This is a genomic window from Cellvibrio sp. ARAG 10.3, assembly GCF_051846955.1.
Classification (GTDB): domain Bacteria; phylum Pseudomonadota; class Gammaproteobacteria; order Pseudomonadales; family Cellvibrionaceae; genus Cellvibrio.
In genome coordinates this window covers 172,060-228,397 of record NZ_JBPYCU010000006.1, presented here as the reverse complement: position 1 = coordinate 228,397, position 56,338 = coordinate 172,060, and the positions used below count along the sequence as shown (strand labels likewise).

Genomic DNA, 56,338 nt, shown 5'->3' with positions numbered 1-56,338 from the left:
GGCGACTCTGACCGGTGCCGTGGCATCCGACGGCCTGGACAACGGCCAGGTCATCAGTGGTGTCGGCGGCCAGCACAACTTTGTGGCCCAGGCCCAGGCACTACCGGACGCCCGCTCCATCATAACCCTGCGCGCGACCCGAACACACAAAGGCAAGCTGCAATCCAATATCTGCTGGTCCTACGGCAACATCACCATCCCCCGGCATATGCGCGACATTGTGGTGACCGAATACGGCGCGGCGGATTTGCGTGGCAAAAGCGATGCCGAGGTGATCACTGCGCTGCTCAATATCACCGACTCGCGCTTCCAGCCGGCATTGGTGCAACAAGCCAAGCGTGCGCGCAAAATTCCGCAGGATTATCACATTCCCCCGCTCTACCGACACAACACGCCGGCCTATTTACACCAGGCACTGGAGCCACTCCGTGCACGGGGTTTTCTCGGCCACTTTCCTGTCGGCAGCGATTTTACGCCGACTGAACAACGGCTCGCGGCGGCGTTGAAAATCCTCAGCGAACAGCAGGGATCCTGGCGATCACTGTTGGGGCTAATTAAAAAATCCTGGCAGCAACCGCCGGATAAAACGGCCCTCGCCTGCCTGCAACGCATGAACCTGGACGCGCCTGCGTCATTGACATTACGACTTTACCGGCGCCTGTTGATTGGTGCGCTATATACGTCTTATTAAGGCAAATGTCCGGAACTCGCTTCATTCCTCCCAGTCGCACAATCAGGGCTTTGCGCTCTGTGTCATTCATCGAATCACCCACACCAGAGGAGACGAATCATGAAAGTCAGAGATGCCATGACCAGTCAATGCGAGTTCATTGAACCCGACGATAACTTGCAACAGGCCGCGCAAAAGATGCGCGATTTAAATTGCGGCTTCTTACCGATTGTTCGCCCTTCCACCGGTGCACTGGAAGGGGTGATTACTGATCGCGATATCGTCGTGCGTGCGGTGGCCGACGGGTGCGATCCGACGGAAACATTACTGAACCAGATCGAAACACCTAACGTGCTTTATTGCTACGCCGACGATGGTCTGGAGGCCGCAGCGGATAAGATGAGCGAGCAAGGCGTGTATCGCCTGGTGGTGCTCGACGCGCCGGAAACCAAACGTCTGTGCGGTGTCCTCTCCCTCGGTGATGTTGTGCGGCACAATGAAGAAATGCTCGCGGCGGAAACAGCGCGGCATATTTTGATTAATGCGGCGTGATAATCAAATGGACGAAAACGGGTTGTAGGGCGTTTTGATTTGCGATGTTTTTTTGCGAGGTATTGTTTTGCGAGGTGTTGTTGAGCGGGGTGTCGGATTACACTGCGCTAATCCGACCTACGGAAAAGCGCGCCTCATGTAGGTCGGATTAGCGCAGCGTAATCCGACAAACCTTTAGGGCACAGACTGCCCCACTAACACAGGCTGATACCGTTTCACGGTATATCCTTCAGCCGCAAATAATTCCAACAAATTGTCCGGCCCGGTGAAGTGCATCGAATCCACCAACACCATCTCAACATCCTCACTTTTTAACATCCCGGCAAATGTCGGCAGCCAGGATTTGTTGCGCTTGACGACCAACTCGCTATACAGGCCCGGTGCCTGGGTGCGTAATTTTTTTCCTTTGATTTCATCCAGCTTTTCCATATCCCCTTTACGCCAACTCTGCGTGGCTTGTTGAGTAGTTGCGGACAGGTTTTCCAATTCTTCCAGGGTTGCTTTGATTAATGCATCGGCATCCGCATCATTAGCCACTTGTAAAAAGCGAATCTGCTGGTCGATAGATTCCAGGGCAATCACCGGTTTACCTGCGCGGCGGGCGCGATAAAAATAATGCGCATCCACACCGTTGGTAAATTCCAGGCGTTTGGTTTCCATCAAGGTGAGCGTAAAGCTGGCAAAGGCGGGTTTGAACATAAACAAACTGAATACCGGTACGCGACGCTCCTGGGCAAACTTTTCCAGCGCCTGCCACACCGGCGCGGACAATACCGACTTCAAATTGCGGCCATCGGTGTACATACTCGCCTGCATGGCGCGCACCCCGAAATCCGGCTGGTTCACGGCATGGATGTCGCGCTCCACATACAGCGCATCAGCCTGGCGAAAGGCTTCATCAAATTCAGCCGGCAGGGGATACGCCGACTTTTTTAAAGCACCCAGGCTCGCACCCAACCAGAACTTATGCTTGCCGTGGGATACTTCCCAAATCGCGGCATCCGCCAGACTGGCCTGGGTAATAAACAGAAGTGCCGCCGCTGAAAAAAATTTTATCATCATGGGATCAAAAAAAGCGTCGGGTTCAGCGGCATACCCGCTGCCCCGACTACCCTCCATATTCTGCATGCTATCAATCAATTCAAAGAAAGGATGTCTTTCCACTAACAGCGAAGCGCATGGGTAATGCAATGGTATTGTTTCGATGGAATTTGCCAGCCAAGGTTCAGTAAAAATCAGTCGGCTTGCAGCATAAATGTGACCGGCCCATCATTTATCAAACTGACCTGCATATCGGCAGCAAAGATGCCCGTGGCAACTTGCGGATGGCGTTCGCGCAGACGCGTGACGAAATAATCATAGAGCTGCTCCGCTTGTGCAGGCGGTGCCGCTGAAGAAAAGCTCGGGCGTAGCCCTTTGCGAGTATCGGCAGCGAGAGTGAACTGCGAAACCACCAGCACGCCGCCATGGATCTGTTGCACGTTGCAATTCATCTTGTTGTCCTGATCGGCGAAGATGCGATACGCCAACACCTTGTCGAGCAGTTTGTCGGCACTGGCCTGGGTGTCCGTCTTTTCTATACCGAGGAGCAACAATATCCCCCGATCTATCGCACCGACATCTTTCCCATCTACCTCAACAGAGGCGCGCCTGACCCGTTGAATCAAACCTAACATAGTTATCCTTGTTACTCTCTATCTATTACTGATTGGCCTGCTTGCGGAATTCACTCGGTGTCATACCGACTTTTTTCTTGAAGAGCGCATTGAAAGTTGCCTTGCTGTTAAAGCCCATCTCGTACATGAGGTCGATCATATTCTTGTCGGCTGTCTGCGGGTCTGCCAACAGACGCTTGGCTTCTTCAATACGGTAGTGATTAACAAATTCAAAAAAATTGCAGTTGAAATGGCGATTAATAACATTGGACAAGGTGCGTGAGGGCACGTGTAATTGCCCTGCCAGTTTTTCCAGCGTTAGCGCAGGAATCAGGTAAGGTTTTTTATCCTCCATCCACCGGCTCAGGGTTTCTGCCATCTCTGGCTTGAATTTATCCTTGCCGGTTTCCTCTTTGCTGCTCTCCGCCTCCGGTGTGCGCGTTTCTAATCCTTCACACACCGTTGAATGGCTCAGCCCAAAAAAGATCAGCACGCTCACCAGAATAAACGTGATGTAATTGCCGAATAATCCCGCCGCTCCGAAATCTACCGACACGCCATACATAATCGACAGGATCACCATCACCGCCACCAATACAGCCCACACCCGAATACCGAGGAAGCCGATCACCAGCAGGCGCAACCAGGTCAGGTCCAGTTTATCAATGTCGGAATAATTGTGTTTTAAATGCTTGCCGTAGCGGCGGATTTCCAACAGACACATCACCCCCAGGGCCGCGCGAAACAGATCGCGAAACAAGGTCACAAAATTCATGTAATGGGGCGCAACCTGTAGATCATAGGTTTCCTGGATCACTTTCTTGGTGGTGAAGTCGAGACTGTAATAAAACAGTAATTGATGCAGGAAATACACCGCGAATGGAATCAGGTACAGCAGGTCGCGCGCGGTGAGACGGTAATCCTTATACACCAGCGAGCGGGTGTACCAGAGTAGCAGCGGCCCTTCGAGCCAATAACCAAAACCGAAGACATAAAACAGATTGGGTGACCATTCCAGGGCAATAGCCCGGAATTCGGCGCCGAAGCTGATCAGGATGTCCAGCGGAATGGCCGCTTGCTGTAATAGAAACAACGCCAACAGCGTGTTGGTCAAGCGCCGTTCGCGGCGCGCGGTCAGTAATAAAATGGCAAAGAGAATACATTGGTAGGCTGTCATCAACAGCACAACGTCGTGGGTATTAAAGATTGTTGCTTCCATGGGGATACCATCGAAAAGGATGCGCGGTTTTGTCGTTATTGTTCACATCCCGGGCCCGGTGAAAAACGTCCATGCGCACCGGTCGCATAATCGGGAATCATGCGCGGCAAGATTAATTCCGACCTGCCGCGCTGTTTTTTTATCTTACGCCAGATTGTCGCTCTCGTGGCGCAATTTTCTGGCCAGGGCATCGGTAGCGCGGATCAACGCATCCACAATTCCTATCTCCCGTGAGGCGTGGCCCGCTTCCCGGACGATCTGTAACTCTGCATCCGGCCACGCCTTGTGCAAGGCAAAGGCATTATCCACCGGGCACACCATGTCGTAGCGACCGTGGACAATCACACCGGGAATCCCCTCCAGTTTGTCCGCATTGCGCACAATCTGGTCTTCGGTAAGAAAGGCGTTGTTCATAAAATAGTGCGCTTCGATACGCGCAAGGGATAAGGCGCGGTGCGGTTCGGTAAATGACTCGACCACCTCCTGGTTGGGGCGCAAGGTGGCGCAACGGCCCTCCCACAAGGACCAGGCTTTCGCAGCGGCCATCTGCATAATTTCGTTGTCACTGGTCAGATGCCGATAATAAGCCTGCATCAGGTTATGTTGCTCATTCACGGGAATGGGCTGGATAAAATCCTGCCAGTAATCGGGGAACACATGGCTCGCACCGTCCTGGTAGAACCAGTGAAAATCCTGCGGGCGACACAGGAAGATGCCGCGCAGAATTAATCCCAGGACGCGCTCGGGATAGGTTTCCGCATACACCAGGCTGAGCGTTGAGCCCCAGGAACCGCCGAACAATACCCAGCGATCAATCCCCAGGTGTTCGCGAATGACTTCCATATCCTCCACCAGTTTTTGTGTGGTATTGCCTTCAAGTTCGGCATGGGGTCGGGAACGACCGGAGCCGCGCTGATCAAACAGCACGATGCGATAGACCTCCGGATCAAAAAAGCGCCGATCATACTTGCCGCATCCGGCACCGGGCCCGCCGTGAACAAACAGCACCGGAATCCCGTCGGGGTTTCCCGACTCGTCAACATACAATTGGTGAGGAGGCTCCACAGCGATATCGTGGCGTTGATAGGGTTTGATCTCGGGGTAAAACGTCTGCATAGTTTTTCCTTTCAGCAATACTGCACGCCAAAACCGTCGCTGGTACCGCCAGACAGTGTCAAAGATTAACAGTAGCACACCATGACATTTTTATCGGCAACCGCGACCGGTTATAACCTGTTTTGTGGCACAGGACGCAGGATGCTGCCACCGGGGTGCGTTACAAAGACTTTACAAGTTTTCACAAAATGACGGATTCTACTGACATAGACTGACAAACCCATCTCTTAGACTGCTGCGCAATCTACCGAGGGAGTCGCCACCATGCAACGCGCCGAACGTCTGTTCCAGTTACTGACCCTGTTACGCAACCGCCGCACCGCTTTGACGGCGCGTCAATTGAGCGAGCATATGCAGGTTTCCGAGCGCACGATTTATCGTGATATCCAGGCGCTCAGCCTGTCCGGCGTCCCGGTGGAGGGCGAAGCCGGGGTCGGTTATCGCCTGCAACGTCATTTCCAGTTACCGCCCCTGATGTTTGACCGTCACGAAGTGGAAGCCTTATTGCTCGGCGCACGGATGGTGAGCGGTTGGGGCGACAGCCAGATGGCCGCCAGCGCCAACAGCGCTATCCAGAAAATTCTCGCGGTCCTGCCCGACCACCTGCGTCACAGCGATGAAAACCTGCCCTTGCTGGTGCCGACCTACGATGAATATCAAAAGATCTACACCGCCCACAGCCAGACCATCCGCGAGGCCATTCGCCAACAGCGGATGTTGTTGATCGACTACAAGCGCGCGGATGAACAAACCTCGTCGCGCCAGATTGAGCCCCTGGGGCTGATCTTCTGGGGCAAGGTATGGACTCTGGTCGCCTGGTGTCAATTACGCGGTGACTATCGTGTATTTCGCCTTGATCGCATCCAGCAATTGACGACCACGGATGAAAAATTCACGACCAGCGATGAAAAAAGTTTGAAGCATTATCTGAACCTGATGGCAGACAATTATGAGCAATACAACGAACAAGCCTACGACTGCCAACAACATCAAGTCGCTGAGCTTATCGAGTAAACCGCCAGTACGCTGCGGCTGGTGCGGCACCGACGAACTCTATTGTCAGTATCACGATGAGGAGTGGGGCGTGCCGGTTTACGACGACCAGAAGATGTTTGAGTTTTTGATACTGGAGGGCGCCCAGGCGGGCTTGTCGTGGATTACGGTGTTGCGCAAGCGGGAGGCTTATCGCAAGGCGTTTGATCATTTTGATCCGGTCAAGATTGCGCGTTACAGCGAGGCGAAGAAGGCGAAGCTGCTGCTGAATCCGGGCATCATCCGCAACCGCTTGAAGATCGAGAGCGTGGTGCGCAATGCGCGGGCGTTTCTGGATTTGCAGGAACAGGGGGAGAGTTTCAGCGATTTTCTGTGGCAGTTTGTGGATGGCAAGCCGAAACAAAACCGCCGCCGGACGCTGGCGGATATCCCGGCGTCAACCCCGGAGTCGGATGCGATGAGTAAGGCGTTAAAAAAGCGCGGGTTTAATTTTGTGGGCACGACGATTTGTTATGCGCATATGCAGGCGACCGGGATGGTGAATGATCATTTGATGAGTTGTCATCGTTATAAGGATTGTGCTGGGTGACTCCTGAGGTGTTGGGATTGTCGTGTTCATGGCTTCCGTTATCACCTCTGGGACTCGCCGTGAACCCATCCATGGGGGCTCATCACCAGCATCCATGCTGGCGATGGTCCCAGAGGTGATAACGGAAGCCATTCCGGAAGTCCGGAGTATGCGGCGGGTTAATGCCGGAGAGAATTGAGAAATATTCGAAAAATGCTGCACATCAAGAGAAGGCGAGAGAATAGGTAAATCGTAAATTTACATTCTCAGACTTATCGAAAAATACACAAGCGCGCTACGAAGCAAAAACGCCCCTCGGTTGGCAAGTTCCCCCAATCTTTTAATAAATCACCCGGCGGCACATAGGCTGCAGAATGGGTTCCGGTATTGGGTCCGAGACCATCGCCGGCAAGGATGCCGGTGATGAGCCCCCATGGATGGGTTCACGGCGAGTCTCGGACCCAATACCGGAACCCATAACTCACACACACTCCATCCCACCAAAAACAATTCAAGCGACAACTACCCACGCCTATATTTCCAGTCGACGCAAAACCAGTTCAAAAAACCAGCAATAAAAACAAAACAATCTATCAGCACTCTATAAGCCAAACGCCGACTGGTCTATGCTTCAAAACGTAGCGCCAGATCACCCTGCGGAACCCCTCAAGGAGCACAGGGTCATCAACAATAGATCAATAACATATCGACGCAAGCTACCCACCCCACTGCACACCATCGACATGGAGAAAAGTTATGAGCAAACACCGTCACACCGTCGGAGTCGGCGTTAACCTCGGGCGTACCGAAGCCCTGCGTGATCAACTCGTTGCCGAAATTACCGAATACGAACGCCAACAGGCCTCGCTGAAATTGAATGGCAATCACGTGAATTTCAGCATGATTCAAACGTATAAAGAATTGATTCATGCGCGACGGGAAATGCTGAGCAAACTCCCTCCCCGGTTTTAATCTCAACGAATAGCGCGCGTCATCTCACGCTTTGATGACGCGGCTTATGCTTGTTTCGCACCGCCATCCCTGTTATTCGGTCGCTAGCTTTTTATAAGGGATACACCTGCACCTCATCACCTTCCGCCACGCTGACACCCACATCAATACGCACCAGGCAATTCGCCCAGACCACCGAAGACAATGCTCCGGAGCTTTGTTGCGGGTAGATCTCTACACCGGCGGGTGTGATGCGGCCACGCAGGTATTCGCAGCGTTTGCGGGGGTTGGGTAGTGCGAACCGTGCAGGCAGGTGCAGGGGTTGGGGTGGTGTGTAGGTGCGGCCTTGGCGTTTGAACAGCAGTGCGCGTACTAACAGGTTAAAGGTAACGAAGGCAGAGACGGGATTGCCCGGCATACCGACAAAGGGGGTGTCGCCCACATAGCCGAAGGCGAGGGGTTTGCCGGGTTTGAGGTTGATCTTCCAGAGTTTCAATTCGCCCAGTTCAGTCACGGCGGCCTTCACATGATCCTCTTCGCCCACCGATACGCCGCCACTGCTGAGGATGACATCGGCCTCTGCGGCTGTTTGTAATGCGGCTTTGGTGGCGTCGAGGGTGTCGGCCACGATGCCCAGGTCTACCACCTCGCAGCCGAGGTCGCGCAGGAGACCCGTGAGCAGATAGCGGTTGGAGTTGTAGATTTTGCCCGGTACCGGCGCCTGACCCGGCTCCAGTAATTCGTCGCCGGTGGATAAGAGCGCGACTCGCAGGGGACGGTAAACCAGAACTTCCGCAATATTGACCGAAGCCAGCAACCCCACATCCGTAGCTTGCAGGTAATGACCTTTTTCCAGCAGGCGTGTACCGGCATGAATATCCTGCCCCTGGGGGCGAATGTTTTCCCAGGGTTTAACCGGGGCCAACAGGGTGACGCGATCACCCTCTTCCCGGCAATCCTCCTGAATAATGACCGCATCGGCGCCGACTGGAATTTCCGCACCGGTAAAAATCCGGGCCGCCGTGCCGGCCAGCAATGGTTGTGCGACCTCCCCGGCCGCGATGCGCTGGCTGATGGGCAAGCTGCTGCCAACCTGTAAGCCCGTGCTATTAACGGCGTAACCATCCATGGCGCTGTTGTCAGCGGGCGGAACATTGATTTGCGCCTGGTAAGGCTGTGCAAGCACTCGCCCGAAAGCCTGCAGCAACGGCAGGGTTTCGGTAGCTTTGATGGTGCTCACGCCCTCAATCAATTGCTGGCGGGCGGATTCAATGCTGATGAGCTTTTTGGTCATGGTGTTATCCGAAGATCCTGTTGTTATCCGTCAGGTTTTTACGCTTGAGTGTCAAATGTGGATGATGGTGGGGGCGGGCTGGTCGTTCTTCAAATTGAAGTCGGATTACGCGGCGGTGCCGCTAATCCGACCTACGGGTGCGAATCACAGTTTGATTTGTTCGACGAAATTGCAGGGGCGGTGGCGGCTGTCGAGTTGGTCTTTGATGATGCGTTGCCAGGCGGTTGTGCAGGCGCCGGTGGAGCCGGGCAGACAAAAAATCAGGGTGCGATTGGCGAGTCCGGCGGTGGCGCGGGACTGGATAGTGGAGGTGCCGATCTCCTCGTAAGATACCTGGCGAAACAGCTCACCAAAACCTACCACGGTTTTGTCGAACAAGGGCGTAACGGCCTCCACCGTGCTGTCGCGGCCAGCAAAGCCGGTGCCGCCGGTAATTAAAATCACCTGTGCCTGTTTATCCACAATCCACTGAGAGATGACGGCGCGAATCTGGTAGATGTCATCCTTCACCAGCTCGCGCTGATGCAGCTGATGTCCGGCTTCATGCAATAAATCCTGCAAGCGCTGCCCCGAGGTATCCGTCTCGCGGTTGCGCGTGTCGGAAACGGTCAGCACACAAATATTGAGGGCTACAAAATCGGTTTGACTGCTCACAAATGAATGTCCTTGAACAAAGGTAGAGAGGTGGCGACCGGGATGTCAGCCGCCGGTGGTATTCATAAAGCGCAAGATTTGGGGCTCTTCGGCCAGATTAAAGTCGTGTTGCAGCGGTTTATTGGCCATGGCCGCGATGATCGCTTCACGCAAGGGCGCCGGATCATCGGGCGATGCGCGCAACGGCGCACGCAGGTCCACACTGTTTTCCTGACCCAGGCACAAGAGCAAGCGCCCTACCGCCGTCACCCGCACGCGATTGCAACTGCTGCAAAAATTCTGGCTGTGGGGGGAAATAAAACCAATGCGGGACCCATGGCTACCGCTACGCCAATAGCGCGCAGGCCCGCCGGAATTATCGTCCACCGGCACCAAGGGAAATTGTTGTTCGATCAAACTGCGCAACTCGGCGCTGCTGACAAACTCCGCCGCACGGCCATGGTCATCGATACGGCCCAGGGGCATCTCTTCAATAAAGCTGATATCCAGCCCTTCATCCAACGCAAAGCGCACCAGCTCCGGCACTTCATCAGCGTTGAAGTGTTTGAGGGCAACGCAATTCAATTTAATGCGCGAGAAACCCACCCGCTGGGCGGCGCGGATGCCTTCCAGTACCTGCTGCACATCGCCAAAGCGGGTCAGGCGGCGGAAGCGTTCGGGGTCGAGGCTGTCGAGGCTGATATTGATGCGATCCACGCCCGCGTCGTGCAGGGCTTGCGCATAACGCGCGAGATGGGTGGCGTTGGTGGTCAGGCATAAGCTGCGCAGACCGGGCAACTGACCTAGCTGTTCCATCAACTCAATCACGCCCCGGCGGATCAGCGGTTCGCCGCCGGTGATGCGTAACTTGTGCACGCCCAACTCCGTAAAGGTTTTACCAACCTGAGCCAGCTCTTCAATGCTGAGCAGCTCATTGCGCGGCAAAAACGTCATATCTTCCGCCATGCAATAGACGCAGCGCAGGTCGCAACGGTCGGTGATCGACAGGCGCACATAAGTAATCTCGCGCCCGAATCCATCTACCAGGGCAGCGCGTCGGGGCGCAGCGGGTCGATCCGTTTCCGGCCGATCAGCCTCCGTGAAAGACACTGTATACATAGATGTTCTCATCTCACCTGGGTGCTCACATGATAGCGCAGAGTCTGGCGGCTTCCTGTTAACTTTACAGCGCCTAACGTTTATTAAGGCGTTAAAAAAGACAAATGCACACAATTGGTTCCAGTGCACCATGTGTTGATTCATTTTGGAACATTTTTATTAAAAAATTCCAGCTCAATTTTGCAATAAAAAAGCGCACACCTGCACACCATTGGTGCCGCAATCGGAATTCATACGGCCCACCCAAATGTTGAAACCAGGCTTTTCATCACGCATAACCTATTGAAAATAAAGTACTAAAAAAATTTATTCACGCCGAATCGGCAAATGGCATTGTCTTTGCTCAACCCCCTTTGCGCAGATTTATTCACTGCGAGATGTTTTAAGACCGGTGCAATGTGTAGTTTTCAACTTGCGCGGTCACTACCAAAGGGCTGTTATTGTGAGTACTTCATCTTTATCGCGTTACACACCTGCTGACGAAACCGTCACCGCCCTTCATGCGCACGCTGTTGAGCCGCTGATGGCCCGCGCAGCGCAATTCACGGTAACAGTAGCCCCCGCTACCCGTCAGGGTGCGGCCCAACGTCATTCAACAACATCGTCCAGCGGAAAAGTCTGGCTGGTGGGTGCCGGTCCGGGCGACGCAGAATTGTTAACCCTTAAAGCCCTGCGCGCGATTGAAAACGCCGATATTATTTTTTTCGATCAGTTGGTCAGTGCCGACATCCGTGCATTATTTCCCGCTGGCACACCGGCTCTGTATGTCGGCAAAGCGAAAAATCATCACAGCATTGCACAGGAAGATTTGAACCAACTGTTGGTAAACCAGGCGCAACTGGGTTTGACCGTGTGCCGCATTAAAGGTGGCGATCCGTTTGTGTTCGGTCGCGGTGGTGAAGAGTTATTAGAGTTGCGTAAAGCCGGCATCGACGCAGAAGTGATTCCCGGTATTACCTCAGCATCCGGTTGCAGCACCTACGCCAATATTCCCCTGACCCATCGCGGCCTTGCACAAGGCTGCACCTTTGTCACAGCCCATGCCGAAAAAACCCTCGACGTTAACTGGTCGGCGCTGGCGCAACTGAATCACACCCTGGTGTTTTACATGGGCCTGACCCGCGCGGAAATTATTGCCACCGAGTTACAAAAAGGTGGCATGGCTGCTGACACACCGGCCGCGATTATTGAAAACGGTTGCCGCAGTAATCAGCGCGTGATCATCGGCGCTTTGCATGAATTAACTGAATTGGTTGCGCGCGAGCACGTGCAATCACCCGCCTTAATTATCGTCGGCCAGGTGGTGAGTCTGGCGGAGCAATTGCAACCGGACTTTTGGCAATCTGTTGCAGCAGAAGCCAACAACCAACGTTTGTTAGCCTGAGAGTAGGAGTGAGGTTATGAAACAACGCATTATTGTTGTCGGCAACGGTATGGTCGGCCACAAATTTATCGATGGCCTGCTCAACAGCGAGAAAGCCGCAGATTATGAAATCCTGACGTTCTCCGAAGAGCCACGGCTCGCCTATGATCGGGTAAAGCTTAGCTACTATTTTGCCGGTTCAACCGTGCAGGATTTAATGTTGACATCGGAAACGGAATACCAAGCGCGCGGCGTGCACTACACCCTGAGCGACAAAGTGGTGGGCATCGACACCGCCAACAATACCGTCACCACAGCCAGTGGGCGCAGTGAGCGCTACGACAAGTTAGTGCTGGCCACCGGCTCTTATCCTTTCGTTCCGCCCGTACCGGGCAAGGACCAACCGCATTGTCTGGTGTACCGTACCATTGAAGATCTGGAAGCCATCACTGCATCCGCCGCTGAAAGCAAAGTGGGTGTTGTTGTGGGCGGCGGCTTGCTCGGGCTGGAAGCGGCCAACGCGTTAAAAAACCTCGGGCTAAAAACCCACGTGGTGGAATTCGCTCCGCGCTTGATGGCAGTGCAACTGGATGAAGGCGGCGGCCAATTATTGCGTCGCAAGATTGAAGCGCTCGATGTGAGTGTGCACACCGAAAAAAATACCAAAGAAATTGTGGCGGGCGAAGAATGCCGTTACCGCATGAATTTTGCGGACGGCTCCTTTCTGGAAACCGACATGATTTTATTCTCTGCCGGGATTCGTCCGCAGGATGAACTCGCGCGTCAGTTTGGTCTGGCCATCGGCGAACGCGGCGGCATTGTGATTAACAACCATTGCCAGACCTCCGTCGATAATGTTTATGCCATTGGTGAATGTGCCCTGTGGGACAACCGCATCTTCGGTCTGGTTGCGCCGGGTTATCAAATGGCCAAGGTGGCAGTCGCTCACATCACTGGCAGCGCTGATCAATTTACCGGTGCCGACATGAGCACCAAATTGAAATTACTCGGTGTGGATGTGGCGAGCATCGGCGATGCACAGGGTCGCACACCGGGCTCACAATCCTACATCTTCAGCGACGGTGTGGCGGAAGTTTACAAACGCCTGATCGTCTCCGCCGACGGCAAAAAATTACTCGGCGCCGTTTTGGTGGGCGATGTCGAAGCCTACGGTACGCTGCAACAGATTTGCGTCAACGCTATGGATTTGCCCGACGCACCAGAGCAATTGATCCTGCCAGCGGTAGAAGGCGGAGGAATGGCCATCGGCGTTGATGCACTGCCGGAAACCGCGCAAATCTGTTCCTGCTACGACGTCACCAAAGGCGCTATCTGCTGCTCGGTGCAAAACGGTATCACCACCCTGGCCGGCATCAAGGACGCCACCAAAGCGTCTACCGGTTGCGGTGGTTGTGCGGCGCTGGTCAAGCAAGTCATGGACAGTGAACTGGTTAAACTCGGGGTCGAAGTCAACAACAATCTCTGCGAACACTTTGCCCATACGCGGCAAGAGCTGGCGGATATCGTGCGCGTGAAAAAGATTCGTACCTTTGATGAATTACTCGATCAACACGGTCACGGTTTGGGTTGCGATATTTGTAAACCGGCAGTGGGTTCCATCCTGGCGTCCTACTGGAATGAATATGTGCTCAAGCCGGAACATATTGGCCTGCAGGACACCAACGACATCTTCCTCGGCAATATGCAAAAAGACGGCACCTACTCTATTGTGCCGCGTATTGCCGGCGGTGAAATCACACCGGACAAATTGATTGTGCTGGGCGAAGTTGCCAAAGAATTTAATCTGTATACCAAGATCACCGGCGGACAGCGGATCGATTTATTTGGCGCGCAGTTGCATCACCTGCCGACCATCTGGAAGAAATTAATCGACGCCGGTTTTGAAACCGGCCACGCCTACGGCAAAGCCGTGCGCACCGTAAAATCCTGCGTGGGCAGCACCTGGTGCCGCTACGGCGTGCAGGACAGCGTCGGCATGGCCATCGCTATCGAAAATCGTTACAAGGGATTACGTGCACCGCATAAATTAAAATTTGCGGTGTCCGGTTGCACACGCGAATGTGCGGAAGCGCAATCGAAAGACATCGGCGTGATTGCAACAGAGAACGGTTGGAATTTATATGTATGCGGCAATGGCGGTATGCGCCCACGCCACGCCGATTTATTTGCTACCGACCTCGATGACGACACGCTGATTAAATATATCGACCGCGTATTGATGTTCTACATCCGCACCGCTGATCGTTTACAGCGCACCTCCGTGTGGCTGGAAAATCTGGAGGGCGGCCTGGCCTACCTGAAGAAAGTGGTGATCGAAGACAAACTCGGTATCGCGCAAGACCTGGAAGATGAAATGACCAGCAACATTGCTAACTACCAGTGCGAATGGAAAACTACCATTGAAGATCCAAGCAAGCTGAAACGTTTCAGTCACTTCATCAACTCAAAAGCGATTGATGAAAACCTGGCTTACGTGATCGAACGGGATCAACCGCGCCCCGCCACTGCTGAAGAACGCGCGCAGAAAATTCCGTTGATTGAACTGGTAGAAAATTAATCGGTACATATCGCTCGCCTCACCGGGCGAGCCAGATACATCAACAACATTCCACAACGAGAAGCCATTATGAATACCATGACAGCGACTTCCGAAATCACCCGCCACGCGCACGTCTCCGAGTGGACCAGCGTGTGCGAGGTCAGCGATCTGTTACCGGATACCGGCGTCTGCGCATTGATCAATCAAAAGCAAATCGCCATCTTTCATTCGCGCCGCCTGAACGAATACTTCGCCATCGGCAACTACGACCCCATCGGCGAAGCCAATGTGTTATCGCGCGGCATCATTGGCTCCATCGGCGATGCGGTGGTGGTTGCTTCCCCTTTGTATAAACAACATTTTAATTTACGTACCGGTGAGTGTCTGGAAAAGCCCGAGCACACCATACCGACTTACGCCATACGCGTTCAGGACGGCCTGGTGCAGGTACACGCGTAACCTTTTCGGACGCACGGTTTTCAATTATCACTCGACCCCTGCCGCCGGTAAAACGGCGGCCTTTTTCCCCGCTTCTTCGACGACTGCTTCATGAAGTCGGCCTCTGGGGCAGCCTCGGCTGCCCCACTTTTTACCAGGATACCTCAAGGATATTTCAACGTTGATGCGTGGGATACCAAAACCTCTTTATGCTGAAACAGAAATTCCACCACAGCCCGAACAGACGGAAGCAATCCTCTGCGGTGCGGCATCAACAGGGTTGTAGTTACTTCACCGGCGATCCATCCTTCCAATACCTGCACGAGCCGTCCGGATAAAAGTTCTGTCATACACAGTTGGCGCGGCAAGCAGGTAATGCCCAGACCATAGCTCGCTGCATTTATCAATGTTGTCGTGTCATTTGCAATAAAACGTGGAATGGGCGTGACGTTAACTGTATCGCCCGTCCTATGGGTAAGCGACCAGTTCGACGCTGATGTCGCCGTTAACAAGCCGTGATGATCGACAAGATCTTTCGGCGTTTTCGGTATCCCGAATGTGTCAAGATAACCGGGTGAAGCCAGGAGAAAAACAGGGTCAATGCAAAGCTGCCGCTGGACCAACTCGGAATCCGGCAGCGGTGAAAAGTGATCACGGATAACGATATCAAAACCTTCTTGTATCACATCAACAAAACGATCTGTCGCCTCCAGATCTATGCGCAATTTTGGATATTTTCCCGCAAGTTCGGGCAGCAGTGGAGCCAAAAAAAGTTGCGCTGTCGGTATCGAGGCGGTGATCCGCACCAATCCGTTAGGCTCTGCCAAGCGACCACGAACAATATTTTCTGCTGCTTCCGCCTCGATCAACATGGCCGCCGCATGGCGATAAAAATCCTTGCCAGTGTCAGTCACAACAAAACTGCGCGAGGTTCGTTGAATCAGGCGGACACCGAGCGCTTTTTCGAGCGCGGCGACACGCTTGCTGAGGGTCGCTTTGGGAATGCCAAGCTGGCGCGAAGCCGGAGCAAATCCCTGGCAGTCCACAGCCTGAACAAAAAGATAAAAGTCGTTTAGGTTCCTCATCTTTCCTCACCGTCTCCAGATATAGACTTTGCGTAAACAAATTGCGATCTATTGAATCACCGTATCTCTATATAAACTTTCGATATTCATGACTGATTTGTCAATTACTGGAGCAAAGTATGAGTGATGTAACTATTGTGGGCCTTGGCGCTATGGGTAAAGCATTAGCCGAAACCCTCATGACCCAAGGGTTAGCGGTGAGTGTCTGGAATCGGTCCGCCGAAAAAGTGAAATCGCTGGTAGCCAAAGGTGCCACAGCTTCGGCCGATGCCGCGTCTGCTATTAGCGCCAGCGAGCTGGTGTTGATATCGGTACTCGACTACCAGGCTGTAAAGGACATTCTGGCATCAGCGACGCAGGTTTTGGCTGGACGAACGATTGTTAATCTCACCAATGGCACACCATCGCAGGTGCGCGATATGGCTGCATGGGTAGAGAAATTGGGGGGCAAATATCTTGATGGCGGCGTAATGGTGACACCAGAGTTAGTCGGCGGCCCCGAGGCATTTGTATTCTACAGCGGACCTCACACCGTTTATAAACAGCACCAAAAAGTACTGACCATGCTGGGCGGGCCAGTTTATGTTGGAGAAAGTTTTGCACTCGCGGCGATTTATGATCTGGCATTACTCAGTGCAATGTTTGGCATGTTCGCCGGTTATATTCATGCTGCTGCGCTTTTGCGCTCTGAGAATATCCCTGTCACCGATGTCACGCCTATGATCATGTCCATGCTGAATGCGATGATTGAGCTCTTTCCGCAAACTGCGCAGGAAATTGATACCGGTCTCTATCCGCAACCGAGCTCCAACAACACGATGATGGCTGCCGGACTCAAAAATATTCTCGATGCCAGTCGTGAGCAAGGCGTGCAGGAAGATCTTATGCAACCGATCTGGAAATTATTTCAACAAGCTTCCACTTCAGGCCTGGGCGATAAAGATATCTCCGCGCTGCCACGGCTGCTTGACGCAAATCTTCGCACATAGTGACTGGGGTACTCACGAGGGAAGGGGTTGACCGGCACAATTTATGCGCATATTGTATGCGCATTCCACATAAAGGAGAGAAGCATGTTCGCCCTTTACGACCAGAACGCCCCAAAGAAACCCACAAACCTCAGCATAAACAGTGATTTATTGAAAAAGGCCAAGGAGCTGGATATCAACCTTTCAGCGGCACTGGAGCAAGTACTCGCCGAAAGATTAAAAACAAAACAAACGCAGGAATGGCTGGAAAACAATAGGCAAGCTATTGCCGCTTACAACAAATCCATAGAAGAGAGTGGCGTATTCAGCGATGGACTAAGGAGCTTCTAGTGGCCCAGTTCAGCGTCTATCAAAACAAAAGCACCCAGAGTAAAAAGGAATTCCCGCTCCTGCTGGATGTTCAAGCCAACCTACTTGATGCACTACAAACGACGGTTGTCATTCCTCTGAAAAAGCTTGAGCCCGGCAAAAGCAATGTCCTTACGCAACTAACGCCGATTATCAAGATTGATGGTTCGGATTACGTTGCGCTTACACCACAGCTCGCTGGCATCCAACGAAAAATATTAGGCAAGCCCGTTGCCGCTATTGATTACGCAAGAGCAGACATTGTGAACTCGCTGGATTTTCTCTTTACGGGTATTTAAGCAGTAGCATATGAATTTATTCTACGCTTACCAAAATAATTTAATGCCTAAAGTAAGCAATGCGTTTTTTCAGATCGGCGGCCTTACCTTTCAGATCAGTACCACTTCTATCCACTTGCGCGAGAGTAGAAACAGTGAGATCTGTCACCTCATTGATGCGCAGAATGTTTTTATTGATTTCTTCCGCTACGGAAGATTGTTCTTCGGCGGCGGTGGCAATCTGAATGTTCAGGTTATTGACATCAGACACGGTAGATTTAATCGTGACCAGCGTGGCCTCCATTTCCTGCGCATAAGACACCGTGGCCTTGGCCCCGGATCGACTGGTTTCCATGGTTGATACCACATTCTCCACGCCTGATTGCAAACGCTCAATCATCATGCGAATTTCCTCCGTCGATTGATGGGTTTTACTGGCGAGGGTTCTTACCTCATCTGCCACCACCGCAAAACCTCGGCCCTGCTCGCCGGCTCTCGCTGCTTCAATCGCCGCATTTAATGCCAGTAGGTTGGTTTGTTCAGCGATGCTGCGGATCACCTCCAATACTTTACCGATCTCACGACTTTCCGATTCAAGTTTCAACACTACTGCCGCCGCATTTTCAATATCATCGTGCAGTGTAAGAATGGCTTTCACGCTGTTTTCCATCAAGCGTCCGCCCTCGACAACACGCTGATCAGCAGTTTTGGTTGCCTCTGCTGCGTATTGCGTGTTCTTTGCCACCTCATTCACCGTCGCAGCCATTTCGTTCATAGCTGCCGCGACTTGCTCGGCTTCTTCTTTTTGAATATTCAACTCACGTATTGAGCGTTCACTGCTGATCGATAATTCCCGTGAGGTCGCTTCCACTTCGTCAGATGCGTTCTGAATACCCGCCACAATCACTTTAAGTTGTTTGGCCATTTGCAGAATAGCGGCCATAACACTTCCGGCTGGAATACTCGCCTCGTTTAATCGCAGATCTAACTGCCCCGCAGAAATTTCTTGCGCCGTACTCGCGGCTACCCCCGGTTCCGCACCCAACTGGCGAATCAGCCGTGCACTGAAGAAGATAGCAATCATAACACCGGCCAGAATCCCAATGGTCGAACTGATGATGAGTGTGAGGTTCGTTTTCTGTTGTGACTGTGCCTCCGCTAACTCGCGTTCTTCTAATAAACTGCGTTCTTCTGCAGCGATATCCTTGATGATGGCACGCATGGAATCCATGCCTGCCTTTCCGGCACCTCGCCTGACCATTACGACAATATCATCAAGGGTTCCGTTACCTTGATTAACCGCATGGCGGATTCGGACTTCCGCCTCGACCACATTGTCTTTCCAATCGTCATATATTGTATGTAACCGCTGCAGCCGCTCCTGCTGCACCGGGTTATCGCCAGTGAGCTCTTTGATACGATCAAAAGAAAGCTCAAAATCCTGCTCTCCTTGACGCAACGGCGCCAAAAAGGATTCCTCACCCGCTAACAGATAACCACGCTGCCCTGTTTCAATATTGATCAGCGCTGCCAGCAAGTCACGGGACTCCAGCAAGACCTCATAGGTATGCATGGTCCACTTATTATTCTTTACGTTTTGATCAAACAACATAGATACCCATATCGCCGATATCACAAAAACCGCAATCACCAAACCAAACCCCAACAACAATTGTCCACGCACACTAAAATTTTTCATACTCTCTCTCAGACATGACTCAGGGATTAACGAAGCGGCAGATAACCTGGTTGAGCCAACTTGCACACCAGTTAAGCGAAAAAGTATAGATGGGGAATGGCGAAAAACAATCGAGCCATTGCCTTTTTAAACAAGCGAAGCGGAAGCTGCTCCTTGTGTGAGAAGATGCTTATATTAAGCGGTTGACCAAACAACAGCGCATAGGGATGTGCGCCTTCGCTCCAGGGCCAGCTAAAAAGGTGATTAATAGTGTCGCAAGAAAACCACCTCCCTTTAACCATTTGCAAGGTCACCCTCGCAGAGATTTTAACGATTCATGCCATGCTCCCCGAGATGCGTCCAGCTGAAAGCATTGAGCATTACGCTAACAGAATTAAGAATCGTCCCCATTTAGCTTTGGCAGCCTATATCGATAACCAACCCGCTGGTTTCAAGTTAGGTTACGCAGAGGATGAGCAAACCTTTTATAGCTGGCTCGGCGGAGTTGTACCAACCTATCGACGGATGGGCGTAGCAAAAGCCTTGATCGAGGCTCAGGAATATTGGGCAATCAACGCCGGGTACACGCGCATAAAAGTAAAGTCCATGAATCGCTATCCCGGTATGTTGCGGCTATTGATTGGAGCGGGGTATATGATTGAAGGGTATGAGGGGAATGGTGAACCGATGGAAGCGAAGATTTTATTCTCTAAAGCTTTATAGGCTTCAAGCTTCCCTCAAGATATCGCTGTTATTACGTGAAAATCTGCACAAGATTACTCATTATCAATAACGTAAATCGACTCAGTATAGTAAAGTCTACCCTCATTTCTATCCCCAGAAGGAGCTAGCATGTTAACGGAACAAGAGAAATCAGAGCTTAGGCAAAATATTCAATCAAATAAACACGAGATCTTCGTCATATCATTTGAAGATATGGATGCAATTATAAAATCATCTCCCGCATCAAAAAAAGCGAGCGTTCAACAAGCGTGGAACAAGGTGAAAGGAAAGGCAGAGACAGGATCCAGCTACTACGCCTCCGCTGATGATGTTAGAACACTAACAAAACTGGTAGGCGAACTCGGTAGCTTCACCGCAAAAGCTTATGTTAAAACCTATGGAGGTAAACCTCATATAATCCTCAAAGGTCACCCCGGCCTTAGGAAAATTTTGACCGGCACCAAGTATGGTGTTAGCAATCCCAAGGTCGTAACAATGGGACTCGGGAAAGCTGGAGCAGTACATGCTGCCAAATCAGGCGGAATACTTTCTATTGTATTGATCTCTGCCTATCGAATAGCTGACTACGTATTAACGGATGAAAGCACATTGAACCAATTAATCGGCTCGCTCGCTACTGATGTTGTTAAAGTTGGTATTTCTACCGCCGCATCGATAGGCGCGGCATCTTTGGTAGCTGCGATGGGCGTAACTATTGCGGTGGGTCCTATCGTTGCAGTTATTCTTATAGGTGTCGGCACTTCGATGGCATTAAGTGCTATGGATTCACACTACGGAATCACTGATAAAGTAATTGCTGGCCTGGATGAACTGACAACTGATGCTCAGTCTACCCTTGAACAGACCAGGAAAAATCTTATTAAAGGTGCGAGCAAAGTCGTTGACTCCGTGATTGATTATGCTGTTGAATCCACCAAGCAAGCCATCATTGATTTTGCCAGACACAGCCTGGATAAATTCCTTTCGCCACTCCCGAGGAGCATCAAGTGAGTGATACTACACCGTCCGCCTCTGTAAGATATGGCGGATTTCTTTTATTTTTTGCCTTGATGCTTGGTGCTGCCTTGTGGTTTGGCTGGAGTTTTATCAGTCTAGTCAGCCAAATCCTTCGTGAAACTCCAGTGATTTATTTTAATAAAGGTGCCCTATACATGCTGGGCGTCGCAATAGGCTTGCTGGCTTTGGTTTATGCCATTTTTCTCGAAGTCATCCTGCAGCAGCAATTGACTGAAAACAGCTCCAGGATGATCACCCGTACGGCCTATATTGGCATTGGTGTTCTTGTTCTTTTTCCGCAAATCATTCATTTCACAGTCGAACGCAACCTTATCAAAAAAAATTATGAAATATGCGAGACGGCGTCGTATCAATGGTTGATGTATCGCGAAATTGTGTTCGCCAGGGATACGCAAACCTGCAAGGACATCACCACCCGCTCTTCATAATCGATCCCTGCAACTCCCCACCTCCAACTTGGCCCAAGGCTTGCAACTCCACCCTCCGGCCTTCGGGGACATGCGCGCCTGTAACGCGTAAGTGCTTGAGATCGCCGAAAAACCTGTTTCTATTCTGTAGGGCGCTGATTATGGAATTTATTGCAACCGGTAAAAATTTCAAAACCTTGGCAAGAATGGGATACGGTGCCAGGGGTGTGGTGTATTTGATGATTGGTGGGTTGGCGTTGTTAACCGCTTTTGGAGAGGGCGGAAAGACAACAGACAGCAAGGGTGCGATCACAGAAATTATGCAGCAACCCTTTGGGTATGTGTTGTTGACAGTATTGATCATTGGCCTATTCGGTTATGTGGTGTGGCGGTTCACGCAGGCAGTGAAAGATACAGACGGTCATGGCAATGACCCCAAAGGCCTTGCAGTGCGCAGCGGATTATTTATCAGTGCGATTTCGCATTTATTTTTAGCCTTTTGGGCGATGACGTTATTATTTGGCGAAAAAAATAGTAGCGATTCCAGCGGCGGTGGCATGCAGGAAAATGGCCAGGCATTTTTAGAAACTGATCTCGGGCAGATGATTTTAGGCATCGCCGGTTTAATTGTTATTGGCGTCGGTTTTGCGCATATGTACAAAGGTTGGCAAAGCCGTTTTGAGCGTTACATGGATATTCCCGGCAACCAGCAGCAATGGGCCCGCCCCGTGTGCCGGTTCGGTTTGATTGCGCGCGGTATTGTGTGGTGTATTGTCGGTTGGTTTTTGGCGCGCTCCGCCTTGCTCGCCGGCAGTGGCGAGATAAAAGGCATGGCCGAGGCGCTGGATACATTGCGCACCAACGCCTACGGCACCTGGTTGTTCAGCATCGTCGCTGCCGGCCTGGTGGCATTTGGTGTGTACAGCGTATTGGAAGCTTTGTATCGGCGAATCAATACCGATTCATGACATTGGGCAAAACATATTGATAGTTGACAGCGCAAAAAATCGGCGTATTATCGCCACCAATTTTTCGGGCCCAGCCCATTCACATCTCACACAGGAGTACTCGTTAATGTCTTATGCAGGAAAACAATTCGACTAACACCTTTCGAGTACTCAGGCTTGGAAGGTCATTTACACAACCTTCCAGGTCAGGCAAATCAAAAGCCCTGATCAGGTTACTGGTCAGGGCTTTTTCGTTATGGCTCCGGTTGGTTTGATTTATAAATACCCTTACTGGTAGGTAAAGTCATGCCTGTAAAAATTGAGTTAAACAAAAGCGCGAACAACGGCATAAAGCCGGTAAAGATTTACACCGATGATATTGAGCAGTCCGCGTTAACACAACTGAAACACATTGCGCAGTTACCGATTGTGCATTCACACGTTGCCGCCATGCCCGACGTGCATACCGGCATCGGCGCCACGGTGGGTTCGGTAATCCCGACACTCAACGCGATTATTCCCGCCGCCGTTGGTGTGGATATCGGTTGCGGTATGAGTGCGGTGAGGTTATCGGTGAAGTCTTCGCAACTGCCGGATAATTTATCGCCCATGCGCAGCGCCATCGAGCGCGCCGTACCCGTCGGCATGCAGGCGCATAAAACGGTGAGCGTGCGCGGGAGTGCGTGCAAACAATTGGCGCCGGGTGTGGAATGGTTATTTGAAAAACATCCGGCTGTAATGAAGATGCTCAACCAACCACACACCACCTGGACCAAGCAACTGGGCACGCTCGGCAGCGGCAATCACTTTATTGAAGTGTGCGTCGATGAGAACAAGGATGTGTGGGTGATGCTGCATTCCGGCAGTCGTGGCATTGGCAATGCGATTGGCCGTTACTTTATCGCGCTTGCGAAAAAGGATATGGGCAAACACATCCACAACCTGCCCGACAAAGACCTCGCCTACTTCACCGAAGGCAGCGAGCATTTTGTGGATTACGTGGCCGCAGTGAATTGGGCGCAGGAATATGCGCGGCTTAACCGCGATGAAATGATGGGCTTGGTGTTGCGCGCTATCGCGCCGTTCCTGCCACCGTTTCGCACGGACCGCCACGCGATCAATTGCCATCACAATTACGTCAGCCGCGAAACACATTACGGCGCCGACGTGATGGTAACGCGCAAAGGCGCCATCAGCGCACGGGACGGCGAGCTGGGTATTATCCCCGGCAGTATGGGAGCCAAATCCTATATTGTGAAAGGCAAGGGAAACCCGGAGTCGTTCTGTTCCTGCGCCCACGGCGCTGGCCGAACCATGAGCCGCACCGCCGCGCGTAATAAATTTCGCGTAAGCGATTTAGTACAACAAACCAAAGGCGTTGAATGCCGGAAAGATAAAGGAGTGATTGATGAAATACCCTCGGCCTACAAGGATATTGATACCGTAATGGAGAACCAGTCGGACCTGGTCGACATCGTCCACACGTTAAAACAGGTGCTGTGCATAAAAGGCTGACGCAGATTCATCGGCAAACGAAAAAATAGGAAACACTATGGCAAAAAAAATCAGCCGGTATCTACCGGGACTCTCGCTGGGTGAAACCGCACCCGCTTCCAAGGGAACCAAACAACCCAAACGAAACGGCCATGCTTTTCACCTCATCATGAACAAAGGCGGCGCCCACGAAAAATCCAAAGGCGCCCAACGCGCAGCGGCCAAGCAACAAACGAACCAGAAGGTTCGGGAGTGGCTTGGCCGCTCTTCTTATACTGGTATGAGCAGGGCAGCCTAGGCGTTTATCCGCCCTCCTGTTGTTATCTGGCCAAAAATTACGCATTGATCATCTATTTCAGCGGCGCCTTCGTTTATAGTAAGACCATCTAACCGGCCATACATTCGGCCAAAAACTAGCTAAAAACAAACAAAACGACGTAAAACTATATTACTATCAATTAGTTATAGTTAATTAAAACGGCCAATTAAGCGGCCAAATGCATACGTTTATTAGGGCCTAGCTATGGCTACATCTATAATGGACATCACTCCTTTTATTCCAAGCGACGCTTCGCTGGCGGCCTCGTCGTTGCCGGATAAAGCCATATCCCTGATTAGTCAATCCGCCAAACTAACCGGCCAGCTTGCGCCCTTAACACTGGCTCGCCTTGAACAACATATGGCGGCAATTAATTCCTATTATTCCAATCTCATTGAAGGTAACGCCACTCGACCGCATGAAATCCGTGCCGCCCAGCTCGGCCATTATAGTGGTGATCCCGCCAAGCGCGATTTACAACAAGAGTCATTGGCGCACATGCAGGTGCAAGAGTGGTTAATCGCGCAAAAACCGGATATAGATACTCTGTTCAACCCCGAGTTTATTTGCCGTTTGCACCGCGAGTTTTATCAACGGATCCCTGAGAGCCTTTGGTTAATAAAAGATGAACAGGGCAATGCCGTCGACAACGTAATTCCCGGCGAGTGGCGCGCACGAGAGGTCATTATTGGGCAACATATTCCCCCTGCTGCAAAAGACCTTGCGCCCTTGATGGCGAAATTTTGTGAAACTTATAATCCCAAAAAATTCAATGGCGACCGCAAAATTATTGCGCTCATGGCCGCGCATCATCGCTTTGTGTGGATTCATCCATTTATTGATGGTAACGGCAGGGTTGGGCGTTTATTAACAGATGCCGCCCTAAAGGCTGTAGGTTTAGATAGTTACGGCGCATGGTGTTTAAGCCGAGGCTTAGCGCGCACATCCAGCCGCTATAAAAGTTTATTGGCGAATGCCGATACTACACGCCGGGGTGATTATGACGGGCGAGGTAATCTTACTGAAAAGGGACTAATCAGTTTTTGTGATTACATGCTGGATACCGCCATCGACCAGGTAACTTATATTAGTGAGCTGCTTGATCTCACCAAAATGCGTCAGCGCATAGAAAGCTACGTAGCCGCGCGTAATGATGATCGTGTTGCCGGAATTAATGCCCCATTGAAGCCAGTAGCGAGTTTAATTTTATATACGGCCTTTCAGCAGGGCGAAATCGATCGCGCCCAGGCGCTGGAATTATGTGCAATGCCAGAGCGCAGCGCGCGCCGTGTTTTAAGTCAATTAAAAAGCGAAGGATTATTAAGTGAAATCAGCAGTAAATCCCCGTTATGCTGGGAAATTCCAGAACACGCTGAGCCTTGGTACTTCCCAAACTTGACAATATAAATCTCAAAAGAAACGCCATCACCAAGAAAGACGAGTCGCTACACGCGCCTCATCTGCGTGCAACGAAAACGACCAGCCATTGCGCTCACACAACCGTTGGACGATACCCAGGCCCAAGCCATATCCGTGAAACGACGGCGCCCCGGTCGGCGTGTGGCGCTCATCAGCGCTCTCCTGGTTTGTGACTAACGCGCTCACTTGATTGGTCACTAATAGCTCGTGCTCTTTGATGAGAATCGTGATCGGCCCCTGCCCGGCGAGGGTGTGCTCGAACGCATTTCGCACCAGATTATTGACCGCGATAGAAAACGCCTGTGGATGCCCACAGATTTTAGGTTTTGCCAGCTGATCGACTTCGACATCGACCGACTTTCCGCTCAGCAAGTGGCGTTGCTGTTCTATCGCCTGGTTCACCAGCGGCATCACTAAAAACTGCTTATCATACAAACCGTCGTCGGTTTCGCGAGCGAGGCACAAGAACATTTCAATCGTGGTTTTCATGTCGAGCGTCGCACGCCTGATTCGATCTACCACCTTCGCATCGGCGACTGACAGATCGCTTTGTTCCAGCAGTTCGAGCGCGCCGGTTATCACCGTGACCGGTGTCCGCAATTCATGGCTGGCTGAACCGGTAAAGTATCGCTCCCTCTCAACAAATGCGCTGATACGCTCAAGCGTCTTCTCAATTGTTCTGGCGAGCAAGCCAACCTCATCATCGCCGAACCGGCTGGACTCTATGCGTTTATGATCTTCGGCCGATAGTTTTTGCGGGTCGATGTCCGCAACCACTTTCGCGAGTTGCGCAACAGGGGCGACGGCTTTGCGCATCACAACAACGCCCAGCCCGAAACCTAATGCACCGAGCGTACCCACGACACCGGTGATAACGAGCAGCAACCACCAATCCTCTGACGATGCGGCTTCAATCCCGGCCACATCGAAAACTACAAAGGCGCGCCGCTGTTCTGTGTTGCCAGGTATGACCGCAACATGCAACTCGTCGGATTCGAATTCGTACAATCCTTCTGCGGGGTTGGTCTGCGCCCATTCCCTCAGTGATTCCGGCAAGCTGGCAACCTCCTCGTATCCGCGTAGGTTCATCGTCATAGCGGGATAGCTTTGGGCGGCAACCTGCAACTGTTGCGTCAGTACACGGTCTTCGCTCAATCTGATTGCACCGAAGAATGCGAGCCCCCAGGCCAGGCTGAGTACGGCAACACAGATCGCAAACGCAAATGCGACACGCTTGCGCAAACTGAGCCGGTACATTACTCAGCATCCTCTGCAATTCGGTATCCGATGCGATGCACCGTGTGAATGAGCGGGCTATCAAATGGCCTATCGATAGCCTGCCGAAGCTTGTACATGTGCGAGCGAAGCGCATCACCATCGGGGCACTCGTCAGCCCACAACAAGGTTTCGAGAGCATCGCGAGTCACAACAGACGGCGACTCCTCCATCAATCGTTGCAGTAGCTTCATGCCAGCAGGGTTGAGATCAATACGCCGTCCCGCGCGATGCACTTGTAGCGTGGACTTGTTCAATGTCAGATCACCCACAGTTAATAGTTTGTCGGTTTTTCCGTGACTGCGTTTGTACAGCGCCTGCAGTCGCGCATGCAGCTCTTGTAACGCGAATGGCTTGACCAGATAGTCATCGGCTCCCGCCGCAAACCCTTTTAGTTTATCGTCAAGCGTGTCTCTCGCCGTTAGCATAAGCACAGGCGTTTCTACTTTGGCATCAGCGCGCAGCTTTTGGCAAAAACTCAGGCCATCCATCCCTGGAAGCATCAGGTCCAGAACAATAACGTCGAAGGGGTTCGTCAACGCCAGGTGCAGCGCGCTTATACCGTCATAGGCAAAATCCAGAATATAGCTATGCGGTTCGAGATAGGCGGCAATGTTCGCACAAATGTCGCGGTTGTCTTCGACAATCAACGCTCTAATCGGTGTTGCACCCAGCGCGTGTACCATCTGCTGCTCCCTTCTTACCAGGCCCGTTACCAAGCATAGTCCAGTCGCAGGCCAATCAGCGGCTCGGCTTCGCTTTCATCTTTCACTACAACGCCCCGGCGGTAGTCAAACTCACTGTCGTCGCTCGACGAGGTTGCCGTTGCGTTGATGACATCGAGAAAGGTTGTAACGTCTATGGGGCCAAATGCGCGCCGATAGTCAACGCGAACGTTCACCAGGCTGTAACTGCTTTTGCGACCGACATTGCGCTCTGTGATTTCTTTTGAGTAGCGCACAGGTTGTCCGGGCCCCAACACGTCTGAATGAATAATAAATTCTTCGTCTGGCCTGCCAGAAAGATATTTGTAGCGCCCGGCGATCTTCCAGCGGTCGTTGATTTCCCAGGTCAGGCCGAAGGTCGCGACATGCTCGCGGCTGAAGTCGGCAGCTACCTCACCGCGACCGTCCTTCCGGTCGACCACGGCATCGTTGTAAGAATAGGTTGCGGTAGCGTAAAGGCCTTCGGTGATCGTACCCCTTGTCACGATATCGACGCCGTAGGATGTGCCGTCACCAATGTTTGCAAAGGTTCCGCTGACTCGGTCAAGATCTACCACCAGATTGTCGAGGTCTTGATAATAGGCTTCAGTCAACACCGACCAGTTGTTGTACGGAAAAAATTCAAAACCGATACTGCGGTGCGTAATTTCTTCATTCTTAAGGTTGTTCGACTCGTTAGCGGCAAGGTCTAAAAACCGTGGCGACTGATGAAAAAGTCCTGCGGTTGCAAAGTACCTGATCTTATTACCCGGCTGCCAATTGACGCTGAACCTGGGCGATGCGAAGCTCTCGTCCGCAAAGCCGTCCCGCTCGAATCGCACGCCCGTGCCAAAATCCCAATCGCCGAATTCAAAAATTTGTTCTACATAACTTGCGTAGCTCGTTTCTTTCTGACTGAGTGAAGAGTTGGTGTCGGCGGGCGTCAATACAATATAACGCTGATCGGGGTCTGCTCTAAAATCATCTTCGTCGTAGGTAAATCGGATCCAATCGCCATTCAGCACGGTTTCATAATCCAGTTCAAGTTGCGTTACTTGAACACCCGTACTGAACACCCCCCATTGATTCACTATCTCAAAATCGCTTCGCCAGCCGATCTCCGTTTCATCTTCACCGATGGTAATAATGTTCTCCCGCACCGGAAAACTTGATGCAGGAGATCCCTCCGGTACAAGATCAGGAAATGCTTCGCCCTCTGCGCTGATCTTTTCGCTTTTGCGGTAGTAAACCTTATTGTTCCAGACAGCTTTTTCGCCGATCAATGATCGCAATGTCAAACCATACAAATCACTGTCCTGTTCAGAATCCTGAAGTGAAACATCTTCGAAATTGGGTGACTCAAAAACATGAGTCACGCCGCGAGTATAGTCTTCGTGTGTATCTATCAGAAGAACTTCAAGTGTGTTGTTCTGGTTAATGGGTGTGACCGACTTTACGATGATGTCTCTTAAGACAGGCTCTCCAATATCTAATTCTTCAATCGTTTCAAACAAAGCGCCGAAATCCAGTCGTCGGGCAGAAAAGAGCATCGTTGCGTCTTCAGTGATACCGGTAGGGCCGTCGTAACCCACTTCATAGCCCGCAAGGTCGAGACGCAAACTTGCTGAAGGGCTTGGGTTGCCATCGGCGACATCCAGTTTGAGTAGCGATGCCGCGCGGCCACCGTAAGCCGCACCCCACCCACCCGGTGAAAATTCCGCACCACTGATAACATTCGGTGCAAAAATCGAGAAACGGCCACCACCACCGACATCTTCCTGTTCACCGATTGACGCATCAAAGTGCACCGCTTTGTCAAAAGGAAAATCATCAACGAATAACAAATTATCTCGTGGGCCACGGCCACGTACGCTAAAGTTCGCGAATTCGCCGGTGGATGCCAAGCCAGGTAAACCGTCCAGCGAGAGGAGCGGATCTGCACCACCGCCAACAGCGCTGCGCAAGGCTTCTCTATCAAGATAGGTGCCGTTAACGGATGCAATGGCTTCAGCTTGTTTTCCGAGAACCACCATTTCCTCAATGACCTGCCCTCTGAGTTTTAACTCAATCTTGATATTTTTGCGCGTAATCACGCGTACGCTTGGCTCATATAATGGTGCAAACCCGGTTTTGGCTGCGCTCACCGAATAGAGACCGGGGTCGAGCGATTCAACGACGATGCGACCTTGTGCGTCGGTTTCTACAGATCGCGTGGAATTGGTTTCCCGTTTCGTGATCGTGATCTGCACGCTTGAGATTGGCCGGTCAGTACTCTGATCTTTGACAATAACAGTCAGCGCACCGGGCGCCTCTGCTGCGTGGGTAGAAAGTGGAAAACCAAAAAGGGGAAAGCCAATCAGGAGCGCCGACAGAGTCAGCCACGCCACCTGTTTCAAATACCCGCTCATATTGCTCAATTGCCTGCTCATACCGCTCTTCCTCCAAGAATCGACCGTATTTATTGATGAACGCGGAGAGATTAACAACGGCAATGTGACTAAAATGTCGCTGACATGTGAAAGCTACATTACGTCTTTATGAATCCCCACATGGCGCTTACCCTCTCTTTCCCCAACTTGTTAAGAAAGGTAAAACCAAGTTGCGTATATAAGCAGCCTTGGTCACATTACCCATGAATTTATTAGTAACAATCAACCTAGAAGATCACTCAGCTACGATTATAAAAATTTAAAAAGCATTTACCCATGAAAAAATCTATACGCTTTACTCCCTGTTTTTTATCCGTTGTCGGTTTGCTCGCGGGATTCTATCTTGCCGGGTGTAGCTCTACGCCTATCCCGAATCAGGAGCCGGTTGTTAAAACAACCTATGGTTCTATTTCCGGCAGTATTGATGAGGGCGTGTTCAGCTTTAAAGGCATTCCCTATGCGCAGGCTGAGCGATTTATGCCGCCACAAGCGCCGAGTCCCTGGGAAGGCGTGCGTGAACATACGGAATTTGGCCCTATCGCCATGCAGGTTAATAGCTGGTCGCCAGAATCTGCCATGGACGAGCAAAAACTATTTACGGTCAATGTGTGGACGCAAGGCCTGAACGACGGCAAGAAAAGGCCTGTTATGTTTTGGCTCCATGGTGGCGGTTTCAGCGTCGGGGCGAGCGATGATCCGATTACAGATGGAAAAGCACTGGTGCAAAAAGGCGATGTCGTTTTGGTATCGGTAAACCACCGGCTTAATATTTTAGGTTTTCTGGATTTATCAACGTTCGGTGAACAGTATGCCCACTCAGCCAATGTCGGTATGCTCGATGTTGTCGCGGCATTGGAGTGGGTCAATAACAATATCCGCCGCTTTGGTGGCGACCCGGAGAACGTGACGATATTCGGCGAGTCCGGTGGCGGAGGCAAAGTAGGTACCTTGTTGTCGATGCCGGCGGCGAAAGGTTTATTTCACAAAGCCATTATTCAAAGCGGTGCGCTCGTTAATGTGATGACGAAAGAAAAATCCATCAATGTGGGCAATGCCCTGATGGATACTCTGGGACTGACTGGTAATGATCTAAGCACGCTTCACACCATGCCGTATAAACAGCTTGTAGAAGCCGGTAACAAAGCACTGGAAAAAACTGTCGGCCTCCGCGTTCCCGGTGCGACAACCATGTCCGGCTTTGGCCCGGTGCCGGATGGCGTGAATTTATTGCAGCAACCCTTTACGCCGGGTTTTGCCGATATATCCAACGATATTCCGCTGCTAATAGGCTCCACGCTGAATGAGCTGGTGAAGACTGCGTACGATGAAAAAAACTTAACAATACAAGACGCGCGGGCGCGATTAAAAAAATCCTATCGCGACAAAACGGATACCTATATCAAGTTATTTGCGCAAGCCTACCCAAACCATACGCCGCAGGATCTCCTCTCCATCGATACACTTTTTCGGCCCAATACCATCGTCACAGCAGATGCCTGGTCGGCCAAGGCGAATGCGCCGGTTTATTCATACCTGCTGACATGGAAAAGCCCGGTCGAGGACAACTCCAAGGGCTCATTTCACGGGCTCGATATCCCCCTCGCATTCAATAATATCGAACTGGGAAAACATTGGACCGGAACGACAGAAGAAGCTCATCGAGTCGCCGACATCATGAGTTCGGCGTGGATTAATTTTGCACGGACCGGCAACCCGAATGTCAGTGGCGCACTGCCCGAGTGGAAACCTTATTCGCGGGAAAATGGCGAGACCTTAATTTTTGATACGGACCCCAAAGTACTTAACCATCACGACAGAGCATTAATGCAGTTGATTAAAGCGATGCGCTAGGCTCACCCTCTACGACACGTTAAAGGAAACAGTTTTATGCAAACAACAAGAATAGGTTTTCTACTCTTTATCATGGCGATAGGATTTCCTGCATGGTCTGAGCAACCCGCTTCCAGAGTGATCGAAAACGGCGGCACAGGACAATATTCAGCCATCATGATGACCGAGCCTTCGTTGCCGACCCATACGCTATTTCGGCCCGCCAACATCGATAAATTTAAAGGAAAAGAGGCTCTACCCTTGATAGTCTGGGGTAACGGTGCATGTTATGACTCACCATGGGAGCACGTAAACTTTTTGAACGAAATTGCCTCGCATGGCTTTCTGGTTATTGCCATTGGCACCATGCCAACCGAAAAGGGCGAGCAGGTGACCGAGCGTTCTACATCATCCAAATTACTGGATGCAATTGATTGGGCTGTTGCGCAAAACAAGGATAAGAAAAGTATTTATTTTAAAAAGATTGATACAAAGCATATCGCCGTTGCCGGTATGTCATGCGGCGGCTTACAGGCGCTGGAGGTTGCCGGTGATCCACGGGTTTCTTCATTAGTGGTGTGTAACAGCGGTATATTCAACGATCCGATTCGTGGCAATGCCATGCCGATGATGCCGCAATTGGACAAAACGCAACTGAAAAAAATTCACACACCCACTTTGTATTTGCTCGGCGGCCCCTCTGATATTGCATATAACAACGGCATGAATGATGTTGAGCAAATAAACCATGTGCCCGTTTTTGTCGGCAACATTGATGTCGGTCACGGTGGAACCTATGCTCAGCCCTTCGGCGGCGACTATGCCAAGGTGGCAACAGCCTGGTTTAACTGGCAACTGAAAGGCGATAAGAAAGCGGGCGAATTATTTACCGGCAATCCACCGGGGCTTTCCAAATTCCCGGGCTGGACTGTCGACAAAAAGAATATGCCCTGAGTTTTATATTGACCAACTCTGCCTACTTCACCGCAAACTGGTTTCAGCCCCCGTGCTTGAAACCAGCCGCTCCAAACGCTCATCCAGCCCCACCACCCCGGCAGTGCGAATGCGGAATAAGTCTTCAAGCACACCCTTGATGTCATCAACAGAACTGAGTTGCCGCTTGTCCGCTTCGCCCGTTAAGGAATAGAAAGAATATTGTGTGCCATGCAGTACATGCCGCCCTGCCTTTTCCGGGAGGGCGGCCACCAGGCTGGTAACGAAATGGGAGCTGGGGTGCGTCGACACATACCAGTTGCACACCTCATAGTCTGCCGCGACGTGCGCGGTCAAATCGAACACGTAGAGCGCTGTCCACAGGTTTTTGATGCGCGCCTCAAGGCGGTAAAGCGCGTGTTCGCGCGTGAGGCGATACTGCCCATGCGGTGTGTGTTGAATGTCATTGATAGCGAACCGAATCGGCGCGGTCAGGGTCATGCCGCCGAAACCGGTATCGGCAATCCACTGTTCGCCGTTGGCTTCCACCAGCAATAGCATATGGCTGCGCGGCGTTATCACATCCTCCGCTACATTTAATCGCACACGCGCCGCCAGGCCGATCGTCTTGAAACCAATCTGCTCCACTACATACTGGAACACGGCGTTTTGTTCGTAACAATAACCACCGCGCCTGGCGATAGTGAATTTTTCCAGCAAGGCCGGAATACTCAAGGGCACGGCCGCTCCCGTAAAGGAAGATAGATTTTCAAAAGGAATAGATTGGGTATGTTGAAGGTGCAGTTGGTAAAGCGTATCGAAGGTAGGTGTGAGCGCACCGTCATATTGAATGTGGTTGAGGTAAGCGGTGATATTCTTCAATTGGCGCTCCATTAGTGTCTCCCATCGCTATTGATTAAATTAGGCGGCACTATAAAACCTCAAGTTAGCTTTAGGTCAAGAAGAGAATTACAATACTGAATAAATCACCAAAATCATAACCAGTTTGATGACCATTATTCGCGACGGCACGAAGGTGTTCAAATGATCCCTTATAGATTACCCCAAGAGAAAGAAACGCTTTTGCATTATGCGGAGCTTCTTAATGATGTAACGGCAAAACGGATCATTGAGAATGATGCAATCAGGAACGCAGATGAGGCTACTTACCTAGCGCAGTTTTTTTGGCGGATGGTTGACCAATCGAATATCGAGGATACGACATCCGGGAATAATAGCGAGTATATCCTCGAAAAGATCATTATTACTCTAATGTCGTACTTTCGATCCAGTGGCTACGAAGAGCAATGGGAACGAGTTTCGGATGAGCGCCCTTAACAGTAAGACCCGGGTGCGCTTTCATTCTCTCCAATCATATTGATGTAAAAGCCGGAACACTCCGGTTTTTTGACTCCTGCCAATCTCGCAGCCACAGTTACCCGCCGAACAGAACGAAGCCCAAAAAATGCACAGAATTGAATAAGGTTAAGACTTCAATGTATATTTGGGCGCGCCATATCCAATCCGTGCATGTCTTGAGAAGTGAAACTGTCCTCCGCGTTGTGCATGGCTCTACCCAGGTATTTGTAAGAGACCCACATGCCCACACCCTTCACCACTGTCGACCCGCTCCCCCTGAAACGGGTTTCTACCCTGTTGGGGCTCTATGCGCTTATTGGCGGCATCGCCTCCTTGAGTGGCTGGGTATTTGACGTTCCGCGCCTTACGGATTGGCTAGGCGATAACATTTCTACACAACCCAACACCGCCGTGTTAATTGCGTGCGCTGGTGCGGCCATACTGTTATTTCAATATGGTTACAAAAAGTTACCGTTGTTGCTTGGCGGATTTGTGGCGCTGGGTGGAGCGCTGAACTTGTTGCAATACATAACCGGCGCCGACTTCGGGTTTAATCATCAGTTACTGTTCGGGCGCGAGTGGGGCCACAAGGCCAGCTTCAAGCCGGGCCGTTTTGGCTTACCCGCTTCCATCTCTTTTATGTTTATCGGGTTCTCGCTCGTGTTGCTTGGCATGCGCAACGACGCAGTGCGTCGCTATGTTCCTCCCCTGTCGCTGATGGTTGTGCTGCTGATGGTGTTTTCGCTCCTGGGCTACCTGTTCGGTGCACGCAATTTTTATGCAATCCCCTGGCTTTCTGCGATTGCGCTGCCCACTGCAACCATGCTGTTGGCCCTGACGGTTAGCGTGATTGTGAATGTGCCCCAGTATCACCCCATGCTGTTGTTGTGTGAGCGTTCCAGTGCCGGCACCATGGCGCGAACGGTATTACCCATTCTGATCATTATTATTCCGCTCTTTATCTGGCTGCGCACCAAAGGTCACGAGCTCGGCTTCTTTGACCAGGGCACCAGCCGCGCCCTGGGCGCAGCCATGCTGATCATTGCGGTGGTAGCGTTGATGTGGATCGCGCTGATGGCATTGCGCCGCCGCGAACAACGCGAACGCGAAGCAGACCAACGCAAGGATGAGTTCCTCGCGACCCTGGCACACGAGTTACGCAACCCTCTTGCCCCTATCAGCAATGCCGCCGCCGTATTAAAAATTGCCAATGGCAACCGCGATATGCTGGAGCGAGCCACCGGCACCATCGACCGGCAGTTGGTGCATTTGGTGCGGCTGGTTGATGACTTGCTGGATATGAGCCGCATCAGCCGCGGCAAACTGGAACTGCGGCGCGAGCCTATCGAATTAGCCGCCGTCATTCAGCAAGCTGTCGAAACCTCACGCTCGCTGTTTGAATCGGCCAAGCATACGTTTAACTTAACGCTGCCCTCTGAGCCCATTTACCTGAATGGCGATGCCGTCCGGTTGACCCAAGTGGTCAGCAATCTGTTGAGCAACGCCTGTAAATTTGCCGGCCAGCACGGCCAAATTGATCTGACTGTTGAGCGGCGGGACAAGTGGGTCACCATCAGCGTCAAGGACAACGGCATCGGTATTCCACCCGATATGCTCGAATCGATCTTCGAGATGTTTTTGCAAGTTGACCAATCCCTGGAGCGCTCGCAAAGTGGATTGGGCATTGGCCTTACCTTGGCCAAGCGACTGGTCGAACTCCACGAAGGCCGCATTGACGCGCGCAGCGAAGGGCTCGGCAAAGGCAGCGAATTTATCGTTCGTTTACCCATCACGATTGATCAAACCCTGCCGCTTACCAAGACAGAAAATATCAAAGAAGCAAACGCCGAAACGCGTATTCTGATCGTTGATGATAATCGGGATAGCGCGCAAACCCTGGCGCAAGTGCTCGAGCTTTCCGGCAATCAAACGTTCATGGCTCACGATGGAGAGGAAGCCGTCGCGGCAGCAGAACAGCAGCGGCCGGATGTGATCCTGCTGGATATCGGTTTACCTAAATTAAACGGCTTCGACGCCTGCCGACGCATTCGCGAAAATGCCTGGGCGGACACGGTATTGATCGTTGCGCTGACCGGTTGGGGTCAGGAAGAATACCGCCGCAAATCCGCCGAAGCCGGATTCGATCGCCACCTGGTAAAGCCAGTGGACCTGGGCAAATTGATGGCGTTGCTGGCTAACTCGCCGCTGCGCCAGTAATTAACGCCGCACCACACATCGCACCCGCACACCCTCCTCGGTTATTTATCACACGGTCTACCGCTGCAAGTTGTTATAGGGTAAACGCTACTGCGGGCTGCGTGCCTGCCCTTTTCATGCGACGACGTGCGAGGTCATTATGGATTCCATCAACAAAAACCAACCAGAACACAACCACGAAGATTTAAGCGGAACGGCGGCGGTCGAAAAAATCCGCCACATTGTCGACAAGGCAGAGAGCTGCTTCTTTACCACGGCGTTTCAAGTTGCCGGCTCCAGCGGTACGCGTCCGATGGGCGCACAAGAAGTAGATGACGAAGGCAACCTGTGGTTTCTAAGCGCGAATGACAGCCATAAAGATCAGGAAATTGCCGTTAATCCGAATGTGACTTTATATTTTCAAGGATCAGCGCATTCAGATTTTCTGGTACTAAAAGGTGTCGCCAGCGCATCGCGTGATGAAAGCAAAATTAAAAAGCTGTGGCAGCCCATCTTTAAAACCTGGTTCACCGAAGGTGAAGATGATCCGCGAATTTCTGTTATTAAAGTAACGCCAACAGAAGGCCACTATTGGGATACCAAACACGGCTTCGCCGTGGCCGGTGTGAAAATGGCCATCGGCGCGCTGACCGGCAAAACGCTGGACGATTCCATTGAAGGAAAAGTTAAGCCTTAATCCGCACTGCACGCCCCACCCGTAGGTCGGATTAGCCATCGGCGTAATCCGACAACCCTCCCCCTCAAACCCTCTCCAACCCCACACACCCGTAATACCGTGTAATTGACTTCCCACCCCAAGATCCCGCATTAAAACCAACAAACCCATGCAAAAGAATTCTGAAAAAATTCGGCGCTCCACTGGCACAAGAGTCTTCCATGGGCTTTAATACAGAAATTATTGCCAGGCACTACAGCAACCCCTTCGCAAGCAATAACGCGTAACAGGGAAAAAGGGAATGATTGGTTTGTGACTTCTTTATGCCGCCTTCTCCACAATTGTATTCCCTCGAAGTTTATATGCTAGCAAGGCTAGATGATCACTGGGCCTTATAATGGCTAGCTGGCTTTTGGCTTATGGGTGAGTTTTAGGGGCTGCTTTGTGCCCAAAGCGGAAGTTGGAAGCAAATGCGCCACGTTGAGTGAATTGTCGCGCGAATCACGCTTTGAATCTTAAGTTCACTCGACACCTTGGTAGGGTTGGCACAATCCCTGTGCCGTTGTGGCATCAAATTAAACCTCAGTTTGTTCAGCTATTTCCAACGCGTCGTCAACTTCAATACCCAGGTACCGCATAGTGCTTTCGAGTTTGCTGTGTCCCAATAGCAACTGCACCGCGCGAAGGTTTTTCGTTCGCTTGTAGATCAAGGTGGCCTTGGTGCGACGCAAGGAATGTGTACCGTAATCTTCCGGCGATAACCCGATAAGACTTAGCCAGGATTTGACCACCCTGGCGTATTGTCTGGTGGAGATGTGGGCATCAGGCTTTGAGCGACTGGGAAAGAGGTAGTTGTGATTGGATAAATGTTTCTTTCCGATCCAGCAGAGTAGCGATTGTTGCGTTTGCGGCGTAATTTCGAACTGGACCGGTCTTTTGGTCTTCTGCTGAATCACCAAAGCTCTCTTGAGGATGCCGGCTCCGTGAGCAATGTCCTGAACCTTGAGTTTCACCAGGTCACAGCTCCGCAGTTTGCTATCGATAGCCAGGTTGAATAACGCTAAATCTCGATGCCTATGTGCTATTTCAAGCCTGACGCGAATGGACCAAATTTCCTGGAGTTTGAGCGGGGGCTTTTGACCGATGAGCTTGCCTTTGTTCCAGGGAGTATGATGATTGAAATGACTTGTTGGCATGATAAAACCCTCATGGTGATGGGGCTATCAGTGTGTCTCCTGATACGGGGTGTGGCTATTAGCGCTTCCTACCGCAGGGCTAATCGATCGGCTGGGCTTTTGATATTAATAAAGTGTCGTCCGAGTACATGGGTATAAATCTGTGTTGTTTTTATGTCGTTGTGGCCTAACAACTCTTGAAGATTGCGAATATCGCAACCCGATTGCAATAGATGAGTTGCAAAGGAATGCCGGAAGGTATGGCAGGAGACACGCTTTTGATCGACACCCGCCAGCGCTACCGCTTTCTTTAGCGCCTTGCGAATAACGGAGTCGTGAAGATGATGTCGGCAGGTAACGTCCGTCGTGGGATGAGTGCAAAAGCCCGTGGCAGGAAAGATAAACATCCATGCCGGGGACCTATAGGCATTGGGAAATTTAACGCCTAAACGATGAGGAAGGGATGGTCCTAAACCTAATTTGTTATCGCCTTGTTGAAGGGTCAATGCCTTTTCAATCGCGTCCTTCAGCGGTGGAACGACTGATTCACTTAACAAGGTTTGCCGATCTTTGTTTCCCTTCCCGTCGCGTACCGTAATGGCATGGTGGGAAAAATCAATATCCTGGACTCTGAGCCGAAGTGCCTCTGTGATTCGCAAGCCACTGCCGTACAGCAATTCCACAATCAGTCGATGCCGAGGCCCAAGATGTTGCAATATCAAAGCGACTTCTGCCGGTGTCAAAACGGATGGCAGGTGCCTCTGTTTTGTCGCCAAGCTAAATCCCATGTCACTCAAATCCTGCTTTAGGATTTTGTGATAAAGAAATACCAAGGCATTTAAGGCTACTTTCTGGGTATTGACAGCTACGCCTCTCTTAACCGCAAGCCAGGACAAAAATGCCTTCACTTCTTCAGCACCCATGCTCTCAGGGTGCCGCTTACCGTGAAACAAAATAAACTGCTTTATCCAGAACAAGTAGGATTTCTCAGTACGGAGGCTATAACCCCTTAACCTGATCTCCCCGCGTATCTTTTCCAGGAATGGACTGGCTTTTGCTAACATGGCAAAGACTCCTTCCGAAGACGGATGCTGTATATATGTACAGCATATCTATTCTGAGGGCAAGAGGATGCTCATTTAGCGTCTTTACGTTGCTCAATAACCACTTCCGCAAAGACAAAAATGCCTTTATAGTCAGTGATTTGAGGGGCTCGAAGGAATGATATTGCGCATTCGGTCGGGCGGAAAACGCGCATGCACAGTTTGCTTTCCAATGTATATCAACAGATTCAGCCAAAATGCTTTTACATTCAAAGATTTCAATGCGAATGTTAAAAATGGTCTGAGGAGGGATAACGCGCATGCGCAGTATTAAAATGTTAGTTTTGCCGAGGAATCAACATGTGGAATGCTTTTGAGTCAGGTGAGACTATTGGAACAACAGGTAGCGAAGATGGCGTCATAATCAGGGACGAGGTGCATGCTGAAGGGGCTCGACTCACACTTGAATCAGACGGCGTTACGGCCCCATATTCTATTACCAGCGGAGTATATGGAGAGTTTTTTCATACTACTTTCCTTTCTTCTCGCGATGAAGCAGAGAAAGAATTTGAGGCGATGAGAGCCGAAATTGACAGTTATCTTAATAACGAGAAAAGTTCAAATTGGATAGAAGAGTTCATAAATCGTCACTAAAACTAACAAGCAAAGCCAGCACCGGCCCTGCGGGCCTGGACCTCGCTACGCTCGGCCGCTGCTTTGAACGTTAAGCAGTCATGAAAATGGAATATCTACAATTACAAAACAATGATTTATTGCCAAATATTAATTACATGCGTCCTTTCAAGTGTGTTCTTGTTAGTGAGGCTCCCGTTTCTCAAGAATGGCAAACAAAAGTTAGCGAATGGCTTGTGAATTCCGGTTGTCTCTATATGCTGGCGTGGGGCAATAATTGCAGTTCGTGGGACGACTCCGTAGATGTTGCAAATCTAGAAAAGTTTGAATATCAAGAAATTCCTGCGGAGTCATTTGTTATGACTACTTGGCATGAAAATGAATCTCTGTCTGAAGTTTTCGAGTTTTGTAAAAAATTTGCTATGCACGAAGTTGAAAATCTGGAAAACACATTGCTTTTACATATTTCAACTGAAAGAAAATTTGAGGTTTTAATCTCAGAGTATGAAAGCGCTTAACAAGGCGTTGCAGCCTCGTTCCGCTTCGCTCCACTGGACAGTTTTTCTGTTGCGCTTTTGCATTCGCGGTGCTCATTGTGTGTAACACAAAAGCGCAACAAAAAAACTGCCGCTGAACTTAACGTTATAGCTCAACCCAAATATACATCGGAGGTTTTAATGGCAATTGAGTGGGTAGTAGAGAGATTAGTTTCTCTTATTCCAGCTATTGGAAATGCATCTAAGGATAAGCGAGAAGTTGCTGACAACGCCTTAAGGTCTGTTTCTCATGCTCTTACCGAAACTTGTATTTATGTAAATCATTACCTCGAAAAAGATAAACGAAATGAGGAAATTGAAGCTCAATTATCAAGGTGTTGGAGTGCAGCCGCAATTCCTATTAGGCATCTTGATAGAGAGCTTTCCGAAATCTGTGAGTATAAGAGTGAGCATTGGTTAAATCCAAGCAATTGGGATGGATCGAAAGCAAAGGGTATAGCCATTGATTTAGAGTCTGTCCGTGAGAAGTACAGAGCAAAATTGAACTAATGAAAGCTATAACAAGCGCATGTTGTTCGCCCCTATGGGGCAGGGACCTCCGTTCCGCTGCGCTTCACTACGGCCCCAAATGCGGGCGTTATAGGCCACTATGATAGATCGAATTGCCCGAGATAAAGCTGCTGAAATTGCTCGTCATTTCGTGACCGGACAAATCTACAATTTTGACTTCGAAGATGCAAAGCCTGACTCGAAGGACCCAATAATTGACGCGGTCTGGGATTCGCTCTGGCCGTTTTACTGTGACATACGCAAGCATAAATTAAGAGATGAATGGCAGTTGCCTGCAGAAGGGAAGCGTAAAATCGCAATTTGGATACTTTTCTTACACAGTGATGAGGAGTACCGTTGGCCAAAAATTTCATATCCTGGCAGTAGGCCAATAGTCTATAACCTATTTGAGAGATTACTTGGCTGCCATAGAAAACAGGAAAGATTTTTTAAAGCAGGTAATTTCGAGGTATGGCCTTTTGTTGATGATGCATCGTTTTTGCTTGCTAAAAGCAATCCAAGGCTGCTTAATCGTGGCCTATAACAAACCGCGTCATTCGGGGCCTGCGGCCCCTGCGACGCTCACAAGTTCGCGCGCATGCGCGGGGCGTTAGGGCCGCTCAGCTTCGGCCCCTTCGCAGTAGGCTCGATGAATGCAAAACCAGAAAGTAACCGGGCGCTAATAGGCCAATTCCCAGTTTTATTCCATGAAAAAATAGGAAGGAAGCAACTACGAAGCAAAAGATCGCTAGGAGTAATATCAGAAAGGAATGGAAATGGCGTTGGGTTAGTGGCATAGAGGCACCAATTGGCTAGTTAAAACCGTCAGCGCAAAAGCCATCGGCTTTTAAACGCTAATTGCTGCCCCTGTCGTACCCCGAGGCGCGGCTCTAACCAGCTGCTAGAAATCAACATTCCTAACCTGGCGCTCAGTCGTTAAGGTATATGTGGTTTAAATTAGTGTCAAGCCCTAACAAGGCCATCATGCATCGCCCGCAAGCGGGCTGGACAAATTTTCCGTGGCTCAATTTTGCGCTTTTCGCTACGCTAGCGCAAAATCGTTCCACTTCAAATTTGCCGCATATAGCGGCGTTAAAAAGGGCGAAAAATGAAATACCTTTATTCGGTAATACTCGTTCTGATCTCAAGCGCTTCTTTTGGAACATCTCCAATCAATACTCAATCAATAACCGTAAAGGAAGCAAAGAAGCTTGGTTTCATTATTGAACGCTCAACAGAATCTTGGGCAACCATATATCAGGTAACACCTATTTCACAAAACAAGCACAAATGTAAGCTGTTTAACGTGTCTTCTGGGTTCTATGATCAAAATGGTAATTTTAGTGGTCAAATTTTCGTTCGCAAAAGCGGAATCCCTTCTGAGATTGAAATAGCAGTGCCACCTAACAGCTCAAAAGCAGATCTTAGTTTTGACTATATATGTGAAAATCCATCACCAAAAACAAGTATTCGCTATACAATTACATTTTAAGAAAATATTTTTAACAAGGCGTTGCAGCATCGTTACGGCTTCGCCTCCACTCGACAGTTTGTAAGTAGCGCATTTAGCGAATCGCTACGCGAAGTTTTTCGCAAATGCGCTACTTACAAACTGCGGCTGAACTTAGCGTTATGTTCGGCAGAATGGAGTCCGTATAAATGAATCAACAGAACATTGAAAATTTTAACAACGCTACTTTATTTATACTTAGTCATTTATATAGCCTGTTCCCTGAGAAAGTTGACTTCGATTCGTTTGACATTGCCATTCGAGAACTAATTACCCAAACTGGTTCAATGTTGATTCCTAAAGGAGCGGAAGACCCAACAGAGGAAGGTGGCGAACTGGAATTTTTGAATTGCCTTACGAGCACGACAGTTTGGCTTCAAGAGGAGCAGTATATTCGATATCAAGAACACAACCCTCCACATGAATTTAAGGGGGTTGTACTCAGCAACAAGGGGCTTGTGCTGCTACAAAAGCCATCTGCATTGAACCCTTCTGTGAAGTTAGTCGAATCAATTAAAGCTGAATTCAAAAAAGGTGCTGCTCTAGGGCTCCAAAGCCTGGGGCAACAATTAATTAAGTCAGGTGTGAGCAGGTATTTGGTAAGTGAGTAAACATAACAAGCCACACCATTACGCCGCCGCAAGCGTCGGCGGGACGCTCGTAAACTCGCGCCCATGTGTGGAGCGTTATGCAGGAATAGCATGAGAAGCTTCCATGATTTTAATATCTTTGAGTACACGGTAAATTGCCAGCTCAAGGAAATAGCCTTAAAACTGAAAGAGCATCACGGCAATAGAGAAGGAACTGTAATTTTTAGTGGTGTTGTTGGTCATCTCTTTGAAAATGTTTTGGAAGGTAATATCGTCTTAGAGTTTGCGGAAATAGAAGCAACTCAGTTCTATAAGAAGTTTGAAAAATCACTTCTTAATTACCAAAAATGGGGGCTTCCTATGCTGTTCAAATCAGAAACAGAGTTTCTTTCTGAATCACAACAAAAGAATTTGAAGTTTATATCTATATCAACATCATACGGTTTGTCGGGCTGGGTAATTTGTACTGCGGTAACTATAAATGCATAACAAATCGCGCCAGGCTCGCAAACTTCGTTTGCTGGACGCATTGCAAGTCGCGCATTTAGCGAATCGCTGCGCTAAGTTTATCGCACATGCGCAACTTACAACGCGCCCCTGCGCTCAACGTTAGCTATGTTCGGCGGTGGACAGAGGAGCCAGATGGACATTGAGGAGTTAGAAGAAGAACTATATGAAGACCTAAACGGCCGCATCACGGCTGTTGACTTCACTAATGACCTGGTAATCCGATTCCAGTGCGACTGCTGGAGGGAAGCCAATACCGTCCGCAAGTTCCAAATCACTTGCCATGGGGTCAAGGAAAGCTCTGCTCAGCCGTCCTCTGTCGGGGGAATATCATTCATAGAAGAGCATCCCTTGCTGTGGAATCACAATGAGCCTCACGGGTACCTTTACTATTCAAGCGCACCGAAAAACAGGCACGAGATACTGGGCAGGCTTTGGGAGAGCCACCAAAAGATCTTTGGGGGTTGGCGCCCGTTATCTGACTACGTGCATACGAACCACGCAGGAAACTTCATAGACTTCTGCCAAGGAGGCTACGGTCAGCTGGCTCATGGGCCAAAGTGTCTGCTTGAGGAGTACCAAAATGTGGTCTCGGGGCTAATCAAAGCGAACTACGTGGCCTCATACCGGCCTACAGGAAACGCGAAACTGTTAGTATTTGATGATTGCTTCGTGGTCTGCGATTCAGTAACTCTTACCGAGCCCGTCAGCTAACAATGCGCTGCTGCGGACAATTTTTCCGGCGCATTCTGCGCCTCCAAAATAGCCGCAGAGCGCGGTGTTAGCCCTTTTCGGAAATTTAGACATGGCTGTAAAAAATCAGTATCAGGACCTACTAAGATCTAAAATTGTATCTGCCATATCTCAAGCAAAAGCTGCGTCAGGTTTTTCACATCAAGGGGTAAAGGGTACAGTCCTTGAGGTGCTGATTGGCCAGCTGTTTAAACCATTATTGCCCGCTGACATTGGAGTGGGAACTGGACAGATAATAGATAGCTACAGTGGCAAGCTGTCGGGACAAGTAGACATTGTTCTATACAATAGGGCAATACTGCCGCCGATTTTGATGGATGAAAAAGTTGGTATTTTTCCTATAGAATCTGTCCTTTATACCATCGAAGTTAAAACAAAATTAAATGCCACTGAGCTTAAGATGGCCCATGAGAGCGCAAAAAACATAGCGCAAAATTTTGGTTACCGTCCTGGCGTGAAAGGTGAAGATGGAAAGGAAAAGCACCACACTATAGAAAAAGTAAGATCGGTAGTATTTGCTCTTGGCTCAGACCTTAGTGGCAATAAATTAAATGAGGCTGAGCGATATCGAAAAATATACGGTGATGATTCTGCACATATACGAGCTATTTGTGTTGCCGGAAAGGAATATTGGTACGATAACGGGAACTACTGGATAGGTTTTAAGGATGGTCAAAACTTCGATGAAATTCTAGCGTTTATCGGTGGAGTGACTAATACCTACCGTGAAGTTTCGGTTAGCCGAGGGCAGCCTTGTTTGGGACACTATGTTATTCCAGAAGCCATGGGTTTTGTCGCAACAAAATCTAGAGATGTTCCCTCAGTAAAATTGACCTGCAAAAATTGCGGTATTGAGGGCGATATGGTTCCAAATATTGGCTCAATGGATATCACCATTAACGGGGCTATTTCCTCAAAAGAAAATTGTCCTAGTTGTGGGGGTAAGATGTCCTCGAAGAACGGCACTTATATTTTTAAAAGCGGGCAGCTTGTTGAGAGTCAGTTGGGCTAACAAAGTGCTGCTAGGGACAATCCTACGCTGCGCTTCGGTTTGCCCCAGAGCACGGCGTTAGGCATCCGTGTTACCCACCAACTGTAGACACTTTAAGGTCCGCTTTTGGCCGAAAGCAGTCATCAAGTCTCTTTCGATATAATATTTATAAGCGACAATTAATTCGCTGCAACCACTCATCAAACAGTTGCGCCTTATCACTGATCGACCGAGACATACGCCTCACTCCTTGCGCATAAGCTTTATCTGCCGAATCACACTGCGCGACATTAAGACTTACCGATTCGCAAAAGAAAGCACAATAGTCATTAAACTCAGAAAACTCATCGCAAAGGTTCAGAAACTCCTGCCTGAGTGATAGCTCTTGTCCGTCGATCTTCCTTTTTGTCTCTATATCCAACATATTAAATCCGTCCTTATATATATTATTTGCTAATCATAGTATGTAGAACTATAGTATGCAAATTAGCAAAGTTGGCGAATGCCTACACAACCTAATCAATGCCAACTTGTTAACGTATTCGCGGCCAATGTTCGACGCAAACGGCTGGAGCTTGGGCTTTCCCAGGAAGAGCTTGCGGAATATGCCGGAGTGCATCGCACTTATATCGGAATGCTGGAGCGGGGGGAGAAGAACGTCACAATTTATAACATTGAGCGATTGTCCATTGCTCTGGATGTGACTCCGGCCTATTTATTAACGCCTTTCGAAAAATAGTGTTACCGGATCTTACTATTCCGCCGTAGATAAGGAGCAACACGTGAAGAATGCTGATGAGAAGGAAGATAGCTACTTCATTAATAAACGAGCGCTTGGGGAGTTGTTTGATAGCAAGTTTCCTCTAAACCTTCACCTGTGGAGAGGCCAAAAGCCAGCAGAAAAAGGCAATCCGGTTTTATATCCTATCCTCAAAGCTTTCCTTCTTTCTAATGGTAAAAGAAGGGAACCCGATATAGATACCTATGAGAAAAACGGTACAACATGGGCCAAAGCTACCAGCGGAGGGGTGTCATTATTTGACGCGCTGGGAGTCCCTAACAGCAAATGGAAATATTATCGCTTACCTGCCGGCACAGACATTCCTCATGGGTTAGTAATCACTAAAGACTCTTTCAATCCACGCCATAATGCTACACATTATTCTTTGAGACCTAACTGGGACATGCCCCTAAAGAAATTCTTAATGCTACTTGATCAAGTTGCTACAAAATTAGTTGCGGAGGCGTAAATGAACTTCTCTTTGTCCGAACTCGCTACATTGATTCGCCTCGTTGACAAGGAATTGGATGAGCTGCACGAACAGATTAATTCTGATAACGATGAGTTAGCCGACGATGCAGCGGATCTTTCAGTTCAGGTGGGTGAGATAGCTGGAAAGCTTAAAACGCTTTATGAAAGCAATTGGCAAGAAGGCAGCAATCATGTGCCGTACGATGAGATTCTAAAACAATAAAAAGCCGGAGCTTTCGCTCGGGCTTTTTCGTTTATCCCTCCCCTCTTTAGGTTATTCATCCTGCTTTTTAAGCTAAGGGGTTCAGTCACTACATCTGTAAGAAGTTGGTTTAATAATGGCAAAGAAAAGCGTGAAAGAGATCAAAGAAAAGATGCGCAAGCTTCTTGAAGACGCCGCACACAACGAAGACAAGGAACCCCAATCCATTGGCAATCCAGAAAGGATTTTCGACAAAAAAGAAAATGAAAGTGAAGACGGAGATCCTGCTTTCACAGATAAATGAAAAATGGTATCGGTAGGACAACAGGGGTTGGATAATTTTATGGCCAAAGGAGCTTTTTGCTTTATAGCACTATGCTTTCTCGTACTCTCTTGCAACGCACAAGACGCACCCCACACTCAAGCGAATGTAGATATTAAAGAAGGCTTAAAAGCCTACCTACTATCCCATTATGATGACATTAAAATTTCAGAGGTTTACTCCAAAAACGATAACAAAAAAGCCTACCTGGAAAAATCGCTGGGCGATGCCTTGGTAAAGGAAGTGGTTGATATTCAATCCCACGATATTTACTTTAGAGAATTATCAGCAACAGCTGAGGTTCATTTAGGGATTGCCTATTTGCGTTATGACACGCAGGAGCAAGCCCAAAAAGCGATGGCGCAAATTGAGCAGAAAGGATTTTTTGAAAACACCAAGATTTTAACGCGTTACATCATCACCAATATCGACGCGCAAAATGTGATTCTGTATACGGAGTCTGCGGCGAATAAAATGGTGCTGGAGTATCTGGATATTGCATCAAGCAAGCTGAAGAAACTATAAGCCGAACCCTATGGGCAACTCGTTCGGATTGCCCCGCCTCACACCCGATGAGCGCCCTTCCCAAAACCGCTAATCCCCCCGCAGGCCAACCAATCCAGACACAGTAAAAAAAGCAGCGCCAACTGCAGCAATCACAATATGCTCGGGGTGGAGCCATCCAAAGAGCAAATTCGCGACAACCAGGCTCAAATAAACATTCTGTTTTACAGCGTGCGCACTTAACAGATTTTCAGAAGATTCTCGTGTCATAGTGATATATTCCAACGTGATGCGAAGTATCCTGATTCACAAACCGTTTGATTGTTACACAACCGCGTTAATTTTTTCACGCCCCTATTTTTTCAAACCCCTATGGAGAGCCGATATGACCACGCCAGCAAAAAATACCATCTGCCTTTGGTACAACGGTGACGCGGAAGAAGCCGCGCGTTTCTATGCCGCGACATTTCCTGATTCTTCTGTTAATGCGGTGCATTTCGCGCCGGGTGATTATCCGTCGGGGAAGGAAGGCGATGCGTTAACGGTGGAATTTACCGTCATGGGTATTCCGTGCCTGGGCCTGAATGGTGGGCCGGCGTTCACGCATAGCGAGGCCTTTTCGTTTCAGGTGGCCACGGTTGATCAGGAGGAAACGGATCGCTATTGGAATGCCATCGTCAACAATGGTGGCGCGGAGAGCGCTTGCGGTTGGTGTAAAGACAAATGGGGTATTTCCTGGCAAATTTCGCCGATTGCACTTCTACAAGCCGTCACCGACCCGGACCCTGCTGTAGCAAAACGCGCATTTAATGCCATGATGGAGATGAAGAAGATCGACATCGCCACTATCGAAGCGGCGCGGCGCGGTTAATTCGTTTCAGCGGGTTGCGTTATAAAATAAAAAAGCCGGCGCATGTACGCCGGCTTTTTTATGTCGCTGTTACCGATTTATTTACTCTGCAAAAAATTCAACAAATCCTGATTCAACTGCTCCTTGTGCGTATCTGCCAATCCGTGCGGGGCGCCTTTGTAGATGATCAATTTTGAATTCTTGATCAACGCGGCTGAGGCTTTGCCGGTGGTTTCAATCGGTACGAGTTGATCGTCGTCGCCGTGTACCACCAAAGTCGGTACATCAAATTTTGCTAAATCTTCTCTGAAATCCGTTGCTGAAAACGCGGCGATGGAGTCGTAAGTATTTTTTGCACCGGCCATCATGCCCTGCCTCCAGAAGGATTGGATCATGCCTTGTGACGGTTTGGCGCCTTCGCGGTTAAACCCAAAGAAGGGGCCGGAGGCGATGTCCAGGTACAGTTGCGAGCGGTCTTTGTTGGATGCCTCGCGGATGCCGTCGTACACCGACATGGGTACGCCGTTGGGATTCCACTCGGTCTTCACCATGATCGGCGGTACAGCGCTGATCAGTGCGGCTTTTTTCACGAGTTTGGTGCCGTGCCGGCCGATGTAACGTGCCACTTCGCCGCCGCCGGTGGAGAAGCCTACCAGGGTTACATCTTTCACCTTGAGGGCTTTGATCACGGCAGATAAGTCGTCGGCGTAATGGTCCATGTCGTTACCGTCCCAGGGCTGGCTGGAGCGGCCATGGCCACGGCGGTCGTGGGCAATCACACGGTAGCCTTTCTCGGCAAGGAATTGCATTTGCGATTCCCAACTGTCGGAGTTGAGCGGCCAGCCGTGGCTGAACATCACGACCTGGCCATTTTTGGGGCCCCAGTCTTTGTAGTACAGCTCCACGCCGTCTTGGGTGGTGACGGTGCTGGCGGTGCGGGCAACCTTGCTTGATGCGTCGGCGGCGATGGAGATGAGCGGCAATGCGGCAACGGCTAAGGTGGCGATGAGGGTACGCGTAAATTTGTTCATGACTTTGCTTCCTTTTACATTCAGTGTGGTGAGTGATTTGGGTATTGCGTGTTGACGAGGAGCATTGTCTGGCAATCTCCAATACGAATTGATACAGTTTGTCTTCAATTTTTGACGGATCGTATTTTATGGTGGATCGACTCGCTGCCCTGCTGGGCCACTTTTCAGTCAGTGCCCGCACCTTCCAAACCGGCCCGCTGTGCGGTATTAACACGCTGGATGGGACAGACCCTTACGGCCAATTGCATCTGTTGAAGAGGGGCAAAGCGGAGGTGTGGCACGGCAACACCCGCGCCCATACGCTGGAAGAACCGACCCTGCTGTTTTATCCCCGCCCTACCGCGCACCGGTTTGTCACGGACAGCGAGTGGGGTGCCGATTTTGTGTGCGCGCATATTGCGTTTGAAGGCGGCGCGGCCAACCCTCTCGCCACTGCCCTGCCCGCTTGCGTGTGCATCCCGCTGTCGCAACTGCCCGATAGCGTGTCGATCCTGACGCTGTTGTTTGCCGAAGCCGAGGCGAGTAACTGTGGCCGACAAGCGGTGCTGGATCGGTTGTTTGAAGTGGTATTGATTCAACTCTTGCGGCAATTGATGGAAAACGGCAGCGCCCAGGTCGGCCTGCTCGCGGGTTTTGCGCACCCGCAATTGCGCCGCGCGATTGTGGCGATACATCAGGAGCCGGAAAAAGATTGGAGCGTGGAATCACTCGCAACGGTGGCGGGTATGTCGCGCAGTGTGTTTTCCAATTTATTTCGCGAAGCGGTGGGGGAAACGCCAGCGAACTATGTGCAACGCTGGCGTATCGGCCTGGTACAAAAATGGTTGAAGGGCGGGCAGTCGCTCAAGTTGATTGCGGAAGAAGCCGGCTACGGCAGCGAGTCGGCGCTCTCCCGCGCATTTAAATCGCAATGCGGGATTTCGCCGAAGGCGTGGCTTAAGCAGGCGCGCAACTAACGTGCATTAACTACTCGAATTATTCACCAGATTAACCGCCACCTGCGACACATGCTCGGCACCGCGCAGAATTTCATCAATGATGGCCGAGGCTTCGTTCACCAGGTTGGCGTTTTTGGTTGCCTGGGTTATCACGTCGATCATGCTGTCGCGCGCTTTAACTACCAGGTCACTGTTTTTATCCACCATATGATTAATTTCTTCCGTGGATTTGCTGGTTCGGGCGGCTAACGTCCTTACTTCGTCGGCCACGACCGCAAACCCTCGGCCATGGTCACCGGCGCGCGCGGCTTCAATCGCGGCATTTAATGCAAGCAAATTGGTTTGATCCGCAATGGATTTAATCGTGGTGACAATCTTGGAAATCTCACGGGATTGCTGATTCAAATCCTCAACCCGCTCGGCAGATTGTTTTATGTCTACCGCGATCCTTTCCGAATTGCGGAGATTTTCTTGCAGAATCTGTGCGCCCTGCTCCGACACTTGCGCCGTCTCTACAGCAGTGCTGTATGCCACCTCGGCGGCCTTTTGGATTTTCAGTTGTTTTTCAATGCGTGCTGTAACGTCGCTGGCGACCTTGATAATTTTGATGACGTTGCCGGCGTGGCTGTAAACCGGGTTGTAGGTTGCTTCCAGCCACACGGTATTGCCACGGCTATCCAGCCGCTGGAAGAGGCCGTTTTTAATTTTGCCGCTGGCTAATTCCTGCCAGAAGTTCGGATTCTCATTGTAGAAATCTACCGGGCAAAATATTTTGTGATGTTTGCCTTTAATCGCATGCAGGTCGCGGTAACCCATGGTGCGCAAAAAGTTTTCGTTCGCGTTGACCACCGAACCATCGGGGGTAAATTCTATGACTGCACTGGAGCGATGGATGGCTTCAATCAGCGCGCTACTTTCCATCGCCTGCAACTGTGCCTGTGTCACGTCGTAGGCAATCTTCATGATGTACGCCAGGGCGCCGTTTTCATAGATGGGGATGTAGGTCGCCTCCAGCCAGATATCCGATCCATTCTTGTGTTTGCGCCGGAATATGCCGCGCTTGGCAATGCCTTGGGACAAATCCTGCCAGAATGCGGAATACTCCCGGGAGACGATGACATCCTGCGGGCAAAAAAGGCGATGGTGACGGCCTTTAATCTCATCCAGGCGGTAACCGACCACCGCAAGAAACGACTCGCTCGCGTCTAGCACCTCGCCGGTTTTGGTGAAATTGATGGTCGCGCAGCAGCGCGAAATACTATCGAAACGCTCCTGAAGGCTTGCAACCTGTTGGGCCAGAGCCGCTTGTTCCTGCGCCTGACGTTGTGAGAAGAACATAAAGGGGATACCCGTAGATGACGAATGTTGATAAAAATCAATATGTTATTCATCCCGACCTTGCTGACAGCGGTATTTCCAGAATGCCCCGGACGGATAATGTAGATTTATACGCCAAACAGGAAGAAATGGATGTGCGGGTTAATAAATAAATCTGCCAATGAAGCAGCGACCTTGTCGATTTCCGTCGTTACCATTCGACTATTCAGTAAGAACACATCATCCAACCATCAAAAGGAGACGACCATGTCAAACGAAGCAAACACCGTACGTTTACACCGCGTGCTGCGCGCACCCGCCGAGCGGGTTTATAAAGCTTTTACCGATAAAAGTGCGCTGGAGCGCTGGCTGCCACCTTATGGATTTACCGGCACGATCCACACTATGGATGTCCGCGTCGGCGGCGGTTATAAGATGTCGTTCACCAATTTCGGTACCGGAAGCAGCCACTCGTTTACGGTGGAATACACTGAGCTGGTGCCCAACCAATACATTCAACACAAAGATCGTTTTGACGATGCGAACCTGCCCGGAGAGATGACAGTGTCCATCACGCTCAAAACTGTATTGTGCGGAACGGATATCAGCATTGTGCAAGCGGGTATTCCGGAGGTGATTCCGACAGAAATGTGTTACCTGGGTTGGCAAGAATCGCTGGACCAACTGACCAAATTGGTTGAGCCTGACATTTCGGATAACGGGTGAGAAAGGTTTTCCTCACTTGTACCTCGGACGCTCGCCTGAGCGTCTTTTTTATGGCCTGTGATGCGGCCTGTAATATCCTGTCATCGCCTTAAGATTCAGCGTAAGCGTATATTTTGTTGTTTACTGGTTTATGCAGCTCTTGGTGTCACACAGTCACACGGTGGCACTACAAACGGTATAAATGCTAATACTTAAGGAGGCTTGTATGGGAATCAGCAAAACAAAAAAAACGAAGGCAACAATAGCCAAGAAAAAAGTCATTATCCGCAAGAGGAATAAATACGGAATATGGCAATACGGCGGCAGAAAACAGGCGCAGAAGCGGTTTGGTACCAGCGGCGCCACGCATGAGGCAGAACACGTGGTCGGTTATAAAGTGCTGGCTCCTGACTTAACACGAGGAGAAAGCGGAGAAGCTCGTGTGCTGGAACAATTTGCCCCTGCCTATCAGGAAGCCTATGCCTTACATCGCAACCATATTGGAACCGGAAATAAATCGACGGCGGACGGCTCTGGTTTTAACGCTGCAGGATACCGGGCAGCTCAACGGGCAGCGCTGGAGGAAAATTCCGTTTCCAATGCCGTACAGTTAAATCAGCTGGGCTACGGCTTCGACAAGGACTTCCATAAAAACCAGACGGGTTTGATCACGGCAGATAAGAGTTACGTTGTCATGATTGAAAATATGGACCGCATCACCTATGGCAAAGCCGATGGTTCAACTGCCAGTGTAAGCGTGGATGCAATAGACCGAGCTGAGATGTACCTCGCACGCAAAGCTGCCCGAACAGGAAAGTGGCCAACAGCAGATGAGATCAAGCAAGCGAAACAAAAATTTGGTATCAAATGCTGACCACTTATGCCGCCCATGCGCTTCAGGACGGGTCACATATCACTTGGTCTGGACTGTGAGGCTGTGCATTAGCACTACAAAACTCCATTGGCTTTGCAATCACCATTCTCTAAAGCGATAACGACTGGTTTTACCGACATTTTAACCTTGTAATAAAGCGTAGCGACTCCCGCCGCTACGCTTTATTTTATTCCAGCCGCGCTACTGACAACCGCCTAAGGTATTAATCCATTCCGCTATCAACTCCGTCCCTGCTTCGTCTACGACGTGGCTGGAGATGGGCGGCATACGGTTATCATTAACGACGATCATGCGTTGCAGTAGTACCGATCTTTCGCTGGCACCGGGTGCAATCACGCGTGCATTGGGAATGCCCAGATCCGCCGTGGTAGGCACGGTGTTGCATGCGCCCGTTTGCGCGAGCGAGGTGGTGTAACGCAGGTCGAGACTCACCTGGGTCGGCCCCTGAGGACGGTGACAATTGCTGCAGTTACTGTGCAGATAACTGCGCGCGCGTTGCGTGAGAGAATATTGCGTATCGTCACTCGGTGGCAAAAATGCATTTCGCTGTGCTGTGGTGAGCGGAGCGGCGAAAAGACCGATGGTTTCCCAGGTGTGCAATTGGTTGGCAGTAATCGCTGTGCTCGGATACGTAAATTCACCATTGAGCTGGGCACTTTCCGGGCCGAGGGTAAAGCCGGCAACGGCGGTATGACACACGTTGCATTCGGCGCGGCTGGGGTAATGCCAGGTGAGCGATCCTATCTCTTCATCGAGCGCGTCGGGCAACAGCATGGCCTGGGTTTGATTTGCATTCCAGCGATAGGTGTAACCGCGCCAGGTGCCGTTTTCGCCGCGCATAAATAACCGCGTTTCAATCAAGCGATCCTGCAGGCGGAAATTTTTCATTAATACGGTGTTGACCGGGAAGTTAAAATCTCCGTCCGTGGCAACTGTAATACGCTGGTTATTGGGCAACGCGAGATAACGTGTTTTCTCGGCGCCATCCGACCAGAAAGGCTCATTGACCGTGTAAGGAATCAATCCCGCTGCCGGTTGTGTCGGGTTGGCAGTATTTACGCAGCCGGTGTCGGTGAGTTGTTGCGGTGGACCGCTGCCGATGCTGTTATCCGCAACGATCTGGTAGATGCCGCCACTGTGATCCACCACATAAAGTTCGCCATCGCGTCCTTCGGCGAAGGATGAAATCGAGCGGCCCGAGGCCAGTAGCAATTCCCGTTGATAATTGCCGTTGCCGTCGGAGAACAACGCCCAGATCCGGCCAGAGCCGAAATCACCAAAAATATAGGCGCCGTACAAGGCAGGCAATGCAGTGCCGCGATACACATAACCACCCGTTACCGAAACACCTTCCGTTCTGCCGTAGGTGGCCACCGGCGCGACATAAGGACCGCTCGTTGTACAACTGTTATTGGTGCGGCGGTCGCCTTCGTAGCAACGCCAGCCGTAATTTCCACCGGCTTCAATAATATTGATCTCTTCGAGCGCGCTCTGCCCGACATCGCCTAACCAAAGCGCTCCGGTTTCACGATCAAAGCTCCAGCGCCAGGGGTTACGCAATCCGTATGCATAAATTTCCGGTAACGCACCGGGAACATTGTTGCCCGGTGCCGGTGCGCCGGTGGCAGTGATCCGCAGCATGGCGCCAAGAAGATTATCAATATTTTGCGCGTTGTTCTGTGGGTCATTGCCAGAGCCGCCGTCGCCCAGCCCGACATATAAGTAACCGTCCGGTCCAAACGCGATATGACCACCATTGTGGTTATCATACGGTTGCGCGGCACTGATCAAATCAATCCGATCAAGCGTGTTACCAGTGCGCGCGAGTGACGTGCCGTTATCGTTGGAAACAAATCGTGCAACGAACGATGTCAGGTCGTCATTGCGCAGGCCCTGGGTGAATGACAGGTAGATATAGCCGTTGTCAGCGAAATCCGGATCGAATGCCATACCTAAAAGGCCGCACTCGCCACAGGTATTATCCAGCGTGTAAAAATCGTTGAGGTTTACCAGTTGCTGTCGCGTACCGTTATTGCGGTCAACACGATAAATAATGCCGCGCTGTTGCACCACGTAATCAATATTGTTCAACGTGGGATGCGGCAAGTAGAAGACGGGGGAGCTGAAGGTGAGTTCGGGAAGCACGCGCTGCAATTGAACCGCCGTGCTCTCCGCAAAATTGCTTGCGAGACAGGTGGTATTGTCCGGTCGCGCCGCGAGCCCCGCCGGGCTGCTTGATGCCGATGAGGACGATGAACTGGAGCTGGCGTTGACAAGTTGCAAACGCCATTGCTGATTGTTGCCACCGGTATCTGTCCACTGACGAATGTCGCCGCCGTTTGCGCTGCTCCAATTCCATACGTCCAATGCGAGCCCGCTGTGGCGGGAGATAATTTTGTGATAGCCACTGCCCGCACTCACAATCTGCCATTGCTGGTTAGCGCCGCCCCAATAACTCCATTGCCGAATTTCACCACCGGGCTCCGTGCTGAAATCATAAACATCAAGCGAAGCACCGGAATGTACGGGGCGGATGGAATAATAACCGCCACCAACGCTGGTAATTGTAAATTGCTGATGTGCTGCGTTTTGGTAAGCCCACTGATTAACGTTCGCGCCGTTCGCAGTACTTGACGCATCCACTTGCATTACCAAACCGCTGTGGCGCGACGTGATGGTGTAACGACCATCGGGAATCGATTGAGCGTTGATTTCATGCGCAGCAAATAAAGAAAGCGAAGCGAGTAGTAACCAGCGCGCACTATTTTTAAACGAGAGGAAAAAAGCCGGGGGTTTACTGTCACAGTTATTCATAT

General features: G+C 50.5%; 60 protein-coding genes (1 of these 60 cut by a window edge). 42 read left to right on the top strand and 18 right to left on the bottom strand.

Annotation, left to right across the window (positions count from 1 at the left end):
* Together ACSV5M_RS10440 and ACSV5M_RS10435 are read left to right on the top strand one after the other, a co-directional pair.
* Window positions 1–691 carry the final stretch of an acetyl-CoA hydrolase/transferase C-terminal domain-containing protein gene (locus ACSV5M_RS10440; RefSeq protein ID WP_439176074.1) on the top strand. Its footprint begins 1,193 nt before the window's first position, so the window shows 691 of its 1,884 coding nt (coding positions 1,194–1,884); the start codon falls outside the window, past its left edge; the stop codon is at window positions 689–691.
* 99 nt (window positions 692–790) lie between these two features.
* Window positions 791–1,222, top strand: coding sequence for a CBS domain-containing protein (locus ACSV5M_RS10435; protein WP_439176072.1), 432 nt, complete (start codon window positions 791–793; stop codon window positions 1,220–1,222).
* A 174-nt stretch (window positions 1,223–1,396) separates the two neighbouring features.
* Here the strand turns inward: ACSV5M_RS10435 and ACSV5M_RS10430 are convergent, their stop codons facing one another.
* The 4 genes from ACSV5M_RS10430 to pip all read right to left on the bottom strand — a co-directional run bounded on the left by ACSV5M_RS10430 (window position 1,397) and on the right by pip (window position 5,212).
* Window positions 1,397–2,350, bottom strand: coding sequence for a TraB/GumN family protein (locus ACSV5M_RS10430; RefSeq protein ID WP_439176070.1), 954 nt, complete (start codon window positions 2,348–2,350; stop codon window positions 1,397–1,399).
* A 107-nt stretch (window positions 2,351–2,457) separates the two neighbouring features.
* Window positions 2,458–2,898, bottom strand: a complete 441-nt coding sequence (gene dtd / locus ACSV5M_RS10425; protein WP_439176068.1) for a D-aminoacyl-tRNA deacylase — start codon at window positions 2,896–2,898, stop codon at window positions 2,458–2,460.
* A gap of 25 nt (window positions 2,899–2,923) precedes the next feature.
* Window positions 2,924–4,096: a helix-turn-helix domain-containing protein gene (locus ACSV5M_RS10420; RefSeq protein WP_439176067.1), complete on the bottom strand. Its 1,173-nt coding sequence runs from the start codon at window positions 4,094–4,096 to the stop codon at window positions 2,924–2,926.
* Between the two features lie 144 nt (window positions 4,097–4,240).
* The gene (pip, locus tag ACSV5M_RS10415; RefSeq protein WP_439176065.1) at window positions 4,241–5,212 is read right to left on the bottom strand and encodes a prolyl aminopeptidase; all 972 of its coding nucleotides are present in this window, start codon (window positions 5,210–5,212) and stop codon (window positions 4,241–4,243) included.
* 264 nt (window positions 5,213–5,476) lie between these two features.
* Here pip and ACSV5M_RS10410 point away from each other — a divergent pair, with 264 nt between their 5' ends.
* From ACSV5M_RS10410 to ACSV5M_RS10400, 3 genes are all read left to right on the top strand, one after another.
* Window positions 5,477–6,226, top strand: coding sequence for a helix-turn-helix transcriptional regulator (locus tag ACSV5M_RS10410; protein ID WP_439176063.1), 750 nt, complete (start codon window positions 5,477–5,479; stop codon window positions 6,224–6,226).
* Complete coding sequence (locus ACSV5M_RS10405; RefSeq protein WP_439176061.1) at window positions 6,162–6,794, top strand: DNA-3-methyladenine glycosylase I; 633 nt, start codon at window positions 6,162–6,164, stop codon at window positions 6,792–6,794. The genes ACSV5M_RS10410 and ACSV5M_RS10405 overlap by 65 nt, the downstream gene beginning before the upstream one ends.
* Window positions 6,795–7,529: 735 nt before the next feature.
* Window positions 7,530–7,745: a hypothetical protein gene (locus ACSV5M_RS10400; protein WP_439176059.1), complete on the top strand. Its 216-nt coding sequence runs from the start codon at window positions 7,530–7,532 to the stop codon at window positions 7,743–7,745.
* 91 nt (window positions 7,746–7,836) lie between these two features.
* Here ACSV5M_RS10400 and ACSV5M_RS10395 read toward each other — a convergent pair whose 3' ends face one another.
* The 3 genes from ACSV5M_RS10395 to moaA form a co-directional block, all read right to left on the bottom strand.
* Complete coding sequence (locus ACSV5M_RS10395; protein WP_439176058.1) at window positions 7,837–9,018, bottom strand: molybdopterin molybdotransferase MoeA; 1,182 nt, start codon at window positions 9,016–9,018, stop codon at window positions 7,837–7,839.
* A 144-nt stretch (window positions 9,019–9,162) separates the two neighbouring features.
* Window positions 9,163–9,672 (bottom strand): molybdenum cofactor biosynthesis protein B, encoded by a 510-nt coding sequence (gene moaB, locus ACSV5M_RS10390; protein WP_439176056.1) that lies wholly within the window; start codon window positions 9,670–9,672, stop codon window positions 9,163–9,165.
* 45 nt (window positions 9,673–9,717) lie between these two features.
* Window positions 9,718–10,770: a GTP 3',8-cyclase MoaA gene (gene moaA / locus ACSV5M_RS10385; RefSeq protein ID WP_439176054.1), complete on the bottom strand. Its 1,053-nt coding sequence runs from the start codon at window positions 10,768–10,770 to the stop codon at window positions 9,718–9,720.
* Window positions 10,771–11,212: 442 nt separating this feature from the next.
* Between moaA and cobA the strand changes: the two genes are divergently transcribed.
* From cobA to nirD, 3 genes are all read left to right on the top strand, one after another.
* Complete coding sequence (gene cobA, locus ACSV5M_RS10380; protein WP_439176052.1) at window positions 11,213–12,154, top strand: uroporphyrinogen-III C-methyltransferase; 942 nt, start codon at window positions 11,213–11,215, stop codon at window positions 12,152–12,154.
* A gap of 16 nt (window positions 12,155–12,170) precedes the next feature.
* Complete coding sequence (gene nirB, locus ACSV5M_RS10375; protein ID WP_439176050.1) at window positions 12,171–14,711, top strand: nitrite reductase large subunit NirB; 2,541 nt, start codon at window positions 12,171–12,173, stop codon at window positions 14,709–14,711.
* Between the two features lie 69 nt (window positions 14,712–14,780).
* Window positions 14,781–15,152 carry a nitrite reductase small subunit NirD gene (nirD, locus tag ACSV5M_RS10370; RefSeq protein ID WP_439176048.1) on the top strand — a complete coding sequence of 124 codons (372 nt, stop codon included), beginning with the start codon at window positions 14,781–14,783 and terminating at the stop codon, window positions 15,150–15,152.
* A 143-nt stretch (window positions 15,153–15,295) separates the two neighbouring features.
* Here the strand turns inward: nirD and ACSV5M_RS10365 are convergent, their stop codons facing one another.
* Entirely contained in the window at window positions 15,296–16,216 is a 921-nt protein-coding gene (locus tag ACSV5M_RS10365) for a LysR substrate-binding domain-containing protein (protein ID WP_439176046.1), read from the bottom strand.
* A gap of 119 nt (window positions 16,217–16,335) precedes the next feature.
* Here ACSV5M_RS10365 and ACSV5M_RS10360 point away from each other — a divergent pair, with 119 nt between their 5' ends.
* The 3 genes from ACSV5M_RS10360 (at window position 16,336) to ACSV5M_RS10350 (ending at window position 17,852) form a co-directional block, all read left to right on the top strand.
* A complete protein-coding gene (locus tag ACSV5M_RS10360; protein WP_439176044.1) occupies window positions 16,336–17,205 on the top strand; it encodes an NAD(P)-dependent oxidoreductase in 870 nt (289 codons plus the stop codon).
* An 84-nt stretch (window positions 17,206–17,289) separates the two neighbouring features.
* Window positions 17,290–17,535 carry a type II toxin-antitoxin system CcdA family antitoxin gene (locus tag ACSV5M_RS10355; protein WP_439176042.1) on the top strand — a complete coding sequence of 82 codons (246 nt, stop codon included), beginning with the start codon at window positions 17,290–17,292 and terminating at the stop codon, window positions 17,533–17,535.
* A complete protein-coding gene (locus ACSV5M_RS10350) occupies window positions 17,535–17,852 on the top strand; it encodes a CcdB family protein (RefSeq protein ID WP_439176041.1) in 318 nt (105 codons plus the stop codon). The genes ACSV5M_RS10355 and ACSV5M_RS10350 overlap by 1 nt, the downstream gene beginning before the upstream one ends.
* Before the next feature lie 40 nt (window positions 17,853–17,892).
* On the opposite strand, the gene ACSV5M_RS10345 is transcribed toward ACSV5M_RS10350, so the two are convergent.
* Complete coding sequence (locus ACSV5M_RS10345) at window positions 17,893–19,530, bottom strand: methyl-accepting chemotaxis protein (RefSeq protein WP_439176040.1); 1,638 nt, start codon at window positions 19,528–19,530, stop codon at window positions 17,893–17,895.
* 249 nt (window positions 19,531–19,779) lie between these two features.
* Between ACSV5M_RS10345 and ACSV5M_RS10340 the strand changes: the two genes are divergently transcribed.
* The 7 genes from ACSV5M_RS10340 (at window position 19,780) to ACSV5M_RS10310 (ending at window position 25,844) form a co-directional block, all read left to right on the top strand.
* A complete protein-coding gene (locus ACSV5M_RS10340; protein ID WP_439176039.1) occupies window positions 19,780–20,232 on the top strand; it encodes a GNAT family N-acetyltransferase in 453 nt (150 codons plus the stop codon).
* A gap of 129 nt (window positions 20,233–20,361) precedes the next feature.
* Window positions 20,362–21,243, top strand: a complete 882-nt coding sequence (locus tag ACSV5M_RS10335) for a hypothetical protein (RefSeq protein ID WP_439176037.1) — start codon at window positions 20,362–20,364, stop codon at window positions 21,241–21,243.
* On the top strand, window positions 21,240–21,698 hold the full coding sequence (locus ACSV5M_RS10330; RefSeq protein WP_439176035.1) for a hypothetical protein: 459 nt from the start codon (window positions 21,240–21,242) through the stop codon (window positions 21,696–21,698). Before ACSV5M_RS10335 ends, ACSV5M_RS10330 begins: the two co-directional genes overlap by 4 nt.
* A 140-nt stretch (window positions 21,699–21,838) precedes the next feature.
* Window positions 21,839–22,645, top strand: coding sequence for a DUF1206 domain-containing protein (locus ACSV5M_RS10325; RefSeq protein ID WP_439176033.1), 807 nt, complete (start codon window positions 21,839–21,841; stop codon window positions 22,643–22,645).
* Between the two features lie 285 nt (window positions 22,646–22,930).
* Window positions 22,931–24,139 (top strand): RtcB family protein, encoded by a 1,209-nt coding sequence (locus ACSV5M_RS10320; RefSeq protein WP_439176031.1) that lies wholly within the window; start codon window positions 22,931–22,933, stop codon window positions 24,137–24,139.
* A 37-nt stretch (window positions 24,140–24,176) separates the two neighbouring features.
* Window positions 24,177–24,416: a hypothetical protein gene (locus ACSV5M_RS10315; protein ID WP_439176029.1), complete on the top strand. Its 240-nt coding sequence runs from the start codon at window positions 24,177–24,179 to the stop codon at window positions 24,414–24,416.
* A 225-nt stretch (window positions 24,417–24,641) separates the two neighbouring features.
* Window positions 24,642–25,844 (top strand): Fic family protein, encoded by a 1,203-nt coding sequence (locus ACSV5M_RS10310; RefSeq protein WP_439176027.1) that lies wholly within the window; start codon window positions 24,642–24,644, stop codon window positions 25,842–25,844.
* 18 nt (window positions 25,845–25,862) lie between these two features.
* On the opposite strand, the gene ACSV5M_RS10305 is transcribed toward ACSV5M_RS10310, so the two are convergent.
* Genes ACSV5M_RS10305 through ACSV5M_RS10295 form a run of 3 tightly spaced genes read right to left on the bottom strand, consistent with a single transcriptional unit; the run spans window position 25,863 to window position 30,264 of the window.
* A complete protein-coding gene (locus ACSV5M_RS10305; RefSeq protein WP_439176025.1) occupies window positions 25,863–27,113 on the bottom strand; it encodes a sensor histidine kinase in 1,251 nt (416 codons plus the stop codon).
* Window positions 27,113–27,817 (bottom strand): response regulator transcription factor, encoded by a 705-nt coding sequence (locus tag ACSV5M_RS10300; protein ID WP_439176023.1) that lies wholly within the window; start codon window positions 27,815–27,817, stop codon window positions 27,113–27,115. The genes ACSV5M_RS10305 and ACSV5M_RS10300 overlap by 1 nt, the downstream gene beginning before the upstream one ends.
* 26 nt (window positions 27,818–27,843) lie before the next feature.
* Complete coding sequence (locus ACSV5M_RS10295; RefSeq protein WP_439176021.1) at window positions 27,844–30,264, bottom strand: TonB-dependent receptor; 2,421 nt, start codon at window positions 30,262–30,264, stop codon at window positions 27,844–27,846.
* 276 nt (window positions 30,265–30,540) lie between these two features.
* Here ACSV5M_RS10295 and ACSV5M_RS10290 point away from each other — a divergent pair, with 276 nt between their 5' ends.
* Window positions 30,541–32,115 carry a carboxylesterase/lipase family protein gene (locus ACSV5M_RS10290; protein WP_439176019.1) on the top strand — a complete coding sequence of 525 codons (1,575 nt, stop codon included), beginning with the start codon at window positions 30,541–30,543 and terminating at the stop codon, window positions 32,113–32,115.
* Window positions 32,116–32,151: 36 nt separating this feature from the next.
* Complete coding sequence (locus ACSV5M_RS10285; RefSeq protein WP_439176017.1) at window positions 32,152–33,048, top strand: poly(ethylene terephthalate) hydrolase family protein; 897 nt, start codon at window positions 32,152–32,154, stop codon at window positions 33,046–33,048.
* Between the two features lie 27 nt (window positions 33,049–33,075).
* On the opposite strand, the gene ACSV5M_RS10280 is transcribed toward ACSV5M_RS10285, so the two are convergent.
* On the bottom strand, window positions 33,076–33,909 hold the full coding sequence (locus tag ACSV5M_RS10280; protein WP_439176015.1) for an arylamine N-acetyltransferase family protein: 834 nt from the start codon (window positions 33,907–33,909) through the stop codon (window positions 33,076–33,078).
* A gap of 162 nt (window positions 33,910–34,071) precedes the next feature.
* Here ACSV5M_RS10280 and ACSV5M_RS10275 point away from each other — a divergent pair, with 162 nt between their 5' ends.
* The 3 genes from ACSV5M_RS10275 to ACSV5M_RS10265 all read left to right on the top strand — a co-directional run bounded on the left by ACSV5M_RS10275 (window position 34,072) and on the right by ACSV5M_RS10265 (window position 37,279).
* Window positions 34,072–34,365: a hypothetical protein gene (locus ACSV5M_RS10275; RefSeq protein WP_439176014.1), complete on the top strand. Its 294-nt coding sequence runs from the start codon at window positions 34,072–34,074 to the stop codon at window positions 34,363–34,365.
* Window positions 34,366–34,626: 261 nt separating this feature from the next.
* Entirely contained in the window at window positions 34,627–36,603 is a 1,977-nt protein-coding gene (locus ACSV5M_RS10270; RefSeq protein ID WP_439176012.1) for a hybrid sensor histidine kinase/response regulator, read from the top strand.
* A 139-nt stretch (window positions 36,604–36,742) separates the two neighbouring features.
* Complete coding sequence (locus tag ACSV5M_RS10265; protein ID WP_439176010.1) at window positions 36,743–37,279, top strand: pyridoxamine 5'-phosphate oxidase family protein; 537 nt, start codon at window positions 36,743–36,745, stop codon at window positions 37,277–37,279.
* A 554-nt stretch (window positions 37,280–37,833) separates the two neighbouring features.
* Here the strand turns inward: ACSV5M_RS10265 and ACSV5M_RS10260 are convergent.
* The gene (locus ACSV5M_RS10260) at window positions 37,834–38,454 is read right to left on the bottom strand and encodes a tyrosine-type recombinase/integrase (protein ID WP_439176008.1); all 621 of its coding nucleotides are present in this window, start codon (window positions 38,452–38,454) and stop codon (window positions 37,834–37,836) included.
* Window positions 38,455–38,522: 68 nt separating this feature from the next.
* Window positions 38,523–39,497 (bottom strand): integron integrase, encoded by a 975-nt coding sequence (locus ACSV5M_RS10255; RefSeq protein WP_439176006.1) that lies wholly within the window; start codon window positions 39,495–39,497, stop codon window positions 38,523–38,525.
* A gap of 339 nt (window positions 39,498–39,836) precedes the next feature.
* Between ACSV5M_RS10255 and ACSV5M_RS10250 the strand changes: the two genes are divergently transcribed.
* The 15 genes from ACSV5M_RS10250 to ACSV5M_RS10180 all read left to right on the top strand — a co-directional run bounded on the left by ACSV5M_RS10250 (window position 39,837) and on the right by ACSV5M_RS10180 (window position 48,657).
* A complete protein-coding gene (locus ACSV5M_RS10250; RefSeq protein WP_439176004.1) occupies window positions 39,837–40,130 on the top strand; it encodes a hypothetical protein in 294 nt (97 codons plus the stop codon).
* Window positions 40,131–40,216: 86 nt separating this feature from the next.
* Window positions 40,217–40,627 carry a DUF7684 family protein gene (locus ACSV5M_RS10245; protein ID WP_439176002.1) on the top strand — a complete coding sequence of 137 codons (411 nt, stop codon included), beginning with the start codon at window positions 40,217–40,219 and terminating at the stop codon, window positions 40,625–40,627.
* Between the two features lie 159 nt (window positions 40,628–40,786).
* Entirely contained in the window at window positions 40,787–41,155 is a 369-nt protein-coding gene (locus ACSV5M_RS10240; RefSeq protein ID WP_439176001.1) for a hypothetical protein, read from the top strand.
* Between the two features lie 100 nt (window positions 41,156–41,255).
* Entirely contained in the window at window positions 41,256–41,699 is a 444-nt protein-coding gene (locus tag ACSV5M_RS10235; protein ID WP_439176000.1) for a hypothetical protein, read from the top strand.
* A 564-nt stretch (window positions 41,700–42,263) separates the two neighbouring features.
* A complete protein-coding gene (locus ACSV5M_RS10230; protein ID WP_439175999.1) occupies window positions 42,264–42,647 on the top strand; it encodes a hypothetical protein in 384 nt (127 codons plus the stop codon).
* A 167-nt stretch (window positions 42,648–42,814) separates the two neighbouring features.
* Window positions 42,815–43,276: a hypothetical protein gene (locus tag ACSV5M_RS10225; RefSeq protein ID WP_439175998.1), complete on the top strand. Its 462-nt coding sequence runs from the start codon at window positions 42,815–42,817 to the stop codon at window positions 43,274–43,276.
* Between the two features lie 90 nt (window positions 43,277–43,366).
* A complete protein-coding gene (locus ACSV5M_RS10220) occupies window positions 43,367–43,744 on the top strand; it encodes a hypothetical protein (RefSeq protein WP_439175996.1) in 378 nt (125 codons plus the stop codon).
* A 153-nt stretch (window positions 43,745–43,897) separates the two neighbouring features.
* Window positions 43,898–44,476, top strand: a complete 579-nt coding sequence (locus ACSV5M_RS10215; RefSeq protein WP_439175995.1) for a hypothetical protein — start codon at window positions 43,898–43,900, stop codon at window positions 44,474–44,476.
* 91 nt (window positions 44,477–44,567) lie between these two features.
* Window positions 44,568–45,527: a DUF6602 domain-containing protein gene (locus ACSV5M_RS10210; RefSeq protein WP_439175993.1), complete on the top strand. Its 960-nt coding sequence runs from the start codon at window positions 44,568–44,570 to the stop codon at window positions 45,525–45,527.
* 481 nt (window positions 45,528–46,008) lie between these two features.
* Complete coding sequence (locus ACSV5M_RS10205; protein ID WP_087466929.1) at window positions 46,009–46,245, top strand: helix-turn-helix domain-containing protein; 237 nt, start codon at window positions 46,009–46,011, stop codon at window positions 46,243–46,245.
* Window positions 46,246–46,288: 43 nt separating this feature from the next.
* The gene (locus tag ACSV5M_RS10200; protein ID WP_439175991.1) at window positions 46,289–46,756 is read left to right on the top strand and encodes a hypothetical protein; all 468 of its coding nucleotides are present in this window, start codon (window positions 46,289–46,291) and stop codon (window positions 46,754–46,756) included.
* Window positions 46,757–46,981, top strand: coding sequence for a hypothetical protein (locus ACSV5M_RS10195; RefSeq protein WP_439175990.1), 225 nt, complete (start codon window positions 46,757–46,759; stop codon window positions 46,979–46,981).
* A gap of 115 nt (window positions 46,982–47,096) precedes the next feature.
* Window positions 47,097–47,264: a hypothetical protein gene (locus ACSV5M_RS10190; RefSeq protein WP_439175988.1), complete on the top strand. Its 168-nt coding sequence runs from the start codon at window positions 47,097–47,099 to the stop codon at window positions 47,262–47,264.
* A gap of 39 nt (window positions 47,265–47,303) precedes the next feature.
* On the top strand, window positions 47,304–47,807 hold the full coding sequence (locus ACSV5M_RS10185) for a hypothetical protein (protein ID WP_439175986.1): 504 nt from the start codon (window positions 47,304–47,306) through the stop codon (window positions 47,805–47,807).
* A 364-nt stretch (window positions 47,808–48,171) separates the two neighbouring features.
* The gene (locus tag ACSV5M_RS10180) at window positions 48,172–48,657 is read left to right on the top strand and encodes a VOC family protein (RefSeq protein WP_439175985.1); all 486 of its coding nucleotides are present in this window, start codon (window positions 48,172–48,174) and stop codon (window positions 48,655–48,657) included.
* 77 nt (window positions 48,658–48,734) lie between these two features.
* Here the strand turns inward: ACSV5M_RS10180 and ACSV5M_RS10175 are convergent, their stop codons facing one another.
* Window positions 48,735–49,667 (bottom strand): alpha/beta fold hydrolase, encoded by a 933-nt coding sequence (locus tag ACSV5M_RS10175; RefSeq protein WP_439175983.1) that lies wholly within the window; start codon window positions 49,665–49,667, stop codon window positions 48,735–48,737.
* Between the two features lie 128 nt (window positions 49,668–49,795).
* Between ACSV5M_RS10175 and ACSV5M_RS10170 the strand changes: the two genes are divergently transcribed.
* On the top strand, window positions 49,796–50,623 hold the full coding sequence (locus ACSV5M_RS10170) for an AraC family transcriptional regulator (RefSeq protein ID WP_439175982.1): 828 nt from the start codon (window positions 49,796–49,798) through the stop codon (window positions 50,621–50,623).
* A gap of 6 nt (window positions 50,624–50,629) precedes the next feature.
* On the opposite strand, the gene ACSV5M_RS10165 is transcribed toward ACSV5M_RS10170, so the two are convergent.
* Window positions 50,630–51,943: a methyl-accepting chemotaxis protein gene (locus ACSV5M_RS10165; RefSeq protein ID WP_439175981.1), complete on the bottom strand. Its 1,314-nt coding sequence runs from the start codon at window positions 51,941–51,943 to the stop codon at window positions 50,630–50,632.
* Between the two features lie 17 nt (window positions 51,944–51,960).
* Here ACSV5M_RS10165 and ACSV5M_RS10160 point away from each other — a divergent pair, with 17 nt between their 5' ends.
* From ACSV5M_RS10160 to ACSV5M_RS10150, 3 genes are all read left to right on the top strand, one after another.
* Window positions 51,961–52,095 carry a hypothetical protein gene (locus tag ACSV5M_RS10160; protein ID WP_439175979.1) on the top strand — a complete coding sequence of 45 codons (135 nt, stop codon included), beginning with the start codon at window positions 51,961–51,963 and terminating at the stop codon, window positions 52,093–52,095.
* A 94-nt stretch (window positions 52,096–52,189) separates the two neighbouring features.
* Window positions 52,190–52,648 (top strand): SRPBCC family protein, encoded by a 459-nt coding sequence (locus ACSV5M_RS10155; protein WP_439175977.1) that lies wholly within the window; start codon window positions 52,190–52,192, stop codon window positions 52,646–52,648.
* Between the two features lie 205 nt (window positions 52,649–52,853).
* On the top strand, window positions 52,854–53,501 hold the full coding sequence (locus ACSV5M_RS10150; RefSeq protein ID WP_439175976.1) for a hypothetical protein: 648 nt from the start codon (window positions 52,854–52,856) through the stop codon (window positions 53,499–53,501).
* A 201-nt stretch (window positions 53,502–53,702) separates the two neighbouring features.
* On the opposite strand, the gene ACSV5M_RS10145 is transcribed toward ACSV5M_RS10150, so the two are convergent.
* Window positions 53,703–56,336 carry a PQQ-dependent sugar dehydrogenase gene (locus ACSV5M_RS10145; protein WP_439175974.1) on the bottom strand — a complete coding sequence of 878 codons (2,634 nt, stop codon included), beginning with the start codon at window positions 56,334–56,336 and terminating at the stop codon, window positions 53,703–53,705.
* Window positions 56,337–56,338: the final 2 nt, after the last annotated feature.

Bases quoted from the DNA above. Each gene is read 5' to 3' on its own strand.
- ACSV5M_RS10435 (WP_439176072.1), top strand. From the start codon at position 791: ATGAAAGTCAGAGATGCCATGACCAGTCAATGCGAGTTCATTGAACCC.
- ACSV5M_RS10430 (WP_439176070.1), bottom strand. From the start codon at position 2,350: ATGCAGAATATGGAGGGTAGTCGGGGCAGCGGGTATGCCGCTGAACCC.
- dtd (WP_439176068.1), bottom strand. From the start codon at position 2,898: ATGTTAGGTTTGATTCAACGGGTCAGGCGCGCCTCTGTTGAGGTAGAT.
- ACSV5M_RS10420 (WP_439176067.1), bottom strand. From the start codon at position 4,096: ATGGAAGCAACAATCTTTAATACCCACGACGTTGTGCTGTTGATGACA.
- pip (WP_439176065.1), bottom strand. From the start codon at position 5,212: ATGCAGACGTTTTACCCCGAGATCAAACCCTATCAACGCCACGATATC.
- ACSV5M_RS10410 (WP_439176063.1), top strand. From the start codon at position 5,477: ATGCAACGCGCCGAACGTCTGTTCCAGTTACTGACCCTGTTACGCAAC.
- ACSV5M_RS10405 (WP_439176061.1), top strand. From the start codon at position 6,162: ATGAGCAATACAACGAACAAGCCTACGACTGCCAACAACATCAAGTCG.
- ACSV5M_RS10400 (WP_439176059.1), top strand. From the start codon at position 7,530: ATGAGCAAACACCGTCACACCGTCGGAGTCGGCGTTAACCTCGGGCGT.
- ACSV5M_RS10395 (WP_439176058.1), bottom strand. From the start codon at position 9,018: ATGACCAAAAAGCTCATCAGCATTGAATCCGCCCGCCAGCAATTGATT.
- moaA (WP_439176054.1), bottom strand. From the start codon at position 10,770: ATGTATACAGTGTCTTTCACGGAGGCTGATCGGCCGGAAACGGATCGA.
- nirB (WP_439176050.1), top strand. From the start codon at position 12,171: ATGAAACAACGCATTATTGTTGTCGGCAACGGTATGGTCGGCCACAAA.
- nirD (WP_439176048.1), top strand. From the start codon at position 14,781: ATGAATACCATGACAGCGACTTCCGAAATCACCCGCCACGCGCACGTC.
- ACSV5M_RS10365 (WP_439176046.1), bottom strand. From the start codon at position 16,216: ATGAGGAACCTAAACGACTTTTATCTTTTTGTTCAGGCTGTGGACTGC.
- ACSV5M_RS10360 (WP_439176044.1), top strand. From the start codon at position 16,336: ATGAGTGATGTAACTATTGTGGGCCTTGGCGCTATGGGTAAAGCATTA.
- ACSV5M_RS10355 (WP_439176042.1), top strand. From the start codon at position 17,290: ATGTTCGCCCTTTACGACCAGAACGCCCCAAAGAAACCCACAAACCTC.
- ACSV5M_RS10345 (WP_439176040.1), bottom strand. From the start codon at position 19,530: ATGAAAAATTTTAGTGTGCGTGGACAATTGTTGTTGGGGTTTGGTTTG.
- ACSV5M_RS10335 (WP_439176037.1), top strand. From the start codon at position 20,362: ATGTTAACGGAACAAGAGAAATCAGAGCTTAGGCAAAATATTCAATCA.
- ACSV5M_RS10325 (WP_439176033.1), top strand. From the start codon at position 21,839: ATGGAATTTATTGCAACCGGTAAAAATTTCAAAACCTTGGCAAGAATG.
- ACSV5M_RS10320 (WP_439176031.1), top strand. From the start codon at position 22,931: ATGCCTGTAAAAATTGAGTTAAACAAAAGCGCGAACAACGGCATAAAG.
- ACSV5M_RS10315 (WP_439176029.1), top strand. From the start codon at position 24,177: ATGGCAAAAAAAATCAGCCGGTATCTACCGGGACTCTCGCTGGGTGAA.
- ACSV5M_RS10310 (WP_439176027.1), top strand. From the start codon at position 24,642: ATGGCTACATCTATAATGGACATCACTCCTTTTATTCCAAGCGACGCT.
- ACSV5M_RS10305 (WP_439176025.1), bottom strand. From the start codon at position 27,113: ATGTACCGGCTCAGTTTGCGCAAGCGTGTCGCATTTGCGTTTGCGATC.
- ACSV5M_RS10300 (WP_439176023.1), bottom strand. From the start codon at position 27,817: ATGGTACACGCGCTGGGTGCAACACCGATTAGAGCGTTGATTGTCGAA.
- ACSV5M_RS10295 (WP_439176021.1), bottom strand. From the start codon at position 30,264: ATGAGCAGGCAATTGAGCAATATGAGCGGGTATTTGAAACAGGTGGCG.
- ACSV5M_RS10290 (WP_439176019.1), top strand. From the start codon at position 30,541: ATGAAAAAATCTATACGCTTTACTCCCTGTTTTTTATCCGTTGTCGGT.
- ACSV5M_RS10285 (WP_439176017.1), top strand. From the start codon at position 32,152: ATGCAAACAACAAGAATAGGTTTTCTACTCTTTATCATGGCGATAGGA.
- ACSV5M_RS10275 (WP_439176014.1), top strand. From the start codon at position 34,072: ATGATCCCTTATAGATTACCCCAAGAGAAAGAAACGCTTTTGCATTAT.
- ACSV5M_RS10270 (WP_439176012.1), top strand. From the start codon at position 34,627: ATGCCCACACCCTTCACCACTGTCGACCCGCTCCCCCTGAAACGGGTT.
- ACSV5M_RS10265 (WP_439176010.1), top strand. From the start codon at position 36,743: ATGGATTCCATCAACAAAAACCAACCAGAACACAACCACGAAGATTTA.
- ACSV5M_RS10260 (WP_439176008.1), bottom strand. From the start codon at position 38,454: ATGCCAACAAGTCATTTCAATCATCATACTCCCTGGAACAAAGGCAAG.
- ACSV5M_RS10255 (WP_439176006.1), bottom strand. From the start codon at position 39,497: ATGTTAGCAAAAGCCAGTCCATTCCTGGAAAAGATACGCGGGGAGATC.
- ACSV5M_RS10250 (WP_439176004.1), top strand. From the start codon at position 39,837: ATGTGGAATGCTTTTGAGTCAGGTGAGACTATTGGAACAACAGGTAGC.
- ACSV5M_RS10245 (WP_439176002.1), top strand. From the start codon at position 40,217: ATGGAATATCTACAATTACAAAACAATGATTTATTGCCAAATATTAAT.
- ACSV5M_RS10240 (WP_439176001.1), top strand. From the start codon at position 40,787: ATGGCAATTGAGTGGGTAGTAGAGAGATTAGTTTCTCTTATTCCAGCT.
- ACSV5M_RS10235 (WP_439176000.1), top strand. From the start codon at position 41,256: ATGATAGATCGAATTGCCCGAGATAAAGCTGCTGAAATTGCTCGTCAT.
- ACSV5M_RS10230 (WP_439175999.1), top strand. From the start codon at position 42,264: ATGAAATACCTTTATTCGGTAATACTCGTTCTGATCTCAAGCGCTTCT.
- ACSV5M_RS10225 (WP_439175998.1), top strand. From the start codon at position 42,815: ATGAATCAACAGAACATTGAAAATTTTAACAACGCTACTTTATTTATA.
- ACSV5M_RS10220 (WP_439175996.1), top strand. From the start codon at position 43,367: ATGAGAAGCTTCCATGATTTTAATATCTTTGAGTACACGGTAAATTGC.
- ACSV5M_RS10215 (WP_439175995.1), top strand. From the start codon at position 43,898: ATGGACATTGAGGAGTTAGAAGAAGAACTATATGAAGACCTAAACGGC.
- ACSV5M_RS10210 (WP_439175993.1), top strand. From the start codon at position 44,568: ATGGCTGTAAAAAATCAGTATCAGGACCTACTAAGATCTAAAATTGTA.
- ACSV5M_RS10205 (WP_087466929.1), top strand. From the start codon at position 46,009: ATGCCTACACAACCTAATCAATGCCAACTTGTTAACGTATTCGCGGCC.
- ACSV5M_RS10195 (WP_439175990.1), top strand. From the start codon at position 46,757: ATGAACTTCTCTTTGTCCGAACTCGCTACATTGATTCGCCTCGTTGAC.
- ACSV5M_RS10190 (WP_439175988.1), top strand. From the start codon at position 47,097: ATGGCAAAGAAAAGCGTGAAAGAGATCAAAGAAAAGATGCGCAAGCTT.
- ACSV5M_RS10185 (WP_439175986.1), top strand. From the start codon at position 47,304: ATGGCCAAAGGAGCTTTTTGCTTTATAGCACTATGCTTTCTCGTACTC.
- ACSV5M_RS10180 (WP_439175985.1), top strand. From the start codon at position 48,172: ATGACCACGCCAGCAAAAAATACCATCTGCCTTTGGTACAACGGTGAC.
- ACSV5M_RS10175 (WP_439175983.1), bottom strand. From the start codon at position 49,667: ATGAACAAATTTACGCGTACCCTCATCGCCACCTTAGCCGTTGCCGCA.
- ACSV5M_RS10170 (WP_439175982.1), top strand. From the start codon at position 49,796: ATGGTGGATCGACTCGCTGCCCTGCTGGGCCACTTTTCAGTCAGTGCC.
- ACSV5M_RS10165 (WP_439175981.1), bottom strand. From the start codon at position 51,943: ATGTTCTTCTCACAACGTCAGGCGCAGGAACAAGCGGCTCTGGCCCAA.
- ACSV5M_RS10160 (WP_439175979.1), top strand. From the start codon at position 51,961: ATGACGAATGTTGATAAAAATCAATATGTTATTCATCCCGACCTTGCT.
- ACSV5M_RS10155 (WP_439175977.1), top strand. From the start codon at position 52,190: ATGTCAAACGAAGCAAACACCGTACGTTTACACCGCGTGCTGCGCGCA.
- ACSV5M_RS10150 (WP_439175976.1), top strand. From the start codon at position 52,854: ATGGGAATCAGCAAAACAAAAAAAACGAAGGCAACAATAGCCAAGAAA.
- ACSV5M_RS10145 (WP_439175974.1), bottom strand. From the start codon at position 56,336: ATGAATAACTGTGACAGTAAACCCCCGGCTTTTTTCCTCTCGTTTAAA.